The organism is Dolichospermum sp. UHCC 0260 (genome assembly GCF_009711985.1).
Lineage (GTDB): Bacteria > Cyanobacteriota > Cyanobacteriia > Cyanobacteriales > Nostocaceae > Dolichospermum > Dolichospermum lemmermannii.
This window is the reverse complement of the sequence record NZ_VIKZ01000008.1, coordinates 56,438-107,625: the sequence shown is the minus strand read 5'-3', so window position 1 is coordinate 107,625 and position 51,188 is coordinate 56,438. Positions and strand designations below refer to the sequence as shown.

Here is a 51,188-nt window from a genome sequence, read left to right as displayed (position 1 = left end):
TTCGAGCATTCGGTGGTTCAAGTAGAGGAAGTTGCAGAAACCCCAGCTTGTGCTGAACTCAAGGAAGCTGAGGTCGAAGAAGCTGTGGTAGAGACTGTCGAAGTTGCCACAGAAGTAACAGAGAACAAAGTCACTGCAAAGCTACCTTCTAAAGCTAAGAGAAAGAGAGCTACAAGCGAAAAGACACTCCGCAGCCCAAGCAAAGGTAAAACTTATAGAGGGGCTGGTTACATATTCAAGAAGAAGACAATTGTTACCCCAACTATCTGGGCATCCTTTGAGCAAATACTGGGAGGGCTGGATGATGGGACAAAGAGATTCTTTAAGCATTTATACAACTGCTCTTGTGTGCTGAAGAAAGAAGAAGGTTGGGTAGAGCTACCAAGCCAGTTGATCAGACAAGAGTTTGGAATTACAACTGAAAGCATTACAGAGCTAGAGTCCAGAGGAATTATCGAGGTCAACCACTCCTACGAGGTCGGGGTTGTATGCAAGAAGTACAGAATACCCCCTTCTGGGACTGAAATGATAGAAGATGCCATCCTCGGCTCCTTAGAGTCCGGAGAGCTATCTAGAGTCGTGTTAGAGACAGGAAAGCCCACAAGGGCTGCTCTCACCAGCTCTATCTATGATGAAGGTGGAAATAAGCTTCCTGAGCTGGTTGCATCTCGTATCTTGACCTATAAAAATGTTGTAGTTTTCGATAGAAAAGCCGCTGCCCGCTTCGTTAGACAAAAGAGATTCGCGGCTAAGGTCGAACTAAGCAAGAATGGCAAGACAAAGCTTTACGACTCCCTCTACTTGAGCTATAGGAACGACGCTAACTGTCTCCGCTCAGTTATCTATGACCACGCTGCGATTGACTTACCCGGTGGTAGATGTTCTTATGTTCCAGCCTTCAAGGCTCAAGTAAGCGGTCGCATCACACATTTAGGTGGTGGTTTCCAAAGTGCAAGTCGTGGTCTGACAGCCGCTGCCTTCTGTGAACAGGATTACATCAACTATGACCTGAAGAGCGCACAGCCTGCCGTCTACCTCCAAATGCTTGAACAGTACAACATTAGCGACCAAGGCTGGTTAGAAGATTACATCTCTGGTAAGACTGGTAAAGTAGCGATCGCCGAGCAAATAGGAGTTGAGGTTGACACCTGGAAGAAAATATTCCTAGCTGTTTTAATGGGAGCAAGAGTACCAGCTATTGAAAGGGCTGAGAAAGGTTTCCTGAGTATCTCACGCGCTTTGGCTGCACAAGCAAGAAATAAGAATAAAGATAAGAAAAAATATAAGAAGTTTGAGGTAGACACCTTGTTCGCCAGCTTCCTTGAAGAGTTCAACAATGACCCTCAGTTAGCGTTCCAAGCTTTCAGAAAGTTCACAGATGTCTGTTCCCCTTTCCTTGCAGCAGTCCGGGAAGTTGGTGAGTTAATCAAGACAGCTATTAAAACCCAGGACGACACAATTCTTCCACAGCTTTTTAAAGGTAAGGAAGGTTCATTCATTAAGAACTCTGCCGGCATGAGCCTACAACTGGCAGGTATTCCTAAAGCAGGTTTAATCTCTAAAGTCCAGGCTCACTTGCTGCAAGGTGCTGAATCCTGCCTGATAAGCAATATTCTCAAACAGTCTGAAGAGTATGGCTTCGAGCCTGTCCTAGACTTCCATGACGGCTTCCTCAGCCAAGGTGAAGTGCCAGCAGAAGCGGTTGCTAAAGCAGTAGCAGCTTGTGGCATCAGAGGAGCTTTAGAGATTAAACCACTCGTAAGTCCGTTCTAACGAACCGTTCGTCGCATAGCCAACCAGCAGTCTAGATTAATCCCTAGACTGCTACCTGCTATCTACGAAAACGGGTATAGTTGTACTAGTAAGTTATATGACACTTTTATGAATACCGAACTAAACCTAAACTTCCCTCTTTTTTCAGAAGAAGAGTTAAATAGAATGAAGTCAGTTTTCTCTGAACATATTAAGAATCTCTCCAAAGTCAGACTGCTCAAGCAATTCCCCAACAAAGTTTTATAGAGGAAGTTGTAGCCAACTGTGGAATTGCGGTGGGTTAATCTCTAGGCTGCTTCTTGCTGACCGTACAAACTGTTATATTAGAGATAGTAAAGAATATAAACAAGTTTATGTATAACGAAACGAATCCTTTTCCTGTTACACAAGAAGAATATCTAGTTAACAAGCGCATAGCCAAGAAGAACGTAATTGCTGGCTCAATACTAGGCGTGTTGAGCGCGTTGTCTCTAGCGGCTAACCTGACAATAGGATACGTTCTATATGACCTGCTGACTCCCCCAGAGCCTCCAAAAGAGAATCAGAAAACATTAGTAGGTTAAACACCCAAACAACCAGAAAGGACTCTTGTAACCATCTACAAGAGTCCTTTCTGCTGTCTGGCAGTGAAACTATCTGAACCGCAAATAGTTCATCGAGCTACCTTTACGCTCCTCTCGATAAACTTCCCACTTCAATTTATCTCGTAGTACATAAAGACTATCGAGGGGGTCACGCTCCAGGTCTCGATCTTTAATCTGATACTTCAAGACCGCTCCGCCATTTAGACGAGCCTGAATAGCTTGAGTCACTGCGTCAAGCATCTTCCGGGACTCCGAGCGCCCATCAAAGTCAAGGAGAACACCAGCTAGTCCTGCTACCACTAATAACTGACCCTGACCGACTGTAGAGCGATCGCCAGTTTGGTTAGTAACGTAAGCCTGCCAGAAGTAAGTCCCCGGTAGCGTTCCGAGGGATACAGCCCCGCTTAGACTAGTCTTCCAAAGACCGTCCTGCTCAGAAGCCACTAAGTCAATGGCGACATCACCTCTGATTGCATACTTTAGCTCGTAGTCCGCAGGGCTAAAAGTCACCCTCAAGCCGGTAGTTGGGTCTATCCCATCGAAAGGTTGATCGAACCAAGTAGAGCTGTCACCTGGCACAAATTGTGCGGGAATATTGAAAGCCATAATGTGTGTTTTCCTTACTAGTACAAAGATATTTAATCAATTCGTTTAAGCGTATGGTAGTAGGTATAGGTTTGTGGAAAGTTTGACTCAGGGGTAGCTTGCGGCTACGCGACCCGTATTAAAGCGCATTTCCTAAAGAACCTGGAAGGGGGTGGGGTATGTTGGTAGACCTTCTGCCCCTAAACTCCTTCTCTGTCTTACTTTCTCATCACCAGTTGGTTGCAAAGCCCCTTCCTGTCTCCTTAATACTACCTTTGGGTTTAGTGGCTTTAGGTTTGGTTTCCTCTGCTGCTGTTGATGGAAATAGTTTGCTCCGCAGTCTGTCCCAGTTCATAGTGGATAGACCATTAGCAACAGCAGCTACATAAGCCAGCACCTCACAGTCCAAAGCCTCGTTTCTGGTTCTGACCTTTATCCACTGGTGAGTTGGCTGTCCTTGTATGAACTTAGTCACACATTTCTCAGCAGTTAGTTGAGCAAAGTAATCTTCAGGTAATCCTTGAGGAAAGTGCATAAAGCCTTGCTGACCAGCCATTAACTGTAATCTTGAGTAAACTAATGACTTACAGACATCTGTGCCAACTGTGAAGAGCTTGATGCCATTCTTAACTACCTTGCCTCGCACGTTGACATCTTGAAGACTAGGACGGCTGAGTATTGGTTTATTTGGTGTCCCACTCCCCTTGGTTGGTATACACTTGAAGCTGTGTCTTCCTCTACAGAATTGGTAGACAGACTGCGGACGGAAGCCTGAGTCAATAGCAGCGACACTGACTGATAGCTCTATGCCATCATGATGTTCAAAGGGTAGAGAAAGTAAATCATCCAACTGTTCCCAGACAGACGGTTGGCTCGTGTCACCAAAGATTTCTGACCAATGGATAAGCCAGCTCTGCTCACCACGACCCCATGCCTTGATAACTATGGCTAACCGATCTGCCTGAACGTCAACGCCTGCTGTGAGTAGCAAACCACCTTTAGGTATGAAACATTGTGGGTAATCTTCAGCGCGGGCTGCTAACTCCTCAAAGTCTAATGTCTGACCCTGCTGCTCTTCCCATGTCTCGCCTAGGCTGGTGTTGACCCACACTTTTAATCTCTGTGGGTCATCCTTAGCTTTTAAGAAGTCGGTGGCAACATCACCAAAACTTCGCCAAGGTGAGTACAGCTCGTTCAAGTGAAAGCCAGCACAGTTAGTAAAAGGTGCAGTGGCTCGCCAATCACCTCCTCTGAGCATCTTTTGCTTAGAAGAGTTCTCAATAGGTCTATTGCACTTAGCGCACTCGTACCAAGCTCGTGATGGCTCTTCAGGTCGCCATTTAACCTGTGACCATACTAAGACTTGATGCTCACCACAGTGCGGGCAGGGTACAAAGTAACGGCGTTGGTCAGACTCTAAGAAAGCCTTCTCAATCCGGCTGCTACCTCTATTTGTTGGTGTAGAAACAAGACCTATCTTCCGGTTCCAGAATGTCATGGTGCGCTTCTTAGCTAAGTTAACTGGGTCTCCCTCTCCACCAGCACTGGGGGGGAATCTGTCTACCTCATCAGCAAGGAGAATCCTAACAGGTCTACTAGCCAAAGAAGCAGGACTGTTAGCACCTGCTAGGCTTACATGACCACCCGGAAATTGTTTATGAAGAAGCGTGTTCTCCCCACGAGGACGGTCGCCCATAATCTCAAATAAAGCTGGGCTATCCCTGATCATTGGGGCTAATCTGTCCTTACTGTAAGCCTCAGACATTTCTAATGTAGGTTGCAGGAATAACACCGGCGAAGGGTCTTGACTAGAAAAATACCCAACTACATTAGCAAGAGTTTCAGTCTTACCTACCTGCGAACTACACATCACAACTACAGTCTCTGAGGCTGGCTCGTTGAATGCGTCTAAAATTCCTCGCAAATACTCAGCTCTCGAAGTTCTCCACCTACCAGGCTCTGCACTACTCTCTGGTGATAGAAACCGATAACGGTCTGCCCACTCACTTACCTTCAGGCGGGGTGGTGGAGCGAACAATCGTCTAACTTCGTATAGCGTGCTAGATACTGTCATCATCGCCTCCTAACTCGCTCAGTGCCTCATAGACAGCCTCTGTCAGCAATTCTTGAACAACTGTCGGATTAGACTCTGCTGCCACTTCAAAAGCTAGTCGAGTTGGCAACCCTAACAACTTTGAACGGCAGGACATCACCAGCTTTGACCAGCCTTGCTTTGCTTCTTCAGAGTTAATTAAAATTCCATTCTTCTCAGCTATTAGCAACTCTTGAACGTCGGCTTGAGCTTTTGTTAAACGGGTCTTCTCAGCGGTCAAGTCAGCTTGTGAAGAATCTTTTGTTTGTTGGTTGAATTGTAGTTTGTAAGCAAGGTAAGCCTGGACACACCCTACTAGATCCCACTCACCTTTTCTCCTAGGCTCTGGTAAAATACCATCTCGCTGCAGTTGGTAAATTCGGGACTTATCTATTCCTATAGCCGCAGATAAAACCTCCGCAGGCACTATATAATCTGTTTGCATAATATTTTATTGATACTTACTTCTATTATACCCGCCACGAATAGACTAAGTGATATTAGGTCTCTGGAGTCTGTAGTGTTAGCCGCGTCGGTGTTCACAATACGACAAACTTAGAAGGGGCAGCTAGTTTGCCACCCCTAGAGAGTTATTCGGGCTGTAGATAAGATAGCTTTGCACTAACTCATTATCTCAGCTAAAGAAGGGAAGTTATTGTTTGAAAGGATTGTGTCTAGCTCTTCTATCTCTACTTGAGTTAAACCACCAACCATGCCAGCTATAGTAGACTTTGCTAATACTTTAAATAAGTCCATATTGCGGTAACTCACAATCTATTGCTGGCAAGGGTTTTGGGAATAGCTTAAAGCCTTGGGACTGATATTGACTATCTAAATACGGGAGTTAAGCGGTTTTGATCAGGAGTTTGGCGTTATTGATTGTATTACCATTCCAAACAGCATATTGGCTTGCCCCTACAGAGCAATAATCTCCGATTGACATCCCAACAACTCCACCCTGAACCACATCAGATGAAAACATATGGGCAAACTGTATCACGCCCGTACCTGGCATATGCGCTGACATAGTGGCGGGATATAGAGCGCGAAGGTTTCCCGGCGTGTTTGAGCCACCCGATTGACTGACTATCTCCGTTATCGCCAGATTCACGGAGGCAGTATTACCCCCGGCTAAAGAACTAATCGGCTGTAACGTTGCCAACACACTAAATGCAATTCTCTGAGGAAAGTCTATAGCATTGTCTCTTGGAATATAAGCATAAGGAGCATTGTTCTGATCCCACCAATTATTGCTAGATATTGTTGGATCTGGTCTGAAATATCCCAGAAACATCCGTATACCCCCGTTTCCTGAAATAAATACTCCTCGAACTTCAGGATGGTTGCAAATCTGGAAAATATACGAATCGGACAGCCCAAAAGCATTAGAAACGTTAGTAGTTATTGAAGGATTGCTCCCTGTATTGGTTTCAGCGTTAAAGGTTGAATAGCCTTTGAAACTAACGCCTGATGAAGCATTTGTAAAGCCAAATTCAATTATTAAGTTTGCATAAGTTTGAGTTCCGCCAGTGTTAAAATTCCAAACACGGAAGTTTCCAGTTGTCCCGACCGTGTAGCTTTTTAACAAGGTAAATCCTGCTGTAATCATTGCAGAACTTATGGCATTTAATATGTTTTCTTGGCTTCCGTCGCCCTGAAAACTAGCAGTTGAGATAATTGCGTTTGGCATATTTATATTCCTGAAATAATAACGTTTGGAGAAACTTGCTGTCCCGAAATAATAATTTCTGGGGACATTTGTTGCCCTGAAATAACAACTTCTGGCGAGGTTATTTGAATCTGAATTTCTACAATTCTACTATCTATCATAGGTGGATTACTTAGTCCTATGAATCCCCCAGGGTTAACACTATTGCCTGTAAAAATTCCTAACAACCCTGTGCCAACAATTATTCCATATTCAGGCATAATTAAACTCCGTCACTCCAATGATCTGTTAGCTCCACATTACCCTGAATTAATCTGATTGTGTATCCGTTTGCTTGCCTACAAATCACGTCGTACCCATAATTTCCGGATTCCAGAAATTGAGTATCGGCGGGGTCTATTGCTAGGTAAAAACTATTAAAAGCTGCTGAACCAAACCAAGCGATCGCATTTGCAGGAATAGCTACAGATAAAGGTGAAACTGTAAGATTCGTAGGCGTAGTGCTATTTGTTGCACTTGCTGTTAGTTTCGCACTTCCTAAATATTGCCACCCGTCAACTGTGCGAGTTGCAAAATTCAAAGTTGTGCTTGCTGGTACATCCAGTCCTAGAGAATTTAAAGCAATAGATGTTGCCCCTACTGAAGTATTAGCTGCTGTAATTATTGTAATTGCACTAATAGGAATTGCGGTGAAAGAAGCTACCGAAAGCGATCGCACTAATAGCCTTCCTTCGTTAATTGTCCTGGTAGCTAGGGCTGTGGCAATTATTTGGGAATCGGTGACTGAAACAACTTTTGATCCTGTAATTCCTGATCCTTCTAAAGTGATTAAATCCCCGCTTCGTACTGGCAGGGATGATAAAACTCTTGCTTTATCATTCGTAAAAGGATATTGCTTGATTTGGATAGTGTTGCTACCAGATGTGACGATGCCTGTGAACTGGGGGATTAAATTGTAGCCTGGTGAAAGCCTGCGAATTTCTGCGAAAACCAAACAGCCACGAAGATCCAGATCAGGGTTTGTAATTGTTACAGAAAATTGTGCGCTCTCACCCTTCTTAAGTTCCAGGTCTAAGGTGTGGGTATCAAACTGTGGTTTTAAAGTTACCATTTACGCAAACCTCCCTAAAATGCTGATTGAACTATTTCCAAAAGTGTTGGGAGGTAAATACTCTGGCTCTATGACTGGGGCTGATACTTCAGATGCAGCTTCTGTTAACGCTGCTATTGATGCCTCCTTAGTGGCTAACCACTCATGTAGTTGTTCACTCTCTTTTATGAGGTGAGGGAGTTCTTCAGGTAGAACGAGGGCATAGATAATCCCAGACTGCATAAACTTATTAATGACCTGTCTGTCACCTACAACCGCCACAGAACCACTCAGAGAACACAGTGCGACCTTACCCATCGGCAATTGCTGCTCAATGGTGTAGCCTTCCCCTGTTGGCTCTACATGAGATATCTCGCCATAGTGTTTGACAGAGCCAGGAATATCTGTATTAGTGAAATTGTGAATAATCATACTAATACCCACGCGCTCCCATCGAAGTGGTAAAACTTTGCATCGGGAATCGAGAATAGATGCCAGCCAATGTTTGGCGCATAGAACTGCCAAACTCCATTGCTGTAGTGGGCTACGTTCGTGGCTTTCCCAGCCCAAACACCAGTTGCGCTGGATGGGACTATGTAAGCATCACCATCAGCAGGAGAAACAGGTGGAGTAGTTAAAGTTCTTGATAAGACTCCACCAACTGTCAGAGCCTCAAGAATTGCAAAAGCTTCGTTGAGGGTGACAGTCTTACTGGCTTGACTTTCAGATAGTTGTGGTAGTTTTCCTCTAGGGGTTGGCATTGTAAAAATAATTATAGTGATTACTACTATAATTATATACTTAAAACTGTAGAGAACCCAAATCCCACAACAGAAGAGAATTGTGAAACATCTATGTCTACACTTCCTGGTAGTGACCCAAAGAAAGAGGTTTGTTCAGTAGCGGAGAAGTAAAGGCTAGGGGAGCTAACTATGAAGGTTTTAGTTAGACCCCCAGATTGAATGTTTATTCTGTAAGACTCACTTGCCTCACTCAAAGGAACGTCTTGATAATCTAATAGCTCCCCAAATAACCTATTTCTTCTCACCCAAGAGATTGTTAAATTACCGCTGGTATCTCTGCTTCCTTTAACTTGGCAAGGGGCATAAGGTTTAAGTGATCTCCCTGTGCTAGTGAACGCTGTAGGAGTAATATCTGCTAAAGCTTGCCCATTAATAGGAGCTTTATAGAGACGTTGAGTATAAAGGTCTAAAGATTCGCCAGCAACTCTTGTTAAGTAACCACTAAGAAGGTAGAAGTCTTCCCCAGAGGTATGTGTGCTTATGGATTGTTCTGTGCCCCGCCTGCCTCTCAAAAGTGTTGATAGGTCATAAGTATTGCCAGAAACCAAAGTAGCAAACCTGAAGTAGATAACTTCGCCTCCAACTAAGGCAACGTTACGCCCATTGAAAAAATCTAGCTCTGGCACAGATTCCAATTCACCATCAACTGTCACCCTCAGCGTGTTCTTGTAGTCAACATAGAACTCAGATGCGGTTGCTAGAGTGGTGACACAAGTACCAAGAACTGTTCTCGTTATTATAGAGGCTACAGAGTCATAAGAGCTACCTAAGTTCCGACTGATGAACAACTGAGCATTTCTCCAGGCACTGTTACCTGTAGCCGCTATATAGACCCCTTGTGGAGCATCTGTGTCTTTGACTAAAGGAAGGTCTAGTATCCGTAGTTCAGTATCACTAGGGTTGCCAAGTGATAAGCTGACCGCTGGTGCAGTCGCTACTGCTGTGAGTGTTAGTAAAGTTGGGTCATAAGGAATACCTTCACATTGCAATAGAAAGTTAGCACCCACATCAACCTTGCTGAGGTAGACGTTCTGTTGAGTTGAAGAGTGTAAATTAACCTGCACTACGTCTCCTGGCTCGACAGTGCTATACCTCAGAGGTAAAGAAAACTCGAACCTACGCCGCTTTGACCACTCTAGGAATATGGTCTTCCTGGCGACCGCTAATGCCTGTGAGGCTGTTAGCACTAGGTCAAGCCGAATCTCTAATTTATTCTTGTTAGGCGAGTTTTGCCGTTGAGCAGTCTGTGTGTTCTGTTGGTAGCTGAAGTCGTAATCAACATAGGTGATTGTGACCTCATCTGGTAACTCTATATCTTGTTGTCTTGTTTCTTTGAATAGGTCAGGTCGCTCCTGTCCTTCTTCCGCAGTAGCTAAGTCGGTTCTGGGAATAGTTAATGGTGAGCCACCCCGGACTTGGTTGATAAACTTTAACTTACCACCAGACTCCAGGGCATCAAAGAAGTAAGCCTTTTGCAGTTGCGCGATCGCATCTCTAGCATTGAGAGATTGACTAACCACGAACCCTTTAATCAACATTGAGTCTATTTCTGTAGTGTTAACTTCTGTGGTGTTAAAACCTACTTGAAGACACAAGTCCCTAATAACCACTCCCAAGGAAACATCTATGCTGTATAACCTACCAAGACTCCAGTAGCCATAAGTAACAACCTCACAGGACACAGCAGGAAGACGGTTTCCAAACTCCTCAAGAGGGTAGTCATCAAACAAGATATAAGCCCTCCCCCTGTACGCTGGAGTGTCATTTACCCCTTGGACAGAAGCCATCAACGAGTCTTGACCTTGTGTAGAACTACCATTATAGAAACGTACCTTCTCAGCGAACTTGAGAGATGCGGTTATAGTATCAGCGTCTGCTTCAGGGCTAACGTTGTAAACTAGCTTAGAGTTAAGCCATATTTTTCTTACACCTATTATCTCTCCAGAACACAGAAGGAAGGCAAAGTTACAGCTATAGGTATAGTTAGTGGTTTCTACACCACCACCACCACCCTTTCCACCAGAGCGGGTAGTAGACACTCTTTCCTTAATGGGAGTAGACCACATAAGGTTTCCTGCCAATCTAGATGCTCCGTACACCTTTGGTACAGCAGAGCCGTAACTAGACTTCGGTGCTGATAAGTCACTTAATCTTGCACCTTCTTGTTTTTGTGTTGGAGTAAGTAGACCTAATAGATAATTAGCGGTAAACCCTATAGCCAGGTTAAGCGCGATAGTTGCCATTTTTATATACCAGGTAAAATAAAAGATTTAATAATTCTGTGCTGCCAGAACTCATCTAGCGTGTGTTCTACAACCTTACCAACCCCTTGGTAAGCGTGGATTAGCCCTATGTCAGAGACAATACCAACGTGCTGTGGGTTTCTCTTGATCCTGAATAGATGTATGTCTCCCGGCTCTGGACTGTCTGTAGGGGTACAATGAGCTTCTAGAAGACTGAGGAGCACCGTACTATCTGGAGTTCTGTCATAGTCCGTGAAGTCAAAGGTGTAAACTCCTAACTCTCTCAGCACACCTAGTACCAACCCAATGCAGTCAACACCCACCCCTTTAGCTCTTGCTTGATGATGGTAGGGTGTTTCCAACCACTCCCTTGCTGTAGTAACAATTTGTTGTTTAGTCATTAGCCTTCAAAGCCCCCTAAAAATCTATCTTCACCAGGAATATGGGGTTCGCCTTGGTAGTTAAGAATGTTGCTGTAACTTTTACAAGCTCCAACGGTCTTAGCGCACCCTGCCACAGCCCTAATAGTCGTACCAACTTGGATGTCATAAGGCATTGGTTCAAACAGTTGGAATTGGTTTCCTATAAAAGAAAGAACCGTTGACTTGAAGCCATTGTTTTCCCCACTTGTGAAAGTCACTTCCCCTAACTCAAAGAAGCCATTACCTCTCCCAGAGCTAACAGTGAATTGACGGTTATTAGTGACAGAATTGATAGTCAAGTTATCGGTTAAAGCTGTCAGGTCTTTTGTACACTTTGAATCACCAAAGACAGCGCGGCATCCTTGAGTTGTTAAAGTTCCTATCTTCTGCTGTAAGAGTTGGGCAAAACTTCTAATCTCTGCTGAATAACGAACATCTGTGAGACTTACTTCACCTAAGAACCCACTAATCATTAAGATGTGATTTGGAGGGTCTACCAAGAGCGTGGTAGGTGGATTCTCCCAGTTGACTAAGAAGATGTCAACTCTGGCATAGTCATAGCGTCCACCTACTAGGTCTGTCTCACTAATAGAATCATCGGATAAAGCAGAGTTAAGCTCTAAGTTTCTAACAGCCAGAGAGTTATCTTGAGCAAAAGCTGAGGCACTAAAACCTGTAGATGCTTTATAAATCACGCCACCAATTACTAACTGCTTATCCCCACTGGTAAAACCTTGGACTAGACCATCAGTGCGAGTCACCCGCCAGCAAGTTGTTAGCTTGGTGTTCTCTCGTTGTAGGTGACTAGAGAGTGCTGTTGCTAATGACTTCATATCTTAATCTCCAGAACTGCCAATGTACTCACATAAAAGAGCATTTCATCTGGAGTCCCAGCATCGTAGCGGTGGTCAAAAGTATCTTGCTCAAACCGGACTGGAATATCAAAGTCAAAGGTCGCATTAACAATGCCTGTGGGTGGTGCAGTAAAAGTGCATAAACCAGTGGTGTTATCAACACTAAAACCACTAGTTATAGGTACACCAGCAACTGTTAAAAAGACGCTACCAGCAACTGGTTTTTTAATAATTTGCACTGTTGATAAAGAGCCAATGGTGTAAGTCTTCTTGAGTTGGAATTGTGTGATTACTCCATTTCCTACACCGATTAACTCATTCACAGCTTGATAGTTAGCCCAATCTCTAAACCTAAACCCATCCGCCTTTCCTCTGTGGGCACGGTGAAAGCGAATTATATAATCTAATTCTTCTCTGTCGTAGAGCCTATCCCCTATCTGCCAACGTCCTCTTGGCTCATCCCAATTAGAGTTTCTCTGCTCATAACCACCTCCTGTGGTAAGAACTGTGGTGGAGAAAGAAGCTCCACCAACAGTACCCTGATCAAAACCTAAATTTAACCGTACTTCATTAAAAGGCATACCTAGCATTTAAATAGCTTGTGATATTTCTAGTATAGCTTTTATCCGTTGCGGTTCATACCTCTCCTTAGCTGTTCAGCAGCATCTCTACCCAGTTGGGAACCAGACTTTCTAAAGCTGTTAGCATCTGGTGTTGAGACGTTCATCATGATGGTTTGTGAGCGGCTAGACCCGCCTGTAGAACTACCAACACCAACAGTTACTAGTGAGAGAGCTGGAGTTTGCATGGTATTGAGTGAGTCAAGGAAGTTAGTTCCCCAGTGTTTAACAGCTTTAGCTCTCATAACAAACTCACCGTTTGAAAGTCGGGCTGCTATGGAGTCACTTGTGCCTGTACCTGGACCACTCACATATCCACCAGTAGCAAAACCTGTACCACCAAAACCACTGAAGATTGCCTTAGTAACGTTAGCAGCAGCCAGTTGGGCAACAGCTTTCAGAATTGAGGTTAAGAAGCTATTCAGGGCATCACCTAACCCTTTTGTGCCTGTGAATATATCCTCAAAGAATTGTTGTGTAGCCGCTCTTGCTGCTTCCCCTACTGTTTCGTAATATTGTTTTGCAATATTGCCTTGGTCAGTAACTTGCTTTAACTCATTTTGCAGTCGGGTGTCATTAAGCTCTGTTATTACTCGCAGTCTCTCAATTGCGGCATAATCCCCAGATTCCCTTGCTTGTTGGGTGAGAGTTTCTAGCTCTAATGACCGCTCCCTATGCGCTTGCTCGATCTCCCATAGTTGTTTCTGTCTTTCAGCTTGGTCGCCTTTTAACCTACTAAGCTCCTGCTCATGGGCAATTTGGTCAATGCTGAGATTTAACTCTCGGTTAGCAGCCAGTTCCGCGTCCCTTACTCTCTGCTGGTCAAGTTGTAACCTGCGGTCATTTTGGGCAGATAGCTCTTGTAGAGTAGATAATGCCTTCTCATCTCCTCTGGCTCTAACCTCGGCTATCTGTTGCTCTAACACCAGTTTTCTATCGTAATGATTGTTTTCAGCATCATAGAACTGTCGGCGAAACTCAGCTTGCTGACCTTGGAGATTGTTTATCTCCACCTCTTGCTCAAGCCTACGAATCTGGTTTAGGTACTGTTTGTCAGCTTCTTTGTCGGCAGCAGCGTTCTCGGCTTGTCTTAGCTCAAAGGCACGGGCTTCCTCCGCAAGTTGGTCTTGGCGTTCGCTGTGAATAGCTTTTCTGCGGTTCTCTAAGGAGTTAAGCTCATCTGACTCCTCTTGGGTTAAAGTCGCCTTTACCGCCATTAATTGATTGATACGAAACTCAACCTGCGCTCTTTCAGAAGCTAATGTGGAGTTTTGCAAAAGACTAGTTTTATCTAAGTCTAATGAAGCAATCCTACGCTCCAAAAGCGTTCTGCTTTGTTCGTCTTTAGTAGTGGCGAGTCTCTTATCTAAATCGTTTTTAGCCTCAGCAAAGGCGTTCTCTATCTCACTGCGCTGACGTTCACCATCTAAAGTGACTTGGGTTTTCTTCTCTTCATAAGCTTTGTCCCGTGCCACTTTGGCATCGCCTCTGGTTTGTTCAGCGATCGCAGCTTTAACTTCGAGAGTATCCCCTGTTGATGCGTCTACCTCTCCAATTAATTTATTAGCTTGTGATGAATAACGGTCTTTAGCTCTACCAACATATTGGCGTAAAGATAATCTTCCGTCTGGCTTTGAGTCTGGTTTGACCCCAGGATTACCACCGTAGACAGTTGCCGATACTTTCTCAAGTGAGTTTAGAACTTGTCCTCTAGAGTGGATTTTTAGGTACTTCTCAACATAAGGCAGTTGCTCTTCAGCGGTCATCTTGCCTAGTTGGTCTAAGGTTGCACCCAGTTCCTTCTGATTGTCTTTTGTAAAGCCTATCAGCCCCACAGCCCCATTTCCGTGAGCTTTAGGAGATAGTGTGCCACCTGTTTCCAGTAACATAACCCTGAGTAAATCCTCCGGGTTCATACCGAGGCGTTTAGCCATCTCTATAACACCAGCAACCGTCTTCTGTTGAGCTGTGAGGGGCTTGGCTTCTACACTATCTTCTGAGAGGACATTCTTACCTACTGGAAGATTGAACTTCTTACCAAACTGTGACCGAGGATCAACTAACTTACCATTGACACGAACCTCATGATGTAGATGTGGACCAGTGGATCTTCCAGTTGACCCAACCTTACCAAGCACCGTACCTTGTTCAATTTCATCTCCAACCTTAACTAACACTTCACTCAAGTGAGCGAACCGCTGGGTGACTTTCCTACCTTCTTTATCAATACTCTCAAGGTCTACAAGATTACCGTAACCGCCGTTGTTAAAACCAGCGGCAGTGACTTTTCCTGGTAAGGACGCTTTGACAGGAGTACCGAGTTTGTCCGGTGTGTCTATCCCAGCGTGAAACGTTACCTTTCCGGTGATAGGGTGCACACGGTTGCCCATCCCACTATTAACAGAAGCAGGTGTGGGTTTGAGGAAGGTATATTGTTGATACTCTTTCTTGGATGAAGCACCCTCAGTCTTCTCGTCACCACCTTTAACGTCAACTCCTGCCCCCCCAGTTAGCTTTGGTCTGACTGGGGCGGGACTGAGTTGAGTTTTCTTAACTTGATTACCTTTTTCTGCTGCGGCTTCTTTGTCAATTCTTTGCTGTGTACGACCAAATAAACCACTCAAGTAGTCTCTGGCAGCACTAAAAGGTCTTATACCAACTGCCCCTAAAAACCCATCCTTATTAAGCTCACTAAAGAAGTCCCCAACCTTACCGCCAAAAGCACCACTAATACCAGCAGCCGCATTCTTAGCAGAGTCAATTAATGGCTTGAACATATCAAGGTTTGCAAGCCAGTCTGCTAGAGAGCCAAGATACTCTAAAGTCGAATTACTAAAGTTTCCTATAATTGCTGCCAGATAATCAAAGTTCTTACCAGTCCCGGTAGTGAACCAATTTATAGACCTGCCTACGACGTTTACAGCCTTACCGAGCAAATCGAAGGCTCCTTTGACAGTATTGACAGCATCCAGGAATACTGTTTTTAACAACTCCCCAAGGAAGTTAACACCTTTTCTAAATACTTCGCTCTTAGTGTAGAGAACAACAAAGGCTGCTGTTAGCGCGGCTAGACCAATAATTAGTAGACCGATAGGACTTATTAAAAAGGCAAAGGCGGAGCCAAGTGCTGTTAACAAACCCCCAGATTTGATGAAGGTTAAGGCGGCTGTGGCTAGGTCTTTTATTAAAAACCCTAGTACATATATTAAGTTTGAAACTGCAAATTGCAGTCCTACCAACTGTGTCTTCAGCCCCTGCAAAGTAAGGGTTGCGATAATAGACTGAGTGGTCAGACCAGATATAGCAGTGGCAAGAGTTATTAAGTATGAACTTAGCCCTCTAATACTAAATGCTAGAGAAATTCCTAAAGCAGATGCACCTTTTAGTAATAAATTAATAGCAACTAAAGCGGCTGCAAGAGTTACTGTCAGACTTGTTAAAACAATGATAGTAGACTGAATCGGACCAGGAAGAGCAAGAAAAGCGTTGCCCATCCCGGTGATAGCAGCCCCTATAGGTCTGATAATTACCCCAAAAGACTCCCAAGCTTTATTCTTGATAGCATCAGCTACACCAGATAGTGACTTCTCAGAAGACGCTATACTGCCGTTCATCTTCTGGAACGCTTTATCAGCTTCACCAGCGGCGTTCTTCTGTCTTTCTATAAACTCTGTGAACTTCTCAAAGTCGTTAAGAGCGGGTTGGACTGCGGCTACCGCCTCAACAGAACCAAACAAGATACCAAGAGCTTGGGCATTACCACCAGCCTTCTTCCTCACGTCCTCTAAGACAGCAGCAAACCCCTTCTGTTTAAGTGTTGCTGCATCGAACTTAATACCTAATTTCTCAGCTACTTTCTCAGCTTCAGCGGAAGGTTTAACAATTGAGCTAATTGCTTGCCTTAACCCAGTGAAAGCTGACTCTACCCTTACCCCAGAAGCTGTGGCTACAGAAACGGTAGCGTTCAACTCTTCCAAACTGACATTACTAGCAGCGGCGGTTGAGGCTACACTACCTATCTGTTGGGCATACTGCGAGACGACAATCTTACCATCGTTCTGTGTCTGTATGAACTGACTTGTAACCTTCTCTGTTTCACCTACACCTTTACCGTAGGAATTGAGAATTGTTGTCACAGCATCAGCCACAACACCTATCTCAGCAAATCCACCAACAGCGGCTTTCTGGGAGTTTTTGAGAATCTCAACTACATCCGCAGTTTTGTTAAACCCTGCAGAGAGAACGTCATAGCCAGTAGTCGCTAACTCTGTGGCTGTTACTTGATATCCTAACTCCTTTGACAACTGCTGGAGTTCTTTATGCAAGCCTTTAGAATCGTTTGTAAGAGTAGATAATGCCCTCAAACTAGTATCAGATGCTCTACCAGTTTGGTAGCTTGCTCTGATGAACCCACCTAATGCTAGAGTGGCAGCACCTATCGCAGCAGTTAGGACATCAAACCCACCCCCACCATCTCGCGCTGTTTTACCAGTCCCGTCTAATTCTGAATCAAGGTCTTTTAGTGTATTGTTTAAAGCATCTTGTGCAACAGCAATATCTCGTGCCGATGCCGTGCCACTGTTCTTAATAGCTTCAAAAGCAGCGATAGCCTTAGCCTTGAGTTGGTTGATGGACTCAGATGACCTTACACCTAATTCTCGATAGGATGCTGCGACAGCTTTGTTAGCTGATATAGCAGCTTGCTCCGCGCTAATGTCTCTTAGTTTGCTGTCTAAAGCAGCTTGAGCATTGGCTATATCTCTGGCTGATGCTGTGCCACTATCACGAATAGCTTTAAAGGCACTGACAGCCCTTGCACGGAGTTGATCAAAAGATTCAGACGACTTAATACCTAACTCTCGATAAGAGGCTGCTACAGCTCTATTGGCAGCGGTGGTAGACTGCTGAAGCTTTCTCTGGGCAGCCACTTCACCGGATACATCACCAGAACTTCTAGCGGCTCTTTGGGCAGCGACAGCTTCTCTACTTGCTTGCTTGGCTCTTTGGAGGGCAGAATCAAAAGCTTTGCCAGTTTGTTGTAACTGGGAGACAGCTTGGTTAAAACCCTCGGTGTCAAATTTAACTGATAATCTACGGGTAGCCATAAGAATTAAGCGCCCGTTAATTGCTTGATGGCGCTGTTAATAGTTTTACTATCAGAGGAGCCAGCTATTGCCCTATCCATAAGAGCATTAGCCCGTTCCTCACTTTCAATCTCATGGGCACACTTGAGAAAGAGTTTAATTTGGTCTTGAGAGTAATTCTGTATCTCCGACCAAGTATGCCCAGCTCTAATTAATTTGCTAACTTGTTTACCCCATCCGCTACTGATGTTAGACTTGCGGCTACTTCTAGGACTTTTGGTGTTAGCTTCTGGACGAAAAAAGATAGGTTTACCTCAACAACTTTAAAGAGAACTTCAAAGCCTTCCTCACCTTCTAATAAGTCCAGGTTTTCTTGTGTCAAACCAGTTGATAGTCTTAACAACTCAAACAAACCTTCGGGGTCATTAGCAGCTAGGTCTAACGCAATCTTCATAGCGTCTGGTGCTTCTTCTGTTGGCTTCTTAATAAAGGCATCAGCATAGTTTGTACACACCTGAATGACTCTTGGGAACTGAGTAAACTTGAAGGGCTTAACTGTGACTTCTCCTGAAGAAGTTACGACAACTTCATTAGGAACTAGAGTCTTTAATTCTTTATCAATATTTGTGTTAGCAGCCATCTTGATTCTCCTAGTAGTTATTTAAGTAATTTGTTTATTTGGTCTGGTACTTGTTCAGCTATTCTCTCAGCAGCGGCATAGAAGTCTATCTTTTTCCTGAGCCTAATCTTCTTAACAAAGTTGTAGACGATAGTGCTTCTTCCTTGAAATTCATAGACTATTAAGATGCCACTATTGGTCTGAATAATCTTCAGGAACTTCTTGTACTTATTGAAAACAGAATCCCAAGTGTTAGCTTTAGTAATTCTCTTGAAACCAATCTTTTCACCAGCGGGCGTTAGGGTTATCAAGTATTTGCCATTCTTAGGTGTAACCTCTCCACCCGTCTCAAAGATGTCTAGGAACTTGACACCAGAGCGAACGTAGGAGGCTGGTCCTTGTCTTTCATTCTCATCAAGGTCATAGACTTTGAAAGCATTAAAGAAAGACCCGTTGGAGTTGCGACCTCTCTTGAAGTTTTGGCGAACTTGTTTCTTCATTTCTTCTTTGAGTTGTTTGGCAGCCGCACGAGTTACTGCGCGTGTTGCTGCTGATAAATCACCAAGTTGGGATTTGAAGAACTCCTTACTAGCCTTGTCATCAAGTGAGGTCGCCATACTTAACTCCTATGCTTGTTGGGTCTGTCTGATTCTGAAGAAACCACCATCAACAGTATTGGTGTCGCGGGTGGAGTCGTAAGCCAGCATCCCCTCAATTTCTAGGTTTCCAAACTCGTCGGTGATCAGTTCGATGCTGCCGATAGGTGCGGGGCGGAACCGGTAAGCTTCGACGACTACAGGAGCGGAGTCTTCAGCTTGGTTTAGACCTGCAAACATCAATGAGTAATATTTGGGCTTGGCAGTGAAAGCACTAATTTGTTCAGAAGCACCAGCAGCGTAGTTAGCTTTCAATGCCAACCCATCAGTAATGGCTCCACCTGGGATGACGTAGATTAAACCAGCACCTAAATCAACTCGGTAGTCAGTACCATTAACGTAGGTTGTGGTAGCCCCCACGTTTGTTAAGCTTGTAAAACCAGTAAGGTTGATTCTGGTAAGAGCTGTGTACTTACCTGGGTATCCGAGTAAAGCCTCAGAGGTTACAGTTGCAGACGCGCTTGAGGTGGTTGTACCAAACAAAAACTTCTCTAGGTTCTCTTTGGTATATTCATCAATCGTGAAGCTTGCGGTAGCACTCTGTCCGGTGGCAACAATGCTGTCAGTTAGGTTCTTACCTGTGTAGGATTCCTTATGCTCAACTCTGGTCTCTTCAGTGCTTAGGGTTAAGGAAGGGCAGTTTCCTAACCAGTTGTACCCTGTGGTAACACCCAGAGAGTTAATGGAGGCAATTAGAACTTTACCTCGACCAACAAAATATCTTTCACTCATTTTCTATACTTCCTTCTAAGGATTAAATCTAGGTGTGCGGTAATGAATATCTAACTTAACTAGGACCTTGCAGGCACTCTTGCCATCTGTCTCAACCTCAGTCTCAGAACCTAGTAGGTTTATTTTTGAGGCTAAACCAGAGAAGGTAATATCTTTACCAATGGCAAGAATGATGTCCTGCAAGCATCTGTTGGCTCTTAGACCAGGGTTTTCACTGAAGCTATGAGCCTCTATTTCTGTATGTAGAACGTACTCATGGTTGTTGCCTGCTTCTGTAACGTCCTCATCCCCATCTCTGTAGATAAGAGCATCTTCTTCATACTCAGTGGCGTAATCTTGCCAGTAGAGGAGGGTTAGACCTAAATCGGTATTGGAGCCATTAGCAACAGTGATTGCTCCTAATAAACTTCCCAGTGCCTCCATAATGTCTATACGCTTCATACTTCAATAAGCTCCAAGTCTGTGAGTTTGCCATCACCAGTGGGCTGGACACTCTTAACTGTGTAGGACTTGCCTCTGATGGTTAGAGAAGTCTTGTGCTTAACGTTGGCTAGGGTGATGTCAGAACTTTTAAAGCAAGCTGTAATCTGCCTGCCATCAGCTCCTATACCCATCAAGGAATAACTATCATCAAAGATGCAGGGGTAGGTGGCAGAGCCTATTGTGGCTAACTCTGCAAAACCTGTCTCATCAAAGAAAATAGATAAGTCCTCATTAAGCATCAGTGGCTTCCCCTTCTTCTTCTTCTTTCACGGCAGCTTTACCTTTAGTTTTGGGTTCAGGTAAGAGTTCAATGTTTTCTGCGTGAACAGCAGCAACTACATCGCTTAACTCAACCACTTGTCCTTCTATGAACATAACCCCGCCATGTACTATCTGCCGACCTGATATAACTTGATACTTTTTCATCTCTCTTCTCATTCCTATAAGTGGGGTAGGGTGTAAGCAAAAGTTACACCCTGGTCAACTACACGGTGATAGCATCAATGATCTTGGCGAAGCTGGCGGCTCTAGCAATCTGAATGTCAATGGTTTGCAAGGCACGAACTTCAACAGTACCAGCGTCATAACCAGCACCGTAGGGGTTAGGAAGCAATTCTAGAATGCCCCACTCACCAATCATCAGGTCTTGGAAGTTACCGAAGATAATGGAGCTTAAAGCAGTACCAGTGCCTTTGGTTAGGTTGGAGGGAACGTTGTTGGAGACACCAGCCATGTAGCCGTTTAGCTTACCCATTGAGAAGTCAGAGCCAGCCGAGTCTTCCCAAACCCAAGTAGAATCAGTACCTGCTGGGTTGCGAAGTGTGGTCTTCAGCTTGCCGCGTACCTTGGAGTTGGTTAAGTAACCGAGAGAACCTACGTCAGCATTACCGTTAGCGATAGCGGTTTCTAAAGCAACGATAGAAGCCCAAGTAGGAGCAGCCCCGTTTGTACCTAAAGCCACAGTCGCCACACCGCTGGTGTTCAAGATACCTGTAGGTTGCCCAGATGAACCGGAGCCGTTGATTGCTGCCAAGTCAATACCAGTAGCGATGGACTGGCTAAGATTACGTCTTACCCGTGCTTCGATGTCCTCGGAGGTTTGTAGCAACATCTGGCGCGTGAAAGCGGACTTAACTCCTAGTGTCTTGGGTCTGAAGCTTACCTTACCGAAGGTCTGGTCACTCTGAGTTACGCCAGCGTTTTCAGCTACCCAGTAGATGTTGCTGATGCCGTCTTCTGTTGGGATGTCTAAGTTTCCTACCAACCCAGACAACATCTCAGCACCCATTCGTAGAATTAAAGAACGGTTGCGTAAGAACTCAATCAAACGACCGGAGTTTAATTCTGTAGCTACTAAGTTTCCACCTTGTCCTGGAGTGCCAGTGTTTAAAGTAGCCCGTTGCATGGGTACTTGTAGGTCACGGACAGGAACAAAGAATCCACCTGTTGCTCTGTCAAGCTTCTCAGCAATAGCGTTAGAGCATTCACGCTCGAAACCAGCTTTGCTCCAGTCACGGTCGAGAGCAGCCACGATAGCTTTGCGGATGGAGTAAGCCTTTTCTTCTTTACGGCTCAAACCTAAAGCTTCAATAGGGGCTTGGACTGGGGTTTGTTGTTCTGTGGATAACATATTTAATACTTCACTACGGGCTTGTTCGATGGATGCGCCTTCATTAACCAACTTAGCTGTAAACTCGCGGCTTTGGTTATGTTTAGCACACAGAGCTTCAATAGAGGTGATGCGCTCACGCTCTTGTTGGCGGACTTCATTTATATCAACAGTCTCGGTAGTCATAGGATTTTCCTTTATTACTTCTAATGGTTGGGGTGTGCTAAGAGTCAGAGGTTGAGCGTCTCCGATTAAGGTTCTACCAACACCAACAGAGGGGTCGGCTGGTATTGTGACGATGCTTACTTCAAGGGGACACCAGCGGGTTGCGTAGTATCTACTAACGCCTTTACTTGTTTCCTCTCTAACAGATTCAATCTGGTAGCCAATGGAGACATTTTTGAGTACGCCGGCTACGACTGATTGCCAGATTTGTTCTGCTTTCTGGTGGACATCAAAATACAGCTTGGCGTAGAGACGTTTACCTTTTAAATAACTTGTCACGACTACTCCAATGTAGTCGTCTGAGTCATGATTAAAGAGTAAATTTGCTCCGCTATTTAACCTAGTTAAATCAATAGCCTCTGGAGTGTGTTCTAGAACTTCATACCAGCCTCGGTCTACCTCATACTCACTAGAAATAGGGATTTCTATAGTCCGGTCATTTTGGTTAACAACCGCTCTTTCAAAGGAGACAGACCGATAATTAACAGAGGTTGTGTCTACAGAGTGCTTACCAATTATTGGGGCTTGTTCACCATTATCAGAAGGCTCTTCAGCTACTTCTAATTGCTCATCTGGAATGACGGCTGGTTCAACAATCTCAATGGTCTCAACACTTTCTATAACAACTTCTCTTTTTTGTTTGGTGGGTATAAAACCCTTACCTTTTGGTTTCATAAGTTTTCTTTTAGAAGTCAACATTATTGGTTGCCTCCCACTTGAGTTGCTAGTAATTCTTCGACTGTTACTGTGGGAGTTTGTGCTGGAGAAAATAACACCAAGTCTAATGATTTGGCTAGGTCTAACTCTCTTTTGCGGGTTTTTAGAACTGTTTCTATATCCAAACCTTGCCGGGCTAACTCGTCTGTTATGGTGGAGAGTCCATTGTTAATAGAAGTAACCGCTGAGTTAACTTCTTTCTGTGGGTCAACCCAACTCCAACCGCGTGGCTGCCACTTAACATTGCTGTATTTATTGGGGTTGATTTCGTAGTCCTTGAAGTTAAGAGCACCGGACATCACAGCCAGTTCTAGCCAAGATTCAAATACAGACTGGTGTAGTTCTTCAATTAACCATTGCTGACAAACCTTGTAGTTGTCTCGCTCAGATAAGAGTGCGAGACGGCTGCTGCTGTAATTGCTTTGGGAGTAATCAGATGATAGGTTTTCGTAGCTGATTCCTAATCCACTAGCAACGCCGCGTAGTGCCTGTCTGACAAACCCCTCGAAACCAGTTGTAGGTCTTGATGGGGCAAACCCGTTAAACTTTTCACCAGGTGCAAGTTTAGCGATCGCACCAGGGCTGAGTTCAGTGATAGACTGACCATTCTCGTTGTCATCAACCATACTGTCAGGGTCTGCTGACTCTAGGAAACCCATAATTGAGGCACTACCACGAGCTGATACAATTTCAGCTTGTTCGTAAGCACCTAAGTCGTTAAGTCTCCTAGCCCCACTGTGTAACCAAGGAACACCACGAGTTTGTCCAGGACGGTCTGTGATAAATAAGTGAATAATCTCATCAGCTGGTATTCTCTCAAGACGTGCAGCCTCGGTAGCTCCGTTGAATTGATAATCACCAGGATGCCGAGTCTTGAGCCAGTAAGCTACAGGACGATTCCAACGGTCAATCTCTACCCCCATACGAATTTCATTTCCGAGGTGGTTGCCAGAGTGGTTCTCGTCCAGTAGGTCTGGTTCTATTAGCTCTAAGGCAAAAGGTATCTTGCTGCCACCAAAGGACTGCCTAACCTTCCTTATCAAAACTTCCCCTGACTCAGCTACAGTTCGCAGAGCAACTTGTTGAATTTGTGCCCAAGAAAGTCGCCCAGCAGTGTCACAGTATTTCTTATGACCCCAACCTTGCCAAGTCTGTTCGATAAGAGAGTTTGTAGCCTCATCAAGATTGTCAGAGCCCTTGAGCTTTACCTGAGACTGGAATGGTATTCCACTCCCAACAACGTTCACGACCAAGGTTCTAAGACCATTCCGGGCGTAATCGTTATCCCGGCAAAGTTGTCGTGAACGGTTTCTCAGGGCTGTTATGCTGCCTCGAATCTCACTATCGGCACTTGTTCCAGAGGCAAACCAGTCTGCGGTCAACCTACTGTGAACTGCGCCAGCATACGAACGCTTACCAACCTTCTTGTTTTGGCCGAAGAAGGTGGCTACAAACTCACGAGTGGTTGACCAAAGTCCCATAGATATTAACTATAAACTGCCTATAATCTAATTATAGTTGTTTTCACCATAATACGGAAGGCTTACAACAAATAAATAGTAAGTATATTTAGGGAAGCTACGCGATAAATAAAAAATAGATATATTTAAGACAGTAGTATTGATAAAAATATTGATGATGATAGATAAAAGCATCGAGACGACAAGTAACCCCTCGGTTAAGTCAGTAATAAACGTATCCCCAGAGTTTCAGGAGCAGTTACTCGAACAAGTGCTCTTACAATCTGGTGGTATCAGCGTAGGAGTCATACTATCTTTTTGTGGGGCTATTTTTTTAGCTAAGTATCTAGGGGTAGGAAAGCTAATTGCGGGGCTAGTAGACCGAGTTGAAAAAGGCACTGATTCTCTAAAAGAGGTATCGCAAGGCTTATCTCGACTTAACTGTGACCTTACAGAAGCTAATAGAGTTCACGTTGTTACCCACGAGAACATCTTGAACAAAGTTGATGTTGCTCTTGATAGGCTACAGGAGTCAAAAGAGCTTATTAAGGATATACAGCGGAAACTGGATAAATAAAACCCCAGAGGAGGCTCCGGGGTTTGTGTTGTGGCTAATTCAGTTTGTTCAAACTATGGCTTCAAACGCTTGATTAAGTAGCTCAGTTGCCTCAGTTATCAGTTGGTAGAGTTGGTCTTTTAAGTCGTTAATTGGCAGGTGCTTTTGTCCTAGAAGTGAGATTCTTGTGTAGACAGATAGCATCTGCTCTCTCAGTTGGTGGGAACTGCTGAACTCCCAACCACTTGACTCGAATACAACTCTGTGAATATAATCTAGAGCAGTTAACTCATCTCTACCGACCAAACTAGCTAGTTCGTTAATTCCTGTGGCGCAGGTGTTTAGAACAGTAGCGGTCTGAATGAGTGAAGTAGCGGTTGCCATAAGTTTGTCTGGGGTGTTGTTGTCCTTGTGAACTAACTATATCCCAGGGGGACATGGACTGTAAAGGGGTTTTAGATTAGTAAATGTGGAATATTGTTGAACTATTAATAACTAGAAGTTATACCACGGGGACATGGGTTTATGGTATACTGTAGATATAAATAGTTTGAGAGAACAAACCCATGCCAGATGAGCGAGTACGAGATGAGAAAGGCAAGTTTATAAGTGACGACGAACCAAAGACCGCGAAGCTTTCAATGAGAGTAGAGCCTAGCTTGTTGGAGAATATAAAAAGTGAGGAGAACTGGCAGGAGCGGGCAAGAGCAGCTCTGAAAAAGGAGTTCCCTACCAAGTAATTATTTGCAAAACAAAGCCCCTGGAAAGTGAATCTCCGGGGGCTTTGTTTATTGGCTCAATATCAGTCTTTCGTGGCTCTACCTTTGTTAGCGTCTATCCAGCTTATTAAAGCAAGTACGATGGCTGGGCTTTGTCCTATCTTTAGTTCCTTGCAAGTTTCTTCTAATTCGTTTTTGAGCTTTTGTGGGAGTCGGATTGTTGTTGTTGTTGTGATAGTCATAACTTTGTTGCTCTTTGTGTATGGTTGGCTTTAATCTTCTAACTAGCTTTTGGGGTGAGTCTGAAGCTGTCGGCGACCTTATCATTAATCTTTGAAGACTTCTTGCCATGCTCCTTTAACAAAGGAATGATGTACTGCAAACCTTTTTGAGTTATTAAAATCTGTTGAAAAACACCAAAGTTTGTTTGCTCTTCTCTTACTACAAAGATTCCCTGTTCCACAAAACGTTGGTATGGATGTTTGGTATTTATGATTAGTTTTAACTCTACCAAAGCCTTGAATAAGTTGTTTCTACCAATACCAGGGATGCCCATAACTTGCGCTGCTTCCTGAAAAGTCAGGTTGCTTCCTGCTTCTAGAAGGATATCAGCGGCTTCAGCTTTTGGTGCTAGTTCAGCGTTGACAGCTTGAAGTTCAGCGGTGGCAGCTTGTAACTGTTCATTAGCAGCGGCTAGAGCCTTCCTTTCCGTCTCTATAACTACTAAAAGCTTCAAAGACTCCAGGAGGTCTTCAGGCAGTTTAATGGTCTCTTGTGGCTTGTTCCTACCTTCTAAGTCCCGTCTAGCTTGCGCGAAAGTTTTAACTAAGTTAGCCTTGCATTGAACAACTGCTTGTGAGTTTCTGGAAAGTGTTAAGAGGAATAAAGCTTGGTCTTCTGTTAAGTAGACAAATACCTGTGTGTTATTAGCAACTCCTTTGTAGCTAAGTACAGCTCCGTTTTGAAAACGGAGAACTCCAAACTCTTGCTCTATCTGGGTTTGGTATTTCTTGACAACATTCTGCATCCAGTCTGAATGGTTAACCTCTAACTTAGCCGCTACTATTCTTGAGTCAATAAACAGCTCGTTTTCTGGACCAGTTACTAAGTCAGATAATTCAATTTGAGGGGAGGGAGTGGGGGAGGAAGATGCTAAAGTAGTCATGTGAATCTTTTTGGTATGAGGTTCTATTTACAAAAGCAGCTATTGGGTGGGGGGTGTTTAGACCATCCCTCATTTATGCTGCTTATACTATCATTGTAACACCTTAAAAGAGAGTGCGGAAGCTTTTTTAAGTATTTTTTACTATATTCGCAGCACGAATAATCATTGACTTCGCCGGTGGTATTGTCTAGCCACGCAGAAAGTATTCTTTAGGGTGCGAACACTGTGGTACTCCGCACCACTGCGAAGTGATAAACCCTCAAAGGTCTTGCTCTGCTTGACAGTTCGGGCAACAGGCTGGTACGAAGCGTTTTGTTGCTATATAAAGGTTTCAGGCGTTCAGGTACGAACGAAGTTAATACTTATTTATTTAATATACTTAGCTGCTTGCAAGTGTTTTCCAGCTATATACAGGTTTCAGCGATTCTGCTTGACAGTATAAAATATTTATAATTTATCGGTGGTAATAAGTGTTTTGTTGCTATATAAGGGTTCCAGCAGTTGGGGTAATAAGTCACTTATAAAATAAGGTTGACACCCGGAAGACCTCACACTATTTGTACCCCAGCCGTTCTTGCGGGATCTTGGTTGACACCTGGCAGCCACTCAGCTATTAAATCTTCACCTATCAATGCAACGGCTTTAACACCAGTTGTAGTAAGGACTTCAGCCGTTTTTTTGTTGTGCCACTGCAACAGTTCCTAATCGTCTACTAGCTCTTTGATGTCCGAAGTGTTTTTCCTGCTATACAAAGGTTACGGGCGTTTCCTGTCCGAACGACCAAATAAAAGATTATTAACCCACACTTAGGTGGTTATAAGTGTTTTGTTGCTATACAAAGGTTTCAGCAGTTATGGTTGTAAGTATAAAATATTTATATTTTCTAGGTGTTCGTGAGTGTTTTGTTGTTATACAAGAGTTTCAGCAGTTGTGTTCATTAGTCAAGTCGCAAAAATATAGACAACAAAAAGCCCCTGAGCTACTTTTTAATTCGCTAGGGGCTTTTTGTTTGGTTGTCTATCGTTGAAACCATAATTCTACGGATTGTTCTATCGCTGTAATTCTAAATCTGCGGATTTGTTGTCGGATCTAAATTCTAAACCGCTCGCTACCTTGAGTTGCCCTTTTTACTTATACGTGGTGTAAGGGTAAGTGACGGAGGCGACTTGTTTTTCGAGGACGCTCATTAACTCGTTGGGGTCGTAGTGTGGTGGTGTCTAGCACCTTTCCTCTCCCTCCCATAAATACAGTATAACCCAGGGGGACATGGATGTCAAGGGGTTTTATTAAATTATAGGCAGGATTAGACTCAGCCTTATAAGAACCACCTGTAGCAGTCCCAACCTGTCTTTTCTTCACTTCATTTTCAAAATGGAGTGAGCCAAGCCGCTGCTTTGAATGGCTACCAAAAAAGGTCTGGTATGCGCGGTCTCTAATTAATATTTCTTAACATAACTGTCTTGACTGAATTGACATAGATTGACATATAATCACAAGAGAGACGACTAAAAGAACTAACCAATAAGCCGAAAAGCTTACTGCATTGGAATTTCGGGGTTATAGCGCAGTTGGTAGCGCACCTCAATGGCATTGAGGGGGTCAGCGGTTCGAATCCGCTTAGCTCCATTAGATTATAATATTTTGAAGTTTAGTAGTTAGAGTTGAAGTCTATTTAGGGTTAACTCATTAGCGTGGAGTTAGCCATATAAACGTGAACTACCTACACTTCCCTTGCGGGTAAGTATAGGCTTCCTACCCAGTTAACAGCTTTTTGCTCTTCGAGAACAACAAGACTGATGTTAAGGCGATAGGCTGACCCCTCGTTCCAAAGGCAAAATCAAGGTTAATCAACAAAAATGATCATGTATCTAGCTTGGTTATCGCTATTCTCTCGCCTTGCCGAGATATTCAATTCATAACACAAATTTTGTGAATTGTCTCCATGTTTTCCTTCCTTGCTGTCGCGTTGGTCGGAAAACCGTCGTCAATTCACGCGCCATTCATCCCCCGCTGCCCTATCGGGTCAGACGTGGGGCTTCTGTCGGTTAAGCCAAAACCCTTGTTATAGCAGCTTTTAGCTTTCAGCGGTCAGCCGTCAGGAGTAAAACCCTTATATTGTGGGACTCCGTGATTAAAATTAGTATCTCATTCAAGTGCATACCGCTTTATACCTACAAGAAATTCTCAGGAATTTGCTTGCTATTTCTTACTTGCCTAAACCATCATATCTGTTTGGGTCTTTTTTCTCTTTTTTGTCCTTGGCATCTTTCTTAGGCTTTTTAGTTTCTTTATTACCTTTTTTTTCCTTAGACATCAGTATTACCCAACTAAGTTTACCCGTTAAAGCTTCCACATTCTGCTATTGGTAAATCAGGGCGTAGCTTACCTGATACCCTTTGAAAACAGCAAGGAAAGCATTAAACATTTACACTACTAACCACCATGATACATTGTTATTTGATTTTGTTATTAATTTAATTAACTATGATACAAAACTTTAGATACCCGGTTACTAGATTTAATTGAGATGCTCACTTCTAGATTCTGTTTTATTCTCTTCATTCATTATATCGGTATAATCGAATTTTATAACTTATCAGGTAATAATTAAATGACTTCATCGGTAGATATTCTCATTCTTTCCAATGGACCAGGAGAAGTTACAACTTGGGTACGTCCTGTTGTCAAAGCATTGAGAGAACAATTAGGACATGATATTTCTCAAGTAAGAATTTCTGTAATATTATCACCTTGTCCCCATGCTAGTGGAAAAGAAACTGCTATAGCGTTGGGCTACCCAGAGGTTGATAGAGTTCAAGCAGCAGCAGATTTTTGGCAATTTTTACTATGGGGAAAAACCGCAGAAAATTGGGATTGGAGAAATCAAGGTGCAGTGGTATTTTTAGGTGGTGATCAACTTTTTCCCGTTATTATTGGTAAGAAGTTAGGATATAAAACAGTAGTTTACGCCGAATGGTCAGCGCGTTGGCACAATTTTATAGATAAATTTGCAATTATGAAAGTTCAAGTTGCGAAAAATGTTTCTCCTAAATATATAGATAAATTCACTGTTGTTGGTGATTTAATGTTAGAAGCAGCAGAGAATGAAATAACATCTAAAATTGAAAATCCCAAATCCCAAATTAACATTATTGGCATTTTACCAGGTTCAAAAGCAGCAAAATTAACCCAAGGTGTACCTTTAACTTTAGCTATTGCTGAATATATTCACAGTAAATTACCCCAAACAAAGTTTTTTATTCCTGTTGCACCAACTTTAGATTTATCAACTTTAGCTGATTTTGCTAAACCTGAAAATAACCCATTGGCTAAAGCTTTTAACTTTCAAGGTGCTGATTTAATAGGTGATAATTTGGTGACTTCTACAGGTTTAATAGTAGCATTAAAATCAGAAAATCCCGCTTATCATTTATTATCTCAATGTTCTATTTGTTTGACTACAGTTGGTGCAAATACCGCAGAATTAGGTGCATTAGCTGTCCCGATGATTGTCCTATTACCAACTCAACAATTAGATGCTATGCGTTCTTGGGATGGTTTACCAGGAATATTAGCAAATTTACCGGGAGTAGGTTCTAGTTTTGCTAAATTAATTAATTGGTGGATGATAAAAAACAAGGGTTTGTTAGCTTGGCCGAATATTTGGGCGCAAGCAGAAATTGTTCCAGAATTGGTAGGTAAATTGCAACCCGAAACTGTGGGAAAAATGGTTTTAGATTTGTTAGAAAATCCCGAAAAATTAGCAGCTATTCGGGATAAGTTACGCAGTGTTAGGGGTGAAGGTGGGGCTGCGGAAAAGTTGGCAATTTTGGTCAAAAAAGAGTTATTATAGATTTATATAAAACTAACATTTTTTCAAATATGAAAGCACCTGATACCATTATTAAACTTGTTGAACATTTTCACTCTTCGATAGAATTGTATCGTGCAGGGGGAATTAATGAAACACAAACTAGAATTGAATTTATCAATCCTTTCTTTGCTGCTTTAGGGTGGGATATTAATAATGAACGACAAATTTCTGATATTTATAAAGACGTTGTTCATGAAGATTCTTTAAAAATTAGCGACGCAAACAAAGCCAAAGCACCTGATTATAGTTTTTGGGTTGGTGGAGTCAGAAAGTTTTTTGTGGAAGCGAAAAAACCCGCTGTTAATGTTGGTAATAATATGAGTGCAGCCTTTCAAGTCAGACGTTATGGCTGGTCTGCAAAATTACCTTTAAGCATTTTAACAGATTTTGAAGAATTTGCAGTTTATGATTGTCGAATTATGCCAAATAAAAATGATTCTCCATTGATAGCGAGAATCAAACATTTTAATTATACAAAATATGTGGAAAAATGGCAAGAGATTTATGATCTTTTTTCTAAGGAATCTGTCTTAAATGGTTCTTTAGAAAGATTTGCGGAAACTAAAGTTAAAGCTGGGATTACTGTTGATCAAAAATTTCTCCAAGAAATTGAAATTTGGCGAGAAAATTTAGCTGCTAATATTGTTTGGAGAAATCCCCAAATTGAACAAAGAGAGTTAAATTTTGCTGTCCAAATGACGATTAATAGAATTGTCTTTTTACGCATTTGTGAAGATAGAGGAATTGAACCTTATCAACAGTTATATAATTTATTAAAGTTTGAAAATTTTTATCAAGAATTAGGGCGGTTATTTATCAATGCAGATTATCGCTATAATTCGGGTTTATTCCATTTTCAAGGTGAAAAAAGACGAGAAAATCCTGATGATTTTACTTTGAATTTAACTATAGATGATGCTATTTTAACATTAATTATTAGAAAACTCTATCCTCCAGAAAGTCCTTATGAATTTTCTGTGATTCCTGTGGAAATTTTAGGACAAGTGTATGAACAATTTTTAGGTAAAGTCATTCAAATATCTGCAAGTCGTCAAGCAGTTATTGAAGATAAACCGGAAGTAAGAAAAGCTGGAGGTGTTTATTATACTCCTAGTTATATTGTTGATTATATTATTAAACAAACTATTGGTAAGGTTTTAGAAAATAAGAAACCAGATAAAATCCAAGATATAACAATTCTTGATCCTGCTTGTGGTTCGGGTTCTTTTTTAATTGTGGCCTATCAATTTCTCCTAGATTGGTATTTAGAACAATATTTACAAAATCCCAAGAAATACAAAAATAAATTCTATCAAATTTCAGATCATCAATGGCGTTTAACCGCAAGTGAGAGAAAGCAAATTTTATTAACTCATATTTATGGTGTTGATATTGATCAACAAGCGGTAGAAACAACTAAACTATCTTTATTATTAAAGGTATTAGAAGGAGAATCAGGAGAAACAATTACCAGACAATTACAGCTATTTAAGGAAAGGGCTTTACCTGATTTAGATTATAATATTCAGTGTGGTAATACCTTGATAGACGCAGAATTTTATCAACATACTCAATTAAATTTTTTAGACGAAAATACGGCTTATAGAGTTAATATTTTTGACTGGAAATCGGCTTTTTCTGTTATTATGAAACGAGGTGGTTTTGATGTAGTTATTGGTAATCCTCCCTATATTAGAATCCAAGCTTTAAAAGAATGGGCTGCTTTAGAAGTTGAATTTTATAAACAACAGTATGTTTCTGCTAGTAAGGGAAACTATGATATTTATGTTGTCTTTGTGGAAAAGGGATTAGAGCTATTAAGAAAAGATGGCTATTTAGGTTTTATTTTACCCCATAAGTTTTTTAATGCTCAATATGGGGAATCTATCAGAAAATTAATTGCTGAAGGTAAATATCTTCATAAAATAGTGCATTTTGGAGATCAACAAGTGTTTCCAAAAGTTTCAACTTATACTTGTTTGCTTTTCTTGAGAAAATCACAACAATCTGATTTAGAAATGGAAAAAGTTACTGATTTAATAGATTGGAAAAATAATCATAATAGTCAAACAGGAATTATTAATCATTCGTTAGTTTCTGGGTTAGCATGGAATTTTATTTTGGGAGAAGATGCTAATTTATTTGCAAAATTACAACAAATTAAATCTAGACTAGAAGATGTAACAGAAAGGATTTTTCAAGGAATTAAAACCAGTGCTGATAAAATATATATCGTCGAAGGATTATCACGGGAAGATAATTTAATCCAGGTTTTTTCAAAAGAAAAACAAATAGCATACTGGTTAGAATCTAATTTACTACATCCTTTGATTAAAGGTGGTGATAGTAAAAGATATTATTTGTCTAAAACTAATAAGTTGATTATTTTTCCCTATATGCTTAAAAATAATGGTTCAATGGAATTAATTTCTATGAATACCTTTGAAAAAGAATATCCTTTAACCCGGAATTATTTACTAGATAATAAAGATTATTTAGAAAGTAGAGAAAATAGTAAAATGTTAGGAGAAAATTGGTATGGATATAGTAGATTTCAAGCTTTAAATGTCATGGCTTTACCAAAAATATTTACTCCTGATATTGCGACTGGTTCATCATTTACATGGGATAAAACAGGGGAGATATTTTTTACGGGTGGTGTCGCTGGAGGATATGGAATTTTAGTTAAATCTATTTATTCATGGGAATACATTTTAGGATTGTTAAATAGTCAAGTCCTAGAATTTTATCTCAAAAAATCATCTACATCAATGAGAGGTGGTTACTATAGTTTTGAATCTCGGTTTATTCGCAATCTTCCTATTAAAATTATTGATAATTCTCAAATTTCAGAAAAGCAAAAACATGATTTAATTGTTAATTTAGTACAACAAATGCTTGATCTTCATCAACAACTCAATCAAGCAAACACACCCCCAGCCAAAAGAATGATTCAGCAACAAATTCAAGCTACTGATAGACAAATTAATCAATTAGTTTATGAACTCTATGAATTAACTGATGCAGAAATAACTATGATTGAAAGTATTCAAAGTACATAAACTTAAATTTACTCTTCCCCTTGTCTGCGTCCTAGTTCATACACACCAGCACCCATACAAGCAAGTATCCCAATGCTAATTCCCCAACTATTACCTAAACTGATATCTAAAATCCAGTTAGATAAACCACCAAATATTAAAAACGGGAAAATGCTAAACAGTGAAGCATAGAAGGAATTTTGCGCTTCTCTGGCTTTGCGTGTCTTTTCAAATTCTGACTGACTGGTATAAAGGGACTGTTCAGCAAAATTGAACCAGCGATTGAGTTGTGTCGTTACCCATTCTCTAACTTGGGAAAAACTCAAATATAATGCTAAAGCCCATAAACAAGCTCCAGCGATGGCAACTGTATCTAATTCAACGCGAAAAGGCAATATGTCAAACATGGCATGGGTTAACTGATACTTTTAACCGGGACATTCCCCGACATCTGAGATGTCGTGAATATCTAGTACAACATCACCAACTGAGTTAGTGAAGGTGGTATCCTATATGCCTTAGAATTATGTTCTCAGGCTCTTGATTGTCTGTCAACGAGTTCAATACGCAAATTTTCTCTAGAACTACCAAGTTTTCAAAAAGAAAGGTTTATTTTCTTTGTAGCCATTCAAGTCTATTCGGAACCATTATAGTTACTCAAAATATTTATTGACTTTAAATTAACTAACTACAAAACTCTCGTATATATTTAATATAATGAACCTATTGTGAAGAAATGTCAATAGATGTCTGAAGATTTAATGTCCTATTCTTTGCTGGTAACGGTACACCTAATAAACTCAAATTCAGAACATGACCACCCGTAACCAAATAAACAGGTTCACAAATTGTCCCTAACTGTCGAACTAATGCACCCAAGCGATCGCGGAATTTGCGCCCCATAGGATAAGCTGGAACTACACCCCAACCAGTTTCTTCTGCCACAAATATCACCTCAGCCGCAACTAACGGCAGAATTTCCAGGAACTCCCTCACAGTATTTTCCCAAACTAAATCTTCATCTTCGAGAAAATTAGCCACCCAAGTTCCCAAAGAATCAACCAACAGGCAAGTATTAGGCTGAGATTGAGCCAACGCAGCAGTCAGTTCCACAGGTACAGACAGAGTTATCCAATCTTGAGGACGACGTTGTTGATGTTTTTGAATCCGTGCAAGCCATTCCTGATCATCTGGATTTTGTGTAGCCGTGGCGATGTACACTACAGTTTTGCCGGAATTTATCGCCAAATCTTCCGCCCATTCACTTTTACCAGAACGGGCTGCACCAGTCACCAAAATCACTTTACTCATCATTTGATCATATAATATTTAAACAGAAAGAATACACGAGTTAAATCAAGTATCCCCACAATCGCCACCTTTTTGTACTCCTGAATTCTTTCTTGATCAAGACCATAAATTTGAGGATATTCTTATGAAACCAGGGTTAAAACGGATCGAGGCAACATTACATGATTTAGGAACTCGCAATGATGAAGTCACCACAGAAATAGGTGATGAAACCAAACGTTCCTTTTCCTTTCGCATTAGTATCCGTCCCCAGGAATCTAGAGAAAATTCCCCAACTACCGCCCAAACCAATAATAACTTAGAAGCAGATCCAGTTAATCATAAAATTCCAGAGGCAAATTTATTTCCCCACCATGATTCTGTCCCAGCTTTTCCAGCCCAAGACAATGGAGAAAAAACGCCAACTCTGCCTAAATTTAAAACTCCATCATTCAGCAATCATCGTCACGGCGCTAACCCAGCCCTGGCGATGAATATGCTCCAAGAAATCCAAGAAAAAGTTGCTAGTTGGCAAATAGAATTACAAAGAATAGTCCAAAATATTCAAGATATTTACTTAGAAGGTCCAATTATTAATGGCTGGTTGGAATCCAATGCCCAAGAGCCAGAAACAGTAGGAACAGCAGCATTACGCCATGCAGAAGTAGAGCGTCTCATGGACTATGTAGAAGAAATTTGTGCTAATGGTGAAAAAGAATCTCATAAACCACTACATACTGACTACCGACTATGTGGAGTAGATAAAGCCGGTCAGGTCTGGTCTCGTCCCTGTCCAGTTGAACAAGTTCCTAGTGTTAGTATAGCGATCGCTCGTCACCAAAGATTAAGGCAACTCTTAGGACGCAAACAAGACCTAGAAAATCGCTTGAGTCAATTAGCGGAAACCTTGGTGATGTTACATAGTCATATTCAACAAAATTAAAACAATTACTTGCAGATTGAAATATTTTCTCACTGAATCCAAAATACAGTAGACATCTCCGAAAAAAATCGTAGAGACGTTCCATGGAACGTCTCTACAAGGGCAGAAACGATAAAGGCCGAGGTGGTGCTGCAAGAAAATGGCAACTAAAAAAACAAAGACAGATGCTCAGACAGAAACTCAAAGAAAATCAAAAGCCAAATGATCATCACAACGATAAACAGGGGGAAAGTTCAACTTCCCCCTATTTTTTGGCCTTTTTTTCCCAACAGATTTATTGCCCATTGCAATCAATAAATTTCACATCTTACTATTATTAGTATCTTTAGGCAATCAATTAAAGAAACTGGATTTGCGATTAAATTTATGAACTTAATTGCATGGTGATAAAATCAGGATTAGTCAGATCATCAGGGAGAAAAGAAGACTCTGTGGGAAAAGAATCAATAGGTAATTTAGTTTCTGTATTAGCCGCACGAACTGCTTTTAAATAACAATCAGAAAATATTTCTAAATAATAAGGTTTGAGACTAGGACTATCCTCCAATAAAGATTCAATTTGATAAAACTGTTCCCAAATTGTACTTACCCAACTAGAAGAACGTTTTTTAGGTTGATATTGGTACTTGAGTAAGTGCATGAGTAAAACTATGAGTCGGTTTTTAAGTTCACGTCTTTTCTCTTTCCCCATGTCCTCTATTTCTTCAATCAAATGCTCAAAATCAACGTGATCTAATTGATGATTACGCAATAACTTAGCTGTCGTTTCTAGCCACGAACAATAATCCTGCTCATAAAGATAACTACTCAAGGATGTAGATTGTAAATTGGTAGTCATAACAGATAGCCTTATTTATGCCATTACTTAAGTCTATCACATTAATTAATAAAACCAGGAAACATTAACGTTACCTGGTTTATTGTTGTAGGGACATAGCAATGCTATGCCCTAATTCTCATACTGCCAAATTAAACTTTAGCAGCCGCTCTCATTGCTAATTCGCCTTTAGCATACTTAGCAGCATAATCTTCTAAAGAAACTTGCTTAATCTTGCTTGCGTTACCAGCAGTACCAAATTGTACATAACGGTCAGCACAAACCTTTTGCATATATTTAATAGAAGGCTTGAGGAAGTGACGAGGATCAAATTCCTTGGGATTAGAAGCCAAAGCTTCACGCACAGCCGCAGTAATAGCCAAACGGTTATCGGTGTCAATATTTACCTTACGCACACCACTCTTGATACCTTTTTGGATTTCTTCCACAGGTACACCGTAGGTTTCAGGAATAGCGCCACCATATTGGTTAATGAGTGCCAATAAATCTTCAGGTACAGAAGAAGAACCGTGCATTACCAAGTGGGTGTTAGGTAAACGGCGGTGAATTTCTTCAATGCGGCTAATAGCCAAGATTTCACCTGTAGGCTTACGAGTAAACTTGTAAGCACCGTGACTTGTGCCGATAGCAACAGCTAAAGCATCTACTTGAGTTGCTTCTACGAAGTCAACAGCTTCATCAGGGTCAGTTAATAGTTGAGAATGGTCAAGAGTCCCTTCAAAACCATGACCATCTTCAGCTTCACCCGCGCCGGTTTCTAGAGAACCCAAACAACCCAATTCACCCTCAACACTGACACCCAAAGAGTGAGCAACGTTGACAACTTCGCTGGTAACTCTCACGTTATATTCAAAGCTGGCAGGGGTTTTAGCGTCAGCTTCCAAAGAACCATCCATCATGACGCTGGTGAAGTTGTTCTTGATAGCTGAATAGCAGGTAGAAGGAGCATTACCATGATCTTGGTGCATGACAATGGGAATCTCAGGATAGGTTTCTACCGCAGCCAAAATCAGGTGACGGAGGAAGTTTTCTCCGGCATAGTTACGAGCGCCGCGAGAAGCTTGTAAGATTACGGGGCTATCTGTTTCCACCGCAGCCTTCATGATTGCTTGAATCTGCTCTAAGTTGTTGACGTTAAAAGCGGGGATACCATAACCGTGTTCAGCAGCGTGATCCAAAAGCAACCGCATTGGTACGAGAGCCATATATATTCCTCCTAATTTGGGTATTTAGCTAGTCAGTTTAATAGAAGCGTAATCTTTATTTTAATGTAATTTTTACGCTAATCTTAATGTTTTTTTCAACTTACAGAAAATTATATCTAGTAGTGGGTGCTTTTGTTGAGAAAATTTATAGGCTGATATTCTCACGCTATGTAATGTTTTTGTAAATCTAGAAACTAAGTGTTAGCCTGTGCATTTACCTGGCGATCGCATTTTGCCATAAATTAACTTTAAGCGATCGCATCTATGATTCAATAATTACCCATAATCTTCTGACCTGATTTTACTTTGTTTCATTAACTAGCCGTAAGACACTTTTATACAAAGGTTCAGCAACCCAAAATCCTGCTTTATTAATAAGATCATCTAACAGAGGTTTAACAGTAGAAATGAAACCTTGACTTTTGGCTTCTACTAAAACTCCTAAAATTCCGGTATAATGGAGATTAAGTCTAGCAGCAATCATGCGGACACGACGTTCATCAATTAAAAAATCTGCTTTTACATAGAGGGAATATGGTAATAAGTAAAAACGATAAAAATAATACCAGTGGTGATAACAGCATTGTCAAGGCAGATTCACCTATCAATTCACTGCCCTCTGGCTGTGTTTTACTTGACATTGAGAGAATAAATATTGAAAAAGATAAATGGAACATTACTGAAATAGCCTTGATATCTTCCACAGGAGAAGAACATTATCAATATCCTACTGATATTATTATAACCCAAATTTTAGAACGAATTGAACAGGCTCAAGTTATTATCGGGCATAATATTCGTTATCATGATATACCTCATCTTTATACAAGGGCAAAACGTAAAAAACCAGCAGAACTTAATGCAAAAATTTGTGACACTTTAGAAGTATCTAGCCTGTTTTTTGTAGGAAAATCACAACACAAGTTAAACAAACTCTATCGTGAAGAATTAGGGTTAAGTAATCCGATAGAAGATGCTTGGGAAAGTTATAGTATCTACAAAGATATATGTAATAATTTACCTAAATTAGTACGTTATTGGGCATGGCAATTACTTCCTCCTGGTTATCCCCGCGATCTAATTGGTAAAATTGAATCAATAGAACAAACAGAATGGGATACATTAAAACATACTAAATTAAATATTGCGGCTTTAGAAAATTATCTGCAAGGACTACCAAGAAAAATTGAAAATTTAGGTGCAGTGGTATTTTTAAATTGGTTATATCAGCTAAATCAGCCTGAAAAACGCCGCCCTGTTTGGTTAGAAAATGAATTTTCTACTTTTAGGGAAGCTGAAAATCAAGCATTTTCTATTCCAGTTGATAAAGATAATCTGGAAAAAGAACTTAAATATTTTTTTAATCATAATAAATTCCGTAAACATCAACTAGAAATAATTCAGGCACTATTAAAGGGAGAAACAGTACCTTTAGGAATTTTACCCACAGGAGGCGGTAAAAGTATTATTTTTCAACTTCCTGCACTTATCTTTTCTCGCTATCGTCGGGGTTTGTCCATTATCGTTTCTCCCCTCCAGGCACTTATGGAAGACCAAGTGGACAACTTGAAAAAAATATTAGAAAAACAAGGATTACATGATTATGTAGAGCGAGTAGAAATGATTGCAGGAAATCAAACTTTAGAAAAACAACGGAATGTAATTGATGGTGTTTGGAATGGTAAAATAGATATTCTTTATTTATCTCCTGAGCGACTACGACAACCAACCATTAAACGCATTTTAAAACATCGTTTACCAGAAATGTGGGTATTAGATGAAGCACATACTCTTTCCCAATGGGGGCATGATTTTAGACCGGATTTTTTGCGAATTGCTAATGGTCTTCAGGAATTTTATAAATCTAAAAATAATTCTATAAATCATTCTATTAAGTTTGGTTTAGTCACTGCTACTGCAACACAAAAAGTAGAACAAGATATTAAAGATACTGTAGAAAAACTTGGTGCTTTAGTACAAGGTTCATTTGAGCGTTTACCTATAGGGGAAGAATCTTTTAAATGGCGACCAGAAATTACATCCTATGTAGAAATAGTAGAAAGACCTAAATCAATAGATGATATTCCCAACTCAAAGCGATTTCAGAAAACTAAAGAGTATTTAGCAAAAGGTAAAGGTTCGGGAGTAGCTATTGTTTATGTTCCTACTCGCCGGATGGCGGAAAAATATGCTCAAGCACTTAATAGTTGTGGGTTTAAAGCAAAATTTTTCCATTCTCGAATTTTTGATAAAACACAGGTTATTAAAGCTTTTAAATCAGGTGAAATTGATGTAGTAGTGGCTACTAATGCTTTTGGAATGGGTATTGATAGAGAAAGTATTCATACTGTGATTCATGTTGCACCACCCAGAACTCCAGAGGCTTATCTTCAGGAAATTGGCAGACTTGCACGGAAAGAAAATGAGAAAGGTTCAGCTTATTTATTTTGGCATCCAGATGATTTTGAGTGGATTTTTGATCAGGAAGTGCGATCGCAAATTAGTCTTAATGCACTTCGGGGTTGCCGGGATATCATTAAAGAAAGACTAAAAAAAGAAAAAACAGGAGAAGCCTGGGTTAGTGCTTTAGATTTTGCCACTCCTTTAAATCAAGAAGATGAAGAAATTTTAGCAACTCAAACAAGAGTAGCTATTTATTATTTAGAAAAAGCTGGACTAATTAAGGAAGAAGAATCTTGTCCTTGCTACCTCAATATTAGCCTCAAAAAAGAACTGAACCAAGAAGAAGTTAATAAGTTAAATAATAGTAGTAAAACCATAGGCAATTTTTTGTTAGAAATTGGCTTGAGGCATCCTGAAAAAAATATTCAACTAGATGTACGCGACATATCGCTATCAATAGGTATATCACCTTTGGATGTTGTTAAGTCTATTCGTCAATTTGTTAAAGACGGATTTGCGAATTGGAAATATGAAATAGCTTTTAAACTAAATACAGGAACTAGAAAAAAATCAAATCAATTTTACGTAAGCACTAAATGTTTTTTGGATTGGCTTGAACAAGAATCACCAGAATTAGAGGAAGAAGGATATATCAAAATTTATCAAGATGCTGTAGAGCAGGATTTAAAACAGCTAGATATAGATAAAAAAGCAACCCTAACAGAATCTTTGCAATTTCTGAAAGGATTAAAATTAGTTAATTATAGTAAACAAGGGCGTGACACAATCCATTTATTTTTGAAACAAGAAGAAAGACGAACTGAATGGTTAAAAACCGCTAATCAAGAGTTAGACAGGGAATGCAAAGAAATTGATATGGTTGAAGAATGTTTAGATATACTATTTACACAAAAGCGATGGACAAGAACAGATAGCCAAATACTTGATTTGGCAGAATTAGAAAATTTGTTGGAAAGCAAAAATTACGAAATCAATAATATTTCGGAAGTTTTGTCTTTGATGCAACGCCTAAATTTAGTAGTAATGGGTCGAGGTAATTTAGCTACAGAAATGCTTTATCGTTTAAGACCGGTAAAACCTCAAAAAAATTGGTCTAAAGGAGTATATACAGACCTTGATAAACATTATGAACAAAAAATGCGCCGCATCCACGCAATGGAAAAATTACTCACAATAGGAATCAAACAAGAAAAGCGTATTGAAATTTTAAAAGATTATTTTACAAAATCTTCGGATGAATTTGATCAGCAATATTTCCCAGAATTTAAAAATTTAGAAGGAGGATTTCGTAACTCACCCATTTCACAAAAAATACTAAAAGACCTGAACCCAACACAAAAACAAATTGTTACAGATGATTACAGTCGTGCCTTATTGGTACTGGCTGGACCAGGTTCAGGTAAAACCCATACCATTGTTAGCCGTGTAAGTTATTTAATATCAGCAAGGGGTGTACCTCCAGCAAAGATTTTAGTTTTAGCTTACAACCGCACGGCTGCGGCTGAAGTACGAAAACGGCTCTACCAACTCTTAGGCCAATATGGAAGTCAAGTAGATGCTTTAACTTTCCACGCACTTGCTATGAAACTCACCGGAAAGAAAAGGAGTGATGCACCTCAAGATGAGCAGGGAGAAAAATTTTTTAATTGGCTGTTAAATCAATTAATTGAGCATCTACATGACCCAGATAATCATCCACAATACCAATACATCTTAGTAGATGAATATCAAGATGTGAATGATGCACAATACCAAATAATTAAACTTTTAGCAGGATTTGATCGTCAAGATGAAGACGAAAGCCAAAAAAGTTTCTTGATGGCAGTAGGAGATGATGATCAAAATTTATTCGAGTTTATTGGTGCTGATATTCAGTTTATTCGGCGTTTTTGTCAAGATTACAATATACCAAATACAGCAATAATTCCTCTCATCCAAAATTACCGTTCACGTCCTACAATTGTTGAATTTGCTAATAGATTTATTGAAAAAGCAATATCTCATAAAAAAAGACTCAAAGGAATTGAGCAAAGAATAGAATCTGTCAATAATGATAAACCAGGAAAAATATTGTGGGGTGAATATCATCACCCATATCATGCAGCATCATGGATAGCAGATAAAATTGCTGAGATTCTGACAGATCCAAACCTACCAAAAGAAAATATTGCGGTTTTAGCTCATCAGTGGAAAGACTTGCGTTTTTTACAACATATTCTCAAAGAACGCTGGGGAAATGATCAAGATATAGCCTATCAATTTTTTAGTAATGAAGATGATTTACGTCCTGGTAATAGCCGGATTGGACAAGCTATTTTAGAGGAATTAAAAAAAGTACCGGATTTGCGAGTTTCTAAACCTAAATATCATCTGGAAAAGTTACGTCAAAAATTAGGTTATAGTGATTGTGATGCTGCTTGGGCTGCTTTGTTACACGCCTTACCAGAATCTTCGGAAATGACACAGGAAGATATAGTCTATTTGTTAGAAGAAGCGCGTTTGTTAAGACCAGGAAAGGTGATTCTCTCTACTTTCCATAGTGCGAAAGGTTCAGAATTTAGTCATGTTTTTGTTTTAGGAAATGGTTATGCTGCTCCAAGGGAACTAGAAAACCATGCTAGAAAGTTATATGTAGGTTTTACCAGAGCTAAAGAAGAGTTATATATTCTCTTTCCCAAAAAAATACAATTAAGACATCCTGAATTAATACAAGTGTTGACTAATATTAATTCTCCTTATATTCAACAGATTGTCATAGATAGACTTGATTTACCTGATAGTATTCGCTATCAATGGTTTTTAGAACCAAAGGATTTGTATTTGAGTTATAGAGATATAATTGCTCAATCTGGGCGTAGATTTATAGAAAACTATACCCATGAATGGGGACAACTATATTTACGTAGTTCCAAAAAAATTGATTGGAAAGATTCTAGGAATGTAAATTGTATTGTTAGTATCCTTTCTAACAGAGGAGAAGATGAACTAAACAATTTGTGTTGTCAAAATAATTCTTTACTTGGAAAAGGTTATACTGTCTTCCGAGTTGAACGGGATGATGATTATTATCAAACAGCCCGCTATCAAGGAACAGAAGATCATCATTATATTGTTTTACCTTACTTTGAGGTAGAAGAAGTTTTGTAATTAAATTATTTAGTCTACCCAATACCCAATGTGTAATTTACATCTGGTTAATTTTTCTGAGAGGGAATCATTTTCACTATCTGCTTGAACCAGTTGTTACCGAATTACCAAAAATCATGCACTGGCTATAGACAGCTTGCAAGGAAAGTTTGAGGATTTTTTAACTAACCCAAGTTGCTAGTTATAACTATAAGCCTTCTAGATCCCCCTAAATCCCCCTTAAAAAGGGGGACTTTGATTAATTTCCCCCCTTTCTAAGCTACGGTGTACACACAAGTCCTATCTATCTTCGTTTTGTGCCTATTTCGCCCCCTAAATCTCCCAAGTTTGGGGGAATTTCAAATTCTTGTTCCCCCAGAATTGGGGGTTATGGGGCGGTTCTTATACTTCATAATACCGGGCAGTGCTGTAAAAACAATATAGGGCGGGCATTGCCCACCCTAAAGTATTATTCCATCACCTGTGCAGATTTCTGTTTATCCAACTTGAGCATTAATACACCCAAAGGAGGTAAACACAAATCTAAAGAATAAGGACGATTATGCAAAGACCAATCATCAGTCCACTTACCACCTAAATTGCCCATATTGCTACCGCCATACTGACGAGCATCACTATTGAACAACTCAGTATAAAAACCCTTTTCAGGCACACCAATCCGATAATGAGAATGAGGTTGAGGTGTAAAATTACAAACCACAATCATAAAATCGTCAGAATTCTTGTCACGACGGACAAAGGAAACCACACTATGGCGGTTATCAGTACAGTCAATCCACTCAAACCCCGCTTGGTCAAAATCTTGAGTGTATAAAGCAGGTTCAGAACGGTAAAAATGATTAAGAGACTGGAAAAAATCCTTTAACTGTCGGTGTGGTTCAAACTGTAATAGATGCCATTCCAAATCAGCCCAAGCATTCCACTCACTCCACTGACCAAATTCCATGCTCATAAACATGGTTTTCTTGCCGGGGTGAGCGAACATATAAGTAAACAAACAACGGATATTAGCTAACTTCTGCCATTCATCACCGGGCATTTTACCGATCATATTACTCTTACCATGGACGATTTCATCATGGGAAAGAGCTAACATGAAGTTCTCGCTGTGGTTATACCACATACTAAAGGTGATGTTATTTTGATGGAACTGACGAAACCACGGGTCCATGCTGAAGTAATCCAGCATATCGTGCATCCAGCCCATATTCCATTTTAAATTAAAGCCCAATCCGCCCGTATAGGTAGGCCAAGATACCATTGGCCAAGATGTGGACTCCTCCGCAATGGAAAGCACACCAGGATAATAACTAAACAGCAAGCTATTAACTTGACGTAAAAAATCAGCAGCTTCTAAATTTTCTCTACCACCGTATTCGTTAGGCAACCATTCTCCTGGTTCTCGGCAATAATCAAGGTAGAGCATGGAAGCAACCGCATCAACGCGAATTCCGTCAATGTGGTATTTATCAAACCAGAACAGGGCATTAGCCACTAGGAAATTACGGACTTCATGGCGATTGTAGTTAAATACTAAAGTCCCCCATTCTTTATGTTCACCTTTGCGAGCATCAGAGTGTTCATACAAGTGACTACCATCAAAGAAGGCTAAACCATGACCATCTTTGGGGAAGTGACCAGGAACCCAGTCTACAATGACACCAATACCATTTTTATGGCATTCGTCCACAAAGTACATGAAGTCTTCGGGTGTCCCAAAACGGGAAGTAGGCGCAAAATAACCGGTTACTTGATAACCCCAAGAACCATCAAAGGGATGTTCGGCAATTGGGAGGAGTTCTAAATGGGTATATCCTAATTTCTTAACGTAGGGAATGAGTTTATCTGCTAGTTCCCGATAAGTCAGAAACCGAGCGCCGGGTTTTAGTTCAGAAACGACAACTACAGCTTCAGTTTCCCCATTGGGTAATTTGGCAGGTTCAGCACTAGCAGCGTGTAACCAAGAACCTAAATGGACTTCGTAAACGGAAATGGGTTGACTCAAGGGGTCACTGTGTCGCCGCTTTTCCAGCCAGTCTTCGTCTTTCCAGGTGTAGGAAGTTAAGTCAGTAACAATAGATGCTGTTTTTGGCCGGGGTTCTTGCTGGAAACCGTAAGGATCAGATTTTTCGTAAATATGTCCTTCAAAATTTTTGATTTCGTATTTGTAATGTTCTCCTACACCTATTTCGGGAATAAATAATTCCCAAATGCCTGTGTGTCCTTTCCGCATCTGGTGTTTGCGTCCATCCCACAGGTTAAAATCTCCCAATAAGGAAACGTTGCGGGCATTGGGGGCCCAAACGGCAAAATAAACGCCTTTGACACCATCTACTTCTGTGGAGTGCGCTCCCAATTTCTCGTAAATGCGGTGATGGTTGCCTTCACTAAATAAATGTAGATCGAATTCTGTTAATTTGGCAGAACGGAAAGCGTAGGGATCATTAACCACTCGCTCATGTTCCCCTTCTTTAATGCGTAACTGATAATTTTTTAGTTCTGGGGTTTCAATGGTGCATTCAAAAAAGTGTGGATTATGCACTGTATCCATTGGGTATTCTTTCCGTTCCTCTGGAACTACTACCCACGCAGCGCTGGCATTTGGGAGATAGGCTCGCACAGCCCAGACAGTTTTACCATTTTGCTCGATGAGATGAGAACCCAGAATTTCAAAGGGATCGTGATGTTGATTGCCAACAATGCGATTAACCTGTTCAGGGGCGACTGTGGTTGTGGACATGAAGCTACCTATGTGATATATGGTGATTAACTAAATCTACTTTTTAACTATTCATATTCTTGCATCTTTGTCGCCACTGTCAGTTGTCAGTTGTCAGTTGTTAGTTGTCAGTGGTCATTGGTCATTGGTCAGTGGTCATTAGACATCTCCGAAAATTAAATATGCGTGACATGAAACCCATGTAGAGACGTTCCATGGAACGTCTCTACAATCTTTACCGGAGATGTCTATTGGGAAAATTCTTTCTCCCCCCTACCTCCCCCACCTCCCCTACCTCCCCCACCTCCCCTACCTCCCCCACCTCCCCTACCTCCCCCACCTCCCCTACCTCCCCCACCTCCCCTACCCCCTATTCCCTAATTAAATACTTAAAAATGGGAAAAATTGTAATAATGTTTTGCGTAGTTGCAGCAAAAATACTTTATCGCGGATACCGGAGGCTAAACGTGGTGGTGGACTTATTTGGATTTGTGCTTGCAATTCGGCATATTCTGCGGGCGTGAGGATTCTGCCATCAATGGGCGATCGCACTGTTAGAATGATCTCTGTCCGCAATATATCTTCTGGTATATCTTCTTGTGGTGGTAATGCCATCACTGCTTTACCACTATGACCACTTAAAGCGACTAAAATGCTAGTAGTAAAGCCCAAAATAAGCAGCAGTATGCGTTTCATCAATTTCTCTTGGAGTTCTAAATTCTATTTTTTTTAATTTTTAATTTCTAATTTTTAATTTCTCAAGTCCAGGTGGTAATGGTTCAGCACATAGCTGGTGGATATTGATAATTCGTTCAAAAACCTGTGGATACTCCTGACGATAATCGGGAATCAATGCTAAAGGACTCAATAAAGCCGCCGCCGCAATATCAGCTATACTCAAGCGGCTACCCACTAAATAATCACTTTTTTGCCAATATGCAGATAATACTAACAAAGCATTGGCGAGTCTTTTTCGCGCTAATTCAACGGTAGTATCATTAATACCATATTGTTGTCTAACTATTTTAATCACCATTTGGCTAAATAGCGAAGGGTCAATTGACTTACCTTCACTAGCGCGAAATTGATAATATACAAACCTAGTAGCTGTTCCTATACTTTCATCTAACCAATCTTCCAACATCGCAGCTTGAGTTTGCTGTTCTGAATTGGGTAAAAATAGAGCAGGTTCAGGTTGATAGCCTTCTAAAAATTTGAAAATTTCTGTAGAGTCAGCAATAGTTTGGGGTTGTCCGACAATTTGGGGTAACAGTACCGGTAGTGTTGTTAACCCAGTTAAGGGCTTGACCTTTAAAATATGCAGCCCTGGAGTTAAATTTTCAACTTGATAACTAATTCTCTTATAACCCAATGCCAATCGGGCTTTGCGACAATAATGAGATGTACTAAATTGCAGTAACAACATACATTGATCTTACTTGGTTACTGAGATACACAAGTAACGTAGTTTAACCTTGGTCAAACAGCGTTAATTGCTGATAATTCGCTCTCTGATTGACCTTACTCGTAAGGAGAGCTTTTAGGTTCTAGACTAAGTGAAAACGAACATAAAAAAAATCAAACTGGGCGAGAACTGAATCTAGCCCAGAAGCAAAACCTGATGAATGTTCCTGTTTTTTACCCAACTTGATACCATTAGGCAGTTGAATCTTTAGTCTTTATCCACAAATTATCCTAACTTTCTCAGTAGAGTTTTGTGAAAAATAATTTTTAAAGAGTCAACTAATCACGAGGGCGATGTATTACCCTATACTAAGGTTTTTTGGGAGTAGCCGCAGGAGAGGTTGTCGCCGCAGGAGAAGTTGTCGCCGCAGGAGAGGTTGTCGCTGCAGGAGAGGTTGTCGCCGCAGGAGAGGTTGTCGCCGCAGGGGTAGCACCAGTATCTGCTGGTTCGCCACCTGTGGTTGCTGCTGGAGAACTGGTAGTACCTGCTGGTTCACTACCACCTTCACAAGCTCCAAGCATGGTAGCCAGACTTAACATTAGAGCCAAACCAAAAATTCTTGTCTTCATAACTCCTCTTTCACCAATTGTGGCAATAAAATATGCAGCCTGTTGAATAAGATACCTTATTTATTGATTTTTTTTTAGGACTTTTTGATTACATATTTCAACTCATTCTTTTTTGTAACATTTTTGTAGATTATATGTAACACGAATAGATCATGATTAAGAGTTAGAATAGCTTCAAATTCTTGATCTAATTAATGCAACTTTAGGTTAAAACCACCTGAGTCGCTTTTCATCCCCTGTCTAAAGCATATAAGGCATTGCTACGCAATGCTTATTCAGGGGCTTTCAAACTTCCCAGTCTTTCTTGTAAAATTCAATCAAGTCAAAAATAAAGTATTTACCATCAGAAAAATTATGGTTTTTGAACGTAAATCAGCAGTTTCCCCAAAAAATGCCTGGTTATGGGGCAAGTTTCCTTTGTCATTGAATAGACGACGTTCTCGAAGTCCGAATAAAAAGACACAGAATTTCTCCCGACTTCTGAGTGAACCGATAGCAGTTAAATCACCTATTTCCCGGAATGCTTGGATAAATTTAAATTTTTTAGGTTCTCGCAGAAATAAGACAGCAAACCGCATTTCCAGCTTAGAAACGAGTAAAAAACAACCTACCGGGACCGATAAACAATCAACTGCTACTCTAAATAAAATGAGTAATGCTGCGACTATGCCAACATGGTTGCTACGTATGTATACAGTTAATCGCTATTCATCCGTTTTCACATTTTTATTAGTGGTAGCGACATTAATAGTTTATGGTTGTACAGTATATTCTCAAGAGCTTTGGAGTGACTCGTACCGTAAACTACAAAGCTTACAACGTCATGAGCGACAGTTAAATACTGCCAATGCGACACTGACTAGCAAAATGGCACAGGAAGCCGAACAGCCTGGGACGGAAATGGTATCACCAACTTCTGAAGGGACAATTTTCTTACCACCAACATCTAATAATTATCCCAAATCGTCATTTTCAACTTCTCAACCAGAATTACAACCTGAACCTCCTTCTCCATTAGGATATTAATTGGTAATTGGTCAAATTCTTTCTATTTCCTATTCCCTAACTTATATGTTGCTCTAATGGTGAAGTCATCAATTAAAACAAAATTGAGAAATTTACGTAATTTAGAATTCAGACGACAACGAAAGTTCTCTAAACAAACTCAAATAGGAAATATTGATCCGAAAATACCGGAAAACCCACCCAATATTAAATTACGATTGTTGGCTGTGTGGGGTGTGTTAATGATTGCTATGCTAGGGTTGGCATTTAACTTATATCAGTTACAAATTGTTCAGGGAAAAAAGCTGACTCAAAAGGCACGAAACCAGCAAATGGTCAATTTACGCCCTTATATGCCCCGTCGTCCGGTAGTAGATCGGGGTAATAATATATTGGCTATTGACCGTCCTGTTTATAATGTCTATAGCCATCCCAAGTTATTTGATCTATCCCAGGAGGAAATTGCTGAGAAAATTGCTCCAGTTATTGGCAGAGAAAAGGCTGATTTAGTTAAAATATTCCAAAGTAAACGCAGTGGAATTTTACTAGCTTCTGGTGTTTCTGAAGATATTACTGATAAGTTGATATCACTCCGCTTGAATGGGTTCGAGTTTATTCAAAAATACTCTCGATTTTATCCCCAAGATGATTTGGTGGCAGATGTGGTGGGCTATGTTAATCTTGACCGTCGTGGTCAGGCTGGTGTGGAATATAGTCAGGAAAAGTTACTAGAACGTTCTGGACAAACAGTTCGGATGAGTAAGTCTGGTAATGGGTCATTGATGCCGGATTATGCGACTGAGGGATTTCTGCATTTTGATGATTTAAAACTGCAATTAACTATTGATAGCCGTGTGCAACGGGTAGCCCGTGGGGCATTAAAAGAACAAATGACTAAATTTAGTGCCAAACGAGGCGCAGTGGTTGTCATGGATGCGGTTGATGGTTCAATACTTGCTTTGGTTTCCCAACCTACCTATAACCCAAATCAATATGCTAAATCTGATATTTCTCTGTTTAGAAATTGGACTGTGGCTGATCTTTATGAACCGGGATCAACTTTTAAACCTGTAAATGTGGCGATCGCTCTAGAAAATGGTGCAATCAAACCAGACGATACTTTTGAAGATCCTGGTTCGATTAAAATCGGGATACATACGATCAAAAATGCCGAAAAAACTGGTTATCGCCGATTAACTATTCCTGAGATTTTACAAACTTCTAGTAACATTGGCATGGTGAGAATCATTCAACGATTAAAACCATCCATATACTACAACTGGCTAGAACGTTTAGGACTAGGACAAAAAGTTGAAACGGATTTACCCTTTGAAGTTATGGGTCAACTAAAAAGTCAAGAACAATTTATCTCTTCAACCATTGAACCAGCCACAACATCTTTTGGACAAGGTTTTTCTCTAACTCCACTACAACTGGTACAACTACATGGTGCATTAGCTAATGGGGGCAAATTAGTGACACCTCATGTAGTCCGAGGATTAATTGATAGTCAAGGAGTAACGCACTATTCACTGACTCTCCCAGAACCACGGCAAATTTTTTCAGCTACAACTACTCAAAAGGTTGTGGAAATGATGGAAACAGTAGTGAATGTGGGTACTGGTAAAGCTGCAAAAATTTCCGGATATCGCATTGGTGGAAAAACGGGAACGGCCCAAAAAGCTAGTCCTAATGGTGGATATATTAAGGGTGCAAGAATTACCAGTTTTGTCGCTATTTTGCCCGTGGAATCTCCTCGTTATGTAGTGTTTGCAGTTGTGGATGAACCAAAGGGAGAAAATGCCTATGGTTCTACAGTAGCTGCACCAATTGTGAAAACTGTGATGGAATCACTAATTCCTATTGAACAAATTCCTCCTAGTCAGGAAAAGGAGGAAAAGAAAAAGT

At 40.9% G+C, this 51,188-nt stretch carries 44 protein-coding genes and 1 tRNA gene; 11 read left to right on the top strand and 34 right to left on the bottom strand.

What is annotated here, in order from left to right:
- On the top strand, positions 1-1,773 hold a 1,773-nt coding region (locus FJR08_RS05440), incomplete at its 5' end, for a hypothetical protein (protein WP_168632451.1).
- Positions 1,774-2,126: 353 nt separating this feature from the next.
- Positions 2,127-2,336 carry a hypothetical protein gene (locus FJR08_RS05435; RefSeq protein WP_168632450.1) on the top strand — a complete coding sequence of 70 codons (210 nt, stop codon included), beginning with the start codon at positions 2,127-2,129 and terminating at the stop codon, positions 2,334-2,336.
- 69 nt (positions 2,337-2,405) lie between these two features.
- Here FJR08_RS05435 and FJR08_RS05430 read toward each other — a convergent pair whose 3' ends face one another.
- The 21 genes from FJR08_RS05430 to FJR08_RS05330 all read right to left on the bottom strand — a co-directional run bounded on the left by FJR08_RS05430 (position 2,406) and on the right by FJR08_RS05330 (position 24,341).
- Positions 2,406-2,963 carry a hypothetical protein gene (locus FJR08_RS05430; protein WP_168632449.1) on the bottom strand — a complete coding sequence of 186 codons (558 nt, stop codon included), beginning with the start codon at positions 2,961-2,963 and terminating at the stop codon, positions 2,406-2,408.
- A gap of 208 nt (positions 2,964-3,171) precedes the next feature.
- Positions 3,172-5,016, bottom strand: coding sequence for a phage terminase large subunit family protein (locus FJR08_RS05425; protein ID WP_217357482.1), 1,845 nt, complete (start codon positions 5,014-5,016; stop codon positions 3,172-3,174).
- On the bottom strand, positions 5,003-5,479 hold the full coding sequence (locus tag FJR08_RS05420) for a hypothetical protein (RefSeq protein ID WP_168632447.1): 477 nt from the start codon (positions 5,477-5,479) through the stop codon (positions 5,003-5,005). Before FJR08_RS05420 ends, FJR08_RS05425 begins: the two co-directional genes overlap by 14 nt.
- 399 nt (positions 5,480-5,878) lie before the next feature.
- Positions 5,879-6,724, bottom strand: a complete 846-nt coding sequence (locus tag FJR08_RS05415) for a hypothetical protein (protein WP_168632446.1) — start codon at positions 6,722-6,724, stop codon at positions 5,879-5,881.
- A 2-nt stretch (positions 6,725-6,726) separates the two neighbouring features.
- On the bottom strand, positions 6,727-6,963 hold the full coding sequence (locus FJR08_RS05410; protein ID WP_168632445.1) for a hypothetical protein: 237 nt from the start codon (positions 6,961-6,963) through the stop codon (positions 6,727-6,729).
- Positions 6,964-6,965: 2 nt separating this feature from the next.
- Complete coding sequence (locus tag FJR08_RS05405) at positions 6,966-7,814, bottom strand: hypothetical protein (RefSeq protein WP_168632444.1); 849 nt, start codon at positions 7,812-7,814, stop codon at positions 6,966-6,968.
- Positions 7,815-8,225 (bottom strand): hypothetical protein, encoded by a 411-nt coding sequence (locus tag FJR08_RS05400; RefSeq protein WP_168632443.1) that lies wholly within the window; start codon positions 8,223-8,225, stop codon positions 7,815-7,817.
- Positions 8,222-8,554 carry a DUF2793 domain-containing protein gene (locus tag FJR08_RS05395; RefSeq protein ID WP_168632442.1) on the bottom strand — a complete coding sequence of 111 codons (333 nt, stop codon included), beginning with the start codon at positions 8,552-8,554 and terminating at the stop codon, positions 8,222-8,224. The genes FJR08_RS05400 and FJR08_RS05395 overlap by 4 nt, the downstream gene beginning before the upstream one ends.
- A 32-nt stretch (positions 8,555-8,586) precedes the next feature.
- Positions 8,587-10,839, bottom strand: coding sequence for a phage tail protein (locus FJR08_RS05390; RefSeq protein WP_168632441.1), 2,253 nt, complete (start codon positions 10,837-10,839; stop codon positions 8,587-8,589).
- A gap of 2 nt (positions 10,840-10,841) precedes the next feature.
- Positions 10,842-11,240 carry an NlpC/P60 family protein gene (locus tag FJR08_RS05385; RefSeq protein ID WP_168632440.1) on the bottom strand — a complete coding sequence of 133 codons (399 nt, stop codon included), beginning with the start codon at positions 11,238-11,240 and terminating at the stop codon, positions 10,842-10,844.
- Positions 11,240-12,094, bottom strand: a complete 855-nt coding sequence (locus FJR08_RS05380) for a DUF2163 domain-containing protein (RefSeq protein WP_168632439.1) — start codon at positions 12,092-12,094, stop codon at positions 11,240-11,242. Before FJR08_RS05380 ends, FJR08_RS05385 begins: the two co-directional genes overlap by 1 nt.
- On the bottom strand, positions 12,091-12,696 hold the full coding sequence (locus FJR08_RS05375) for a TIGR02217 family protein (RefSeq protein WP_168632438.1): 606 nt from the start codon (positions 12,694-12,696) through the stop codon (positions 12,091-12,093). The genes FJR08_RS05380 and FJR08_RS05375 overlap by 4 nt, the downstream gene beginning before the upstream one ends.
- A 41-nt stretch (positions 12,697-12,737) precedes the next feature.
- Complete coding sequence (locus tag FJR08_RS05370; RefSeq protein ID WP_168632437.1) at positions 12,738-17,840, bottom strand: phage tail tape measure protein; 5,103 nt, start codon at positions 17,838-17,840, stop codon at positions 12,738-12,740.
- A gap of 190 nt (positions 17,841-18,030) precedes the next feature.
- Complete coding sequence (locus FJR08_RS05365; RefSeq protein WP_168632436.1) at positions 18,031-18,459, bottom strand: DUF6631 family protein; 429 nt, start codon at positions 18,457-18,459, stop codon at positions 18,031-18,033.
- 17 nt (positions 18,460-18,476) lie between these two features.
- The gene (locus FJR08_RS05360; protein WP_168632435.1) at positions 18,477-19,055 is read right to left on the bottom strand and encodes a DUF6441 family protein; all 579 of its coding nucleotides are present in this window, start codon (positions 19,053-19,055) and stop codon (positions 18,477-18,479) included.
- A gap of 9 nt (positions 19,056-19,064) precedes the next feature.
- The gene (locus FJR08_RS05355) at positions 19,065-19,826 is read right to left on the bottom strand and encodes a hypothetical protein (protein WP_168632434.1); all 762 of its coding nucleotides are present in this window, start codon (positions 19,824-19,826) and stop codon (positions 19,065-19,067) included.
- A gap of 15 nt (positions 19,827-19,841) precedes the next feature.
- Positions 19,842-20,267 (bottom strand): hypothetical protein, encoded by a 426-nt coding sequence (locus tag FJR08_RS05350; protein WP_168632433.1) that lies wholly within the window; start codon positions 20,265-20,267, stop codon positions 19,842-19,844.
- Positions 20,264-20,548: a hypothetical protein gene (locus tag FJR08_RS05345; protein ID WP_168632432.1), complete on the bottom strand. Its 285-nt coding sequence runs from the start codon at positions 20,546-20,548 to the stop codon at positions 20,264-20,266. The genes FJR08_RS05350 and FJR08_RS05345 overlap by 4 nt, the downstream gene beginning before the upstream one ends.
- On the bottom strand, positions 20,541-20,684 hold the full coding sequence (locus FJR08_RS05340; RefSeq protein WP_168632431.1) for a hypothetical protein: 144 nt from the start codon (positions 20,682-20,684) through the stop codon (positions 20,541-20,543). The genes FJR08_RS05345 and FJR08_RS05340 overlap by 8 nt, the downstream gene beginning before the upstream one ends.
- 109 nt (positions 20,685-20,793) lie before the next feature.
- Positions 20,794-22,818 carry a phage major capsid protein gene (locus FJR08_RS05335; protein ID WP_168632430.1) on the bottom strand — a complete coding sequence of 675 codons (2,025 nt, stop codon included), beginning with the start codon at positions 22,816-22,818 and terminating at the stop codon, positions 20,794-20,796.
- Between the two features lie 23 nt (positions 22,819-22,841).
- Positions 22,842-24,341 (bottom strand): phage portal protein, encoded by a 1,500-nt coding sequence (locus FJR08_RS05330; RefSeq protein ID WP_168632429.1) that lies wholly within the window; start codon positions 24,339-24,341, stop codon positions 22,842-22,844.
- Between the two features lie 250 nt (positions 24,342-24,591).
- Between FJR08_RS05330 and FJR08_RS05325 the strand changes: the two genes are divergently transcribed.
- A complete protein-coding gene (locus FJR08_RS05325) occupies positions 24,592-24,897 on the top strand; it encodes a hypothetical protein (protein ID WP_168632428.1) in 306 nt (101 codons plus the stop codon).
- 48 nt (positions 24,898-24,945) lie between these two features.
- Here the strand turns inward: FJR08_RS05325 and FJR08_RS05320 are convergent, their stop codons facing one another.
- The 3 genes from FJR08_RS05320 to FJR08_RS05310 form a co-directional block, all read right to left on the bottom strand.
- Entirely contained in the window at positions 24,946-25,260 is a 315-nt protein-coding gene (locus tag FJR08_RS05320; RefSeq protein ID WP_168632427.1) for a hypothetical protein, read from the bottom strand.
- 615 nt (positions 25,261-25,875) lie between these two features.
- Complete coding sequence (locus FJR08_RS05315; protein ID WP_168632426.1) at positions 25,876-26,760, bottom strand: phage antirepressor KilAC domain-containing protein; 885 nt, start codon at positions 26,758-26,760, stop codon at positions 25,876-25,878.
- A 1,131-nt stretch (positions 26,761-27,891) separates the two neighbouring features.
- Positions 27,892-28,119: a hypothetical protein gene (locus FJR08_RS05310; protein WP_168632425.1), complete on the bottom strand. Its 228-nt coding sequence runs from the start codon at positions 28,117-28,119 to the stop codon at positions 27,892-27,894.
- Between the two features lie 194 nt (positions 28,120-28,313).
- Between FJR08_RS05310 and FJR08_RS05305 the strand changes: the two genes are divergently transcribed.
- Positions 28,314-28,386 (top strand) — tRNA-Ala (locus FJR08_RS05305).
- A gap of 580 nt (positions 28,387-28,966) precedes the next feature.
- On the opposite strand, the gene FJR08_RS05300 is transcribed toward FJR08_RS05305, so the two are convergent.
- Positions 28,967-29,113 carry a hypothetical protein gene (locus FJR08_RS05300; protein WP_158310534.1) on the bottom strand — a complete coding sequence of 49 codons (147 nt, stop codon included), beginning with the start codon at positions 29,111-29,113 and terminating at the stop codon, positions 28,967-28,969.
- 258 nt (positions 29,114-29,371) lie between these two features.
- Here FJR08_RS05300 and FJR08_RS05295 point away from each other — a divergent pair, with 258 nt between their 5' ends.
- Positions 29,372-30,613, top strand: coding sequence for a lipid-A-disaccharide synthase (locus tag FJR08_RS05295; RefSeq protein ID WP_168632424.1), 1,242 nt, complete (start codon positions 29,372-29,374; stop codon positions 30,611-30,613).
- A 29-nt stretch (positions 30,614-30,642) separates the two neighbouring features.
- On the top strand, positions 30,643-33,696 hold the full coding sequence (locus FJR08_RS05290) for an Eco57I restriction-modification methylase domain-containing protein (protein WP_168632423.1): 3,054 nt from the start codon (positions 30,643-30,645) through the stop codon (positions 33,694-33,696).
- 8 nt (positions 33,697-33,704) lie between these two features.
- Here the strand turns inward: FJR08_RS05290 and FJR08_RS05285 are convergent, their stop codons facing one another.
- Complete coding sequence (locus FJR08_RS05285; RefSeq protein WP_015080556.1) at positions 33,705-34,082, bottom strand: hypothetical protein; 378 nt, start codon at positions 34,080-34,082, stop codon at positions 33,705-33,707.
- A 316-nt stretch (positions 34,083-34,398) separates the two neighbouring features.
- The gene (gene cobU / locus FJR08_RS05280) at positions 34,399-34,986 is read right to left on the bottom strand and encodes a bifunctional adenosylcobinamide kinase/adenosylcobinamide-phosphate guanylyltransferase (protein ID WP_168632456.1); all 588 of its coding nucleotides are present in this window, start codon (positions 34,984-34,986) and stop codon (positions 34,399-34,401) included.
- A 124-nt stretch (positions 34,987-35,110) separates the two neighbouring features.
- On the opposite strand from cobU, the gene FJR08_RS05275 reads away from it, so the two are divergent.
- Together FJR08_RS05275 and FJR08_RS23110 are read left to right on the top strand one after the other, a co-directional pair.
- Positions 35,111-35,908, top strand: coding sequence for a hypothetical protein (locus tag FJR08_RS05275; protein WP_148764042.1), 798 nt, complete (start codon positions 35,111-35,113; stop codon positions 35,906-35,908).
- 83 nt (positions 35,909-35,991) lie between these two features.
- On the top strand, positions 35,992-36,228 hold the full coding sequence (locus FJR08_RS23110; RefSeq protein WP_217357481.1) for a hypothetical protein: 237 nt from the start codon (positions 35,992-35,994) through the stop codon (positions 36,226-36,228).
- A 44-nt stretch (positions 36,229-36,272) separates the two neighbouring features.
- Here the strand turns inward: FJR08_RS23110 and FJR08_RS05270 are convergent, their stop codons facing one another.
- From FJR08_RS05270 to FJR08_RS05260, 3 genes are all read right to left on the bottom strand, one after another.
- A complete protein-coding gene (locus tag FJR08_RS05270) occupies positions 36,273-36,746 on the bottom strand; it encodes a DUF29 domain-containing protein (RefSeq protein WP_168632422.1) in 474 nt (157 codons plus the stop codon).
- 131 nt (positions 36,747-36,877) lie between these two features.
- The gene (gene fba, locus FJR08_RS05265; RefSeq protein ID WP_148764048.1) at positions 36,878-37,951 is read right to left on the bottom strand and encodes a class II fructose-bisphosphate aldolase; all 1,074 of its coding nucleotides are present in this window, start codon (positions 37,949-37,951) and stop codon (positions 36,878-36,880) included.
- 301 nt (positions 37,952-38,252) lie between these two features.
- Entirely contained in the window at positions 38,253-38,435 is a 183-nt protein-coding gene (locus FJR08_RS05260; protein ID WP_217357480.1) for a DUF3368 domain-containing protein, read from the bottom strand.
- A gap of 50 nt (positions 38,436-38,485) precedes the next feature.
- Between FJR08_RS05260 and FJR08_RS05255 the strand changes: the two genes are divergently transcribed.
- On the top strand, positions 38,486-43,522 hold the full coding sequence (locus tag FJR08_RS05255) for a RecQ family ATP-dependent DNA helicase (protein WP_168632421.1): 5,037 nt from the start codon (positions 38,486-38,488) through the stop codon (positions 43,520-43,522).
- Positions 43,523-43,970: 448 nt separating this feature from the next.
- Here FJR08_RS05255 and glgB read toward each other — a convergent pair whose 3' ends face one another.
- The 4 genes from glgB to FJR08_RS05230 form a co-directional block, all read right to left on the bottom strand.
- Positions 43,971-46,262, bottom strand: a complete 2,292-nt coding sequence (glgB, locus tag FJR08_RS05250) for a 1,4-alpha-glucan branching enzyme (RefSeq protein WP_168632420.1) — start codon at positions 46,260-46,262, stop codon at positions 43,971-43,973.
- Between the two features lie 360 nt (positions 46,263-46,622).
- Positions 46,623-46,937 (bottom strand): hypothetical protein, encoded by a 315-nt coding sequence (locus tag FJR08_RS05240; RefSeq protein ID WP_168632419.1) that lies wholly within the window; start codon positions 46,935-46,937, stop codon positions 46,623-46,625.
- A gap of 40 nt (positions 46,938-46,977) precedes the next feature.
- Positions 46,978-47,667: a glutathione S-transferase family protein gene (locus FJR08_RS05235; protein WP_168632418.1), complete on the bottom strand. Its 690-nt coding sequence runs from the start codon at positions 47,665-47,667 to the stop codon at positions 46,978-46,980.
- Positions 47,668-48,014: 347 nt separating this feature from the next.
- Positions 48,015-48,275 carry a hypothetical protein gene (locus FJR08_RS05230; RefSeq protein WP_041458057.1) on the bottom strand — a complete coding sequence of 87 codons (261 nt, stop codon included), beginning with the start codon at positions 48,273-48,275 and terminating at the stop codon, positions 48,015-48,017.
- 354 nt (positions 48,276-48,629) lie between these two features.
- On the opposite strand from FJR08_RS05230, the gene FJR08_RS05225 reads away from it, so the two are divergent.
- Positions 48,630-49,301 carry a hypothetical protein gene (locus FJR08_RS05225; RefSeq protein WP_168632417.1) on the top strand — a complete coding sequence of 224 codons (672 nt, stop codon included), beginning with the start codon at positions 48,630-48,632 and terminating at the stop codon, positions 49,299-49,301.
- 56 nt (positions 49,302-49,357) lie between these two features.
- Positions 49,358-51,188: penicillin-binding protein 2 (locus FJR08_RS05220; protein ID WP_168632416.1), on the top strand; the 1,831-nt coding region annotated here is incomplete at its 3' end.

Bases quoted from the DNA above. Each gene is read 5' to 3' on its own strand.
- FJR08_RS05390 (WP_168632441.1), bottom strand. From the start codon at position 10,839: ATGGCAACTATCGCGCTTAACCTGGCTATAGGGTTTACCGCTAATTAT.
- FJR08_RS05230 (WP_041458057.1), bottom strand. From the start codon at position 48,275: ATGAAGACAAGAATTTTTGGTTTGGCTCTAATGTTAAGTCTGGCTACC.
- FJR08_RS05375 (WP_168632438.1), bottom strand. From the start codon at position 12,696: ATGCCTTTTAATGAAGTACGGTTAAATTTAGGTTTTGATCAGGGTACT.
- FJR08_RS05395 (WP_168632442.1), bottom strand. From the start codon at position 8,554: ATGCCAACCCCTAGAGGAAAACTACCACAACTATCTGAAAGTCAAGCC.
- FJR08_RS05425 (WP_217357482.1), bottom strand. From the start codon at position 5,016: ATGACAGTATCTAGCACGCTATACGAAGTTAGACGATTGTTCGCTCCA.
- FJR08_RS05290 (WP_168632423.1), top strand. From the start codon at position 30,643: ATGAAAGCACCTGATACCATTATTAAACTTGTTGAACATTTTCACTCT.
- FJR08_RS05240 (WP_168632419.1), bottom strand. From the start codon at position 46,937: ATGAAACGCATACTGCTGCTTATTTTGGGCTTTACTACTAGCATTTTA.
- FJR08_RS05365 (WP_168632436.1), bottom strand. From the start codon at position 18,459: ATGGCTGCTAACACAAATATTGATAAAGAATTAAAGACTCTAGTTCCT.
- FJR08_RS05270 (WP_168632422.1), bottom strand. From the start codon at position 36,746: ATGACTACCAATTTACAATCTACATCCTTGAGTAGTTATCTTTATGAG.
- cobU (WP_168632456.1), bottom strand. From the start codon at position 34,986: ATGAGTAAAGTGATTTTGGTGACTGGTGCAGCCCGTTCTGGTAAAAGT.
- FJR08_RS05260 (WP_217357480.1), bottom strand. From the start codon at position 38,435: ATGATTGCTGCTAGACTTAATCTCCATTATACCGGAATTTTAGGAGTT.
- FJR08_RS05415 (WP_168632446.1), bottom strand. From the start codon at position 6,724: ATGCCAAACGCAATTATCTCAACTGCTAGTTTTCAGGGCGACGGAAGC.
- FJR08_RS05340 (WP_168632431.1), bottom strand. From the start codon at position 20,684: ATGTTCATAGAAGGACAAGTGGTTGAGTTAAGCGATGTAGTTGCTGCT.
- FJR08_RS05345 (WP_168632432.1), bottom strand. From the start codon at position 20,548: ATGCTTAATGAGGACTTATCTATTTTCTTTGATGAGACAGGTTTTGCA.
- FJR08_RS05275 (WP_148764042.1), top strand. From the start codon at position 35,111: ATGAAACCAGGGTTAAAACGGATCGAGGCAACATTACATGATTTAGGA.
- FJR08_RS05360 (WP_168632435.1), bottom strand. From the start codon at position 19,055: ATGGCGACCTCACTTGATGACAAGGCTAGTAAGGAGTTCTTCAAATCC.
- FJR08_RS05420 (WP_168632447.1), bottom strand. From the start codon at position 5,479: ATGCAAACAGATTATATAGTGCCTGCGGAGGTTTTATCTGCGGCTATA.
- FJR08_RS05320 (WP_168632427.1), bottom strand. From the start codon at position 25,260: ATGGCAACCGCTACTTCACTCATTCAGACCGCTACTGTTCTAAACACC.
- FJR08_RS05370 (WP_168632437.1), bottom strand. From the start codon at position 17,840: ATGGCTACCCGTAGATTATCAGTTAAATTTGACACCGAGGGTTTTAAC.
- FJR08_RS05350 (WP_168632433.1), bottom strand. From the start codon at position 20,267: ATGAAGCGTATAGACATTATGGAGGCACTGGGAAGTTTATTAGGAGCA.
- FJR08_RS05335 (WP_168632430.1), bottom strand. From the start codon at position 22,818: ATGAAACCAAAAGGTAAGGGTTTTATACCCACCAAACAAAAAAGAGAA.
- FJR08_RS05430 (WP_168632449.1), bottom strand. From the start codon at position 2,963: ATGGCTTTCAATATTCCCGCACAATTTGTGCCAGGTGACAGCTCTACT.
- FJR08_RS05385 (WP_168632440.1), bottom strand. From the start codon at position 11,240: ATGACTAAACAACAAATTGTTACTACAGCAAGGGAGTGGTTGGAAACA.
- FJR08_RS05315 (WP_168632426.1), bottom strand. From the start codon at position 26,760: ATGACTACTTTAGCATCTTCCTCCCCCACTCCCTCCCCTCAAATTGAA.
- FJR08_RS05405 (WP_168632444.1), bottom strand. From the start codon at position 7,814: ATGGTAACTTTAAAACCACAGTTTGATACCCACACCTTAGACCTGGAA.
- FJR08_RS05225 (WP_168632417.1), top strand. From the start codon at position 48,630: ATGGTTTTTGAACGTAAATCAGCAGTTTCCCCAAAAAATGCCTGGTTA.
- FJR08_RS05330 (WP_168632429.1), bottom strand. From the start codon at position 24,341: ATGGGACTTTGGTCAACCACTCGTGAGTTTGTAGCCACCTTCTTCGGC.
- FJR08_RS05380 (WP_168632439.1), bottom strand. From the start codon at position 12,094: ATGAAGTCATTAGCAACAGCACTCTCTAGTCACCTACAACGAGAGAAC.
- FJR08_RS05255 (WP_168632421.1), top strand. From the start codon at position 38,486: ATGGTAATAAGTAAAAACGATAAAAATAATACCAGTGGTGATAACAGC.
- FJR08_RS05410 (WP_168632445.1), bottom strand. From the start codon at position 6,963: ATGCCTGAATATGGAATAATTGTTGGCACAGGGTTGTTAGGAATTTTT.
- FJR08_RS05235 (WP_168632418.1), bottom strand. From the start codon at position 47,667: ATGTTGTTACTGCAATTTAGTACATCTCATTATTGTCGCAAAGCCCGA.
- FJR08_RS05355 (WP_168632434.1), bottom strand. From the start codon at position 19,826: ATGAGTGAAAGATATTTTGTTGGTCGAGGTAAAGTTCTAATTGCCTCC.
- glgB (WP_168632420.1), bottom strand. From the start codon at position 46,262: ATGTCCACAACCACAGTCGCCCCTGAACAGGTTAATCGCATTGTTGGC.
- FJR08_RS05400 (WP_168632443.1), bottom strand. From the start codon at position 8,225: ATGATTATTCACAATTTCACTAATACAGATATTCCTGGCTCTGTCAAA.
- FJR08_RS23110 (WP_217357481.1), top strand. From the start codon at position 35,992: ATGGAACGTCTCTACAAGGGCAGAAACGATAAAGGCCGAGGTGGTGCT.
- fba (WP_148764048.1), bottom strand. From the start codon at position 37,951: ATGGCTCTCGTACCAATGCGGTTGCTTTTGGATCACGCTGCTGAACAC.
- FJR08_RS05435 (WP_168632450.1), top strand. From the start codon at position 2,127: ATGTATAACGAAACGAATCCTTTTCCTGTTACACAAGAAGAATATCTA.
- FJR08_RS05295 (WP_168632424.1), top strand. From the start codon at position 29,372: ATGACTTCATCGGTAGATATTCTCATTCTTTCCAATGGACCAGGAGAA.
- FJR08_RS05285 (WP_015080556.1), bottom strand. From the start codon at position 34,082: ATGTTTGACATATTGCCTTTTCGCGTTGAATTAGATACAGTTGCCATC.